The organism is Pseudoblastomonas marina, assembly GCF_034374265.1.
GTDB classification, from domain to species: domain Bacteria; phylum Pseudomonadota; class Alphaproteobacteria; order Sphingomonadales; family Sphingomonadaceae; genus Alteriqipengyuania_A; species Alteriqipengyuania_A marina.
Genome location: NZ_CP139718.1, coordinates 1890001 through 1945695, shown reverse-complemented (window position 1 = coordinate 1945695; position 55695 = coordinate 1890001). Strand labels below are relative to the sequence as shown.

Below are 55695 nucleotides of genomic sequence, written 5' to 3'. Positions count from 1 at the left end.
CCCGCGCCGGGCGTCAGTTCGATCAGCTTGCCCGAGACGTCGTCGAGCACCTTGACCCACAGCTTGCTCTCGGACGAGGCGACTTCCTCGATCGCCTGGCTTTCGCTCGGGCGGAACACCGCGACGGGAGCGGGCGCGGAGCCGCGCATGATATCGGCCAGCGGCCAGGCGAGCAGCGCGCCGGGCCGTTCATTGCCGAGCGGCGAGTTGAGCTTGGCGATGACCTGGCCGTTCAGCACTGCCTCGAATTCGGCATCCTCGGGCAGGGGCACGGCGACGGTGCTGCCGTCCTCGCGCACCAATTCGAACCGGTTGGTCCAGAAGCTGGGGCTGCGGTTGACGAGCCGCCAGCGCGTGTCGCCGTCGAGGACCGAAAACCCGCTGATCGAGACATCGGCCTGCTCGCCTGCGGCGATCTGGCGTGCCTGCGCGAATTCGGTCCCGCGTTGCCACAGCTTCACCAGGCGCGGGTAACCCGAGTCCGTCAGCGAACCTTCGCCCTCGTCGGTGCCGACGAAGAGCGTGTCGCGATCGAACCAGGCGACATTCGACTTGGCCTGCGGGAGGGTGAAGCCGCCCTCGACGAATTCGCCCGTGTTCAGGTCGAATTCGCGCACGATATCGGCATCGGTGCCGCCGGGGCTGATCGAAACGAGGCAGCGTTCGTAATCGGGCGCGAGGCAGTTCGCGCCGTGCCAAACGTAGCTCTCGCCCTCGTCGCGGCCTAGCTGGTCGACATCGATCAGCGTGCGCCATTCGGGATTGCCGGCGCGGTAGCTTTCGAGGCTCGCGATCCGCCAGATGCCGCGTGGATTTTCGGCATCGCGCCACAGGTTGGTGACCTGATCGCCATAGATCGCGGAGGGCATCGCGATCTGGCGGGTATCGTCGAGGATCTGCTTCGCCCACGCCTTGGCGACCGGGTATTCGGGCTGGATCGTGAGCACCGCCTCGGTCTCGGCGTTCCATGCGTCGACCTGTTCGAGCGCGCGCTCGCCCTGGATTTCCTCGAGCCAGATATAGGGATCCTCGGCGTCGGTATCCTGCGCGGCGAGCGGGGTTGCGACAGCGGCGAGCGCCGTGGCGAGCGCGAAACGTGCGATCATCTATTCTTCTCCGGAGATTGTGTCAGGCGCGGCCGAGGTCACCCTTGCCGATCGTGCCGCTGGCCATCTCGAGCATCTTGTCGAGGCTCTGCTTGGCCTTGAGGCGCAGGCCTTCCTCGATCTCGATGCGGGGCTCGAGGTCTCGCAGGCAGGTGTAGAGCTTCTCGAGCGTGTTCAATGCCATGTAGGGGCAGATGTTGCAGTTGCAGTTGCCGTCCGCACCCGGCGCGCCGACGAAGTTCTTCTCGGGCAGCGCCTTTTCCATCTGGTGGATGATATGCGGTTCGGTCGCGACGATCAGCGTGTCGCCCTCGAAGGTCTTGGCGAATTGGAGGATGCCGCTGGTCGAACCGACATAGTCGGCATGGTCGACCACGTGGGGCGGGCATTCGGGGTGCGCGGCGACCGGCGCGCCGGGGTGCTGCGCCTTGAGTTTCAGGAGCTCCTGCTCGCTGAACGCCTCGTGCACGATGCACACGCCCGGCCACAGCAGCATGTCGCGATCGTATTTGCGGTTGAGGTAGCCGCCGAGATGCCGGTCGGGGCCGAAGATGATCGGCTGGTCCTTGGGGATCTGCTGGAGGATCGTCTCGGCGCTCGAACTGGTGACGATCACGTCCGACAGCGCTTTCACCTCGGTCGAGCAGTTGATGTAGGTCAGCGCGATGTGATCGGGATGCGCCTCGCGGAAGGCCTTGAACTTGTCGGGCGGGCAGCTGTCCTCGAGGCTGCAGCCGGCATCCATGTCGGGCAGCACGACGATCTTTTCCGGGCTCAGGATCTTGGCGGTGTCGGCCATGAACTTGACCCCGCAGAACGCGATCACGTCGGCATCGGTCTCCGCTGCCATCTGCGACAGCTGGAGCGAATCGCCGACGAAATCGGCGAGATCCTGGATCTCGGGCCTCTGGTAATAATGCCCGAGGATGATCGCGTTGCGCTCCTTGCGGAGGCGATCGATCTCGGCGACGAGGTCTTCGCCGGTCGGCAGCTTGGTGTCTTGAGCAGTCATAATTCTGGTCCCGTCTGGCGCGGTTCTGACGCCTCTATAGATCGAACGAGCCGCGATGCGAGAGGGTTCCGTCCGGGGGGCGTCAGGAAGCCTCGGCTGCCTCGGCGCAGGCCTCCGCGGTAGTGGGGACGCCGTGCCGCTTGCGGACGATGTCGAACGCCACCGCCTTGACGATCGAGACCGCCATCGCCGCGACCACGAACGAGAACGGCAGCGCCCCGATGATCATGGTGATGCGGATCGCGTCGATCCCGCCGAGGATCAGCATGCTGCCGACGACGAAGGCGAGCGCCGCTCCCCAGAACAGGATGTGACGGCGTCGCTGGCCTTCGCTCTCGCCAGCGCCGTTGATCGTGTTGACGATCAGGATCGCGCTGTCGGTGGACGTCACGAGATAGGTCATCAGCAGGATGACGACGAGACCCGACACGATCGCCGCGATCGCCGGGTCGAGCAGGATCGCGAGCGTCGCGAACAGCTGGTCGGCCATCGGCGCATCGACGATCGCCCCGTTCGCGGCGCCGCTGAGTTCGAGGTCGATCGCGGTCCCGCCCACCAGCGTCATCCACACGAAGCACATCAGCGAGGGCACGAGCAGCACGCCGAGCACGTATTCGCGCACCGTGCGGCCGCGTGAAATGCGCGCGATGAACATGCCGACGAAGGGGGCAAAGGCGATCCACCACGCCCAGTAGAAAACCGACCAGTCGAGCTGCCACTGGACCAGCGCTTCGGAGATCGCGCTTCCGGTATCGTCGAACAGGGTCAGCGAATTCGGGACCAGCGTGACGAGATAATCCCACAGGCCGACGCCGAGAAGCTGTGCGCCATAAAGCCCCGATCCGACCACGAGGAACAGCGCGAGCAAGGCGAAGGACAGGCCCATGTTGAGGTTCGACAGCCATTTGATGCCGCGGCCGACCCCCGACAGCGCACTGAGCGTCGAGGCGCCGACCAGCACCAGCAGGGCGAGGACGATGGCGAGCGCCGAAGACGAGCCGTCGCCATCGAGCAGCCAGTCGCCGAGACCCAGTCGCGCAAGCCCGGCAATGAATTGCTCTACCCCGAGGCCCATCGTCACCGCCACGCCGAGGATCGTCGCGACCACCGCGACCACATCGATGATATGGCCCCAGATCCCCGACAGGCGCAGCCCGAACAGGGGGGCGAGCGCCGAGCGGATCGTCAGCGGCAGGCCGCGGCGATAGGATACGTAACCGATCGCCAGCCCGACGAGCGCGTAGGTGCCCCAGGCGGCGAAGCCCCAGTGGAGGAAGGTGTAGACATAGGCCGGGCGCACCGCCTCGCTGCTGCGGGCCTCGATCGCACCGCGGATGATGTCGGGGTTGTTGCTGAAATGCGCCAGCGGTTCGCCGGTCGAATAGGTCAGCATGCCGATCCCGATTCCCGCGCCGAACAGCATGGCGAACCAGGAGAACCGGTTGAACTCGGGCTTTTCGTCCGCCTCACCGATCCTCAGGCGGCCCGCGGACGGCACGAGGGCGAGTGCGAAGCAGACCAGCATGAGGAAGGCGACGAGGTACACGTACCAGCCGGCGAAGGTCGCGATGATGGTCGAATTCGCGGCGTTCAGCGTTTCACTGGCGCTGACGGGAAAGAAGATCGCCCACATGATCAGCAAGGAGACGATGATCTTCGACGGGATCGTGACCGCGCGACTGAAACCGTCGTAGAACCCCCGCGAGGCGGTACGGATCGGAAGGTCGATCAGCGGCGGCGCGATCGTGCTGTCGGTGGCGGTGGTATCGGTGCTCATGGATCCTCGCGATCATGATGGAATGGCGCGCGAGATCCCGATCGGAAAAGCGATCGATTACGGCGGGTTTCGTGCGGAATGCGCGCGCAGCATAGGCCTCGCTCCGGTACTTGCAACGTTACCGGCCCGTGCGGCTCCCGGCGCGCTACATCGTGAAACCGGGCGGCAGGAACGCCTCGAGCGGGCGTTCGGCTCCGGGCGTACCGGCGATCACGCTCTCGGTGATGGCGAGCCCGAGCGGCGAATAGGCCAGCAGCATCGAGGCGAGGAAGGCACCGGCATAGATGCCCGTGCCCCACCAATAGGCCGGGTGCACCCGGCCGGTGCGGCGCTTGTCGGCGATCATCCCGATCACGGGGAAGGTGAAGGTCGCCGCCACGGTGATCGTCCAGGCGTTGGGTATCATCAGCGGGAGCGGCAGCAGCCGGCCGAGCCCCGGGCCGGTGAGGATGGCCATCGCGCACAGCATCAGCCGGCGGTGCCAGCCGGTGTAGCGCTGGCGCTTGAGCGCCCACCATGCGAGCCCGCCGAAGACCAGCAGCATCGCGATATTGCTGATCAGGAATTCGCTGACGTGGAAGAAGAACGGACCGCCGGTGCGGCGCGCGACAACGAGCATGATCATGATGCCCGCCGCGACCATCGTCGGCACCCAGAACCACGCGAAGCGCCCGATCCGGCGATGCAAGGCCATATTGCCGGACGCGATCGTGACGTGCTGCGCGAGGAAGAGCGCGATCCAGCCCATGAAGATCACGCCATGGACATGATATTGCCACGGCACGGCGAAACTCGAGCGCCCCATCGCGAGATTGACCGAGAACCCCGCGACGATGATCGCGGACATGACGAAGGCCATGATGACGAAGAAACGCGTCGAGCCCGCGGTGTTCGCGGGCTGGCCGGCGGCGGCTGTTGCCATGGGCTGAAACTCCCCCCAGAGATTCCAGCGACCCTCGGCGTACGAATTTATGCCGCGCCCGGCGGAAGGTCAATCGGAAGGCGAATCGCCGTCGAACCGCACATCGACGGTGACATCGCCATAGCCCGCGACCTGCATCGGAATGGCGAGGTTCTGGCGCACCGCCTGCTTGGCCGCATTGCGGGCGAGAGCGAGGATTTCCGGATTGCGCGCGAAGGTCGAGGCCTTGCGCTCGGCCTGGCGCGAATTGTTGCGCGCGAGGTCCTCGCTCGCGTCGCGGGTGACCCACGCGCCTTCGGTGAAGGTCCGCGCCGCCGCCTCGTCGAGATTGGGGCGCGAGACGCGCAGCGGCGGCAGGGTCACGGTCAGCGTCTCGGCGTCCTCGTTCCAGACGAAGCGATCGCGATCCATCGAGCCGAGATCGACGCGATATTCGACCTGCGCGGGGATGACCGCCAATTGGCGCGAATTGAGCAGGTCGAGATTGAGAACGCCGCGCGAATCCTCGCTTTCGGCGACCACCTCGAACCGCGATGAAAACACCGTCAGCGAATTCTGTTTCTCGAAAGCGAGCATTGCGCTGCCGACCGGATCGGCGCGCTCGTCGTAGAAGAAGGCGCGCCAGGTCAGCCAGGCGACCGCGGCCAGCGCAAGGATCAACAGCAGCCACGGCAATGCCTGCACGCGGGCCAGCGGCTTGTCTCGTTCGACGCGGGGCTCGAGCCCTTCGGTCGTCGGTTTTTCGGTTACATCGTTCGCCATACATCGTCCGAACGTGCGACTTCGCCGCGGCGTTCCAGATCGATCAGGTGCGCCTCGACCGATTTGCCCGCGGCGCCGACGAGGCGCGGATCGAGCCCCTTGTACATTTGCGGAACCATGTCGGCGATTTCGTGGGGTTCGCGGTCGAGCAGTTTGAGGATCTGCCGCTCGCGCTGGCGGCGATGTCCGATCATGCCGCGCACCAACTGCCGGGGCCTTTCGACCGCGGGGCCGTGGGCTGGGTAATAGATCCTGTCCTCGCGACGATAGAGCGTGTCGAGGCTCTGCATGTAATCGCGCATGTCGCCATCGGGCGGCACCACGACGCTGGTCGACCAGCCCATGACATGGTCGCCGGTGAACAGCGCGTCGCTCTCCTCAAGTGCGAAACACAGGTGGTTCGAGGTGTGGCCCGGCGTGGCGAGGGCGGTCAGGGTCCAGCCGTCTCCGCTGACCCTTTCGCCGTCTGTCAGCACCCTGTCGGGCACATAGCTGGCATCGAACGGCGCATCGGCGCGCGGGCCGTCGCTGTCGAGCGCCAGCGGCGCGCAGCCGATGATCGGCGCCCCGGTGCGCGCCTTCAACGGGATCGAGGCGGGCGAGTGGTCGCGGTGGGTATGGGTGCACATGATCGCAACCACATTTCGCTCACCGATCGCATCGACCAGCGCGGCGAGGTGCGCCTCCTCGTCCGGACCCGGATCGATCACGGCCAGATCCTTGCCTGCCCCGACGAGGTAGGTCTGCGTCCCGGTATAGGTATAGGGCGAGGGATTGGGCGCGAGCACGCGCCGGACCAGCGGTTCGAGCTGTTCGGATGTGCCCGTGGGCCAGGGTTTCGGCGGAATGTCTACCATGCAGTCCCATGTGGCGCTTGTCCCGCGGCGATGCAACGCGCAGCGGCCGACACAAGTGGGACGACCGCTCTCGACTTCGCTCGCGGCGAGCGGATAGAACGCCCGCATGAGCCAGTTCATCCTCGTCCTCGATGCCGGTACGACCTCGACCCGCGCGATGCTGTTCGACCGGGCGGGCGCCTTGCACCACACCACCCAGCGCGAATTCACCCAGCATTACCCGCAGCCCGGTTGGGTCGAACACGATGCGGCGGAAATCTGGGACGAAACGCTCGCCTGCCTGCGCGCGGCGATCGCGGCGGCGGGCGGCCGGCAGAACGTCGCGGCGCTCGGGATCTCCAACCAGCGCGAGACGGTCGTCGCGTGGGATCGAGGCAGCGGCGAACCGCTGGCGCGCGCGATCGTGTGGCAGGACCGCCGGACCGCCGCTTTCTGCGCCGAGCTCAAGGGTCGCGGCGAGGAAGCGGGCGTCACGGCCAAGACGGGATTGCTGCTCGATCCCTATTTTTCCGCCACCAAGATGCGCTGGATGCTCGATCACGAGCCCGCGGTTGGCGAGGCCGCGAAAAGCGGAAACCTGGCCTTCGGAACGATCGAGAGCTGGCTCGTCTTCAAGCTTTCGCGCGCCCATGTCACCGATGCCAGCAATGCCAGCCGGACCTTGCTGATGGCGCTCGACGGCGAGGGGTGGGACGCGGACCTTTGCGAATTGTTCGGGGTGCCCGCGGGTGCATTGGCGGAGATCGTCGACAATGCGGGTACGCTGGCCGTCGCCGATGGCGATTCCGCCTTCGCCGGACTGCCGATCTGCGGGCTGGCTGGCGACCAGCAGGCGGCGACGATCGGCCAGGCCTGCCTGTCACCCGGCGAGACCAAGGCGACCTACGGCACCGGCGCCTTCGTGCTGACCAACCAGGGCACCACGCCGCCAAGCTCGGGACATCGCCTGCTCGGCACCGTGCTCTACCAGCTGGACGGCGAACGGCACTACGCGCTCGAAGGGTCGGTGTTCGTTGCCGGCAGCCTCGTCAAATGGCTCCGCGATACGCTCGGCCTGATCGAATCCTCCGCCGAGACGGAAGTGCTGGCAAGGTCGGTGGCGGACAGCGGCGGCGTGGTGGTCGTCCCGGCGCTGTCGGGGCTGGGCGCGCCGCACTGGAAGCCCGAGGCGCGCGGCGTGGTCTCCGGCCTGAGCTTCGCGAGCGGGCGGCCGCAGATCGTGCGCGCCGCGCTCGAATCGATGGCGCTGCAGACCCGCGACCTGGCGACCGCCTTCGCCGCCGACGGGACGCGATGGGAAACCCTGCGGATCGATGGCGGGATGGCAGCCAATGACTGGATCGCGCAGGACCTTGCCGACATGCTCGACCTCCCGGTCGAACGGCCGGCCATGCTCGAAACGACCGCGCTGGGAGCCGCGATGCTCGCCGCGCACGGCTGTGGCTGGTACGCCAGCCTCGAAGATGCGGCGGAGGCGATGGCGGGACAGCGCAGCCGGTTCGACCCGGCGATGGATGATGAAGCCCGAAGTGCGCGGATCGCGGCCTGGGAAAAGGCGCTGCTCGCGGTCTAGGAAGCGACCGCGAAAACCTCCGCCAGCCGTTCCTGCATCGCGGTTACGGGTGCGGCGACCATCGCGTCGCTCTCGCTCCACTGTTCCTCGAAACGCTGCAGGTGGCGGTAGAAGGTCTCGGTCGCCTCGATCATTTCGCGCAGGTGCAGCGGCAATTGCGCGATCCGCTCCGGATCGCGGCCGGTAAGACGCGTAAGCTTGCCCAGCCGATGCATTTGCAGCGCGGAAAGTTCGCCGCGCATATAGGCGCGCTGGTTGAGCAGCCAGGCGACGGCGTGCATCATCCGCGTGGTCGCGCGCAGCGCTTCGCACGACAGCGCGACGCGGAACGGATCGTAGGACTTCTCGTCGGAGGCCTCGAGCGCGGAAAGGTCGAACACCGCGCGCACCTCGTCGGACAGCGCGAGGGCCTCGACATAGAGCGACTCGACAAGTTGCGGTCTGACGGATGCGGTGTCCTGCATGGCCGGTTTGGTATCGGGAAATCGGCAAAGCTGGCAAGGTATACAAATGGTTAACGGGCCTGTCGTTGAAGGCCTGTCCCCCGATGGGACGGAACCGCGAACGCTCAGGCGATGATGTCGGGAAGCAGCTCGTCCGCGATCGCCGCCATCTGGTCCTTCAGCGAAAGCTTGCGCTTTTTCAGCCGCATGATGCGCAGCTGGTCGGGCGTGTCGGACAGCGCCAACGCGTCGATCGCCGCATCGAGATCGCGATGCTCGATGCGCAATTGCTCGAGGCGGCGGCGCAATTCATCCTCGTCCATCTCCGCCCGCACGCTCCTTTTGTCGCATCTCGCGCGCCGTCCGGCCCGCGCATTTCGTCATGCCGCTTGCAAGATATGTTTAATCTGCTTGCATGACAATCTGTCGGTCGCCCGAGGGCGGCGAGTCGCTTCCTCGGGTCCGGCTTCAACCGGGCGGTGCCGCTGGCACCGTCGAACCATACGAGGAGCAAATCCATGGTAGCATCGCACGCATCCGCATTGCAGGCCAAGCACGCACGGGTCGACGCCCAGTTGCGCGAGGAACAGGGCCGCCCCATGCCCGATGAAGTGCGCATTCACGATCTCAAGCGACAGAAGCTCGCGCTCAAGGACGAGCTGACCGAGCACTGATCCGCATTTTGGCGTGAGCCGCTTTCCCTAGCGGCTCACCCTGCGCTAAGGGTCGGCGCATGCCCAAAGCCGCTGCCGCCGCCCGCACGATCCTCACCCGCCTTCACGAGGTGATGGCTTCGCGCGACAGCGCGCAATCGAAACTGAACACCGTCGTCGAGGTGATCGGCGAGGAGCTCGATAGCGAGGTCTGCTCGATCTACCTCCTGCGCGAGGGCGAACTCGAATTGTTCGCCACCAGGGGCCTCGACCAGTCCGCCGTCCACGTCACCCGGCTCGGAACGGGCGAGGGCCTAGTCGGCACGATCGCGATCAATATCGAGACGCTCAACCTCGCCGAGGCGGCGTCGCATCCCGACTTCAGCTACCGCCCCGAAACGGGCGAGGACAAGTTCCACTCCTTTGCCGGCGTGCCCATCGTACGGCGCGAACGGGCGGTGGGCGTGCTCTCGGTCCAGCATGCCGATCCGCGCCGCTACGACGATGTCGAGATCGAGGCGCTGCAGACCGTCGCGATGGTGCTCGCCGAACTGATCGACAATGCCGGACTGGTCGACAATGAAGCCGTATCGGGCGCGAACGAGCAATTGACCGAACCGTGCCAGCTCCACGGGCAGACTTTGGTGCGCGGCCTCGCCGCAGGCAGTGCGGTGTTCCACCAGCCGCGGATCACGATCGAGCACACGGTGGCCGAGGATACCGAGGCCGAACGCCAGCGGGTCTATCTCGCCTTCGACAAGATGCGCGAGCAGATCGACAACATGGCGAACCAGGCGGAGTTCGGCGTCGGCGGCGAGCACGAGGAGGTCCTCGCGACCTACAAGATGTTCGCCTATGACGAAGGCTGGTCGCGGCGGATCAACGAAGCGATCGACAGCGGGCTGACCGCCGAGGCCGCGATCGAACGCGTCCAGCAGCGCACCCGCATGCGCATGCGCCAGATCGACGACCCGCTGCTCGCCGACCGGATGCACGATCTCGAGGATCTCGCGAACCGGTTGTTGCGGATCGTCTCGGGCCAGCTCGGTACCGCGGCGAGCCGGGGGCTGCGCGAGGATGCGATCCTGATTGCGCGCAATCTCGGTCCGGCGGAACTGCTCGAATACGACAAGCGCCGCCTGAAGGGCGTGGTGCTCGAGGAAGGCTCGCTCACAGCGCATGTCGTGATCGTGGCGCGCGCGATGGGCGTGCCGGTGCTCGGGCGGATCCGCAATCTGCGCGGGCATGTCCGCGAAGGCGACCCGATCCTGCTCGATGCCGACAGCGCAACCGCCTTCGTGCGGCCCGCGCAAAGCGTGGTCGATGCGTTCGAGGCGCGTTTCACCCAGAACAAGAAGCGCCAGGCTGCCTATGCCGAATTGCGCGACGTCGAGCCATTCACCCGCGACGGCACGCGGATCATGGTGATGATGAATGCCGGGCTGCGCGACGACATGCCGACGCTCGCGCTGACCGGCGCGGACGGCATCGGCCTGTTCCGGACCGAGTTCCAGTTCCTCGTTTCCTCGACCCTGCCGCAGCGCGAGCGCCAGACGCGCCTCTATCGCGACGTGCTCGATGCCGCCGGAAACAAGCCGGTGGTGTTCCGCACCGTCGATATCGGCGGCGACAAGGCGCTGCCCTATCTCCAGGCGGACGATATCGAGGCGGAGGAAAATCCCGCGATGGGCTGGCGCGCGCTGCGCATCGCGCTCGATCGCGAAGGCCTGATGAAGGCGCAGTCGCGCGCGCTCCTGGAGGCCGCGGCGGGGCGTACGCTCAACGTGATGTTCCCGATGGTGTCCGAGCCGTGGGAATTCGACGCTGCGCGTGCGATCTTCGAAAGCCAGCTCAAATGGCTGCGCGAACAGCGCAAGCGCGTGCCCGAGGAAGTTCGCTACGGGTGCATGCTCGAAGTACCGGCGCTCGCCGAATGCCTCGACGACCTGCTGCCGCGGCTGTCCTTCATTTCGGTCGGGACCAACGATCTGACCCAGTTCCTGTTCGCGGCCGACCGCGCGCATCCGCGCCTCGCCGAACGGTACGACTGGCTGAGCCCGGCGATCCTGCGTTTCCTCAAGCGGGTCCACCAGGCGACGGTCGGGCGGCAGGTCGACATCGGCGTGTGCGGCGAGATGGGCGGTCGGCGGCTCGAGGCGCTGGCCCTCATCGGGCTCGGCTATCGACGCCTCTCGATCACCCCGGCGGCAGTCGGACCGATCAAGGAACTGGTCCGGCGGATCGATATCCCGGCCATCGAATCGGCGATGAACGAGTGGCTCGTCAATCCGCCGCCGAACATGCGCGAGGCGCTGTCCGAATGGGCCAAGGCGCATGAAATCGAGGTGGATTAGGCAGCGCAGCCTCGCGCAGCGGACGAACCATCGGTGATTCGGCTCGGCTCGGCGCTTCGCGGCGATTCGTTCATTGACTCTTAGCCTTCCGCGGGCACTCTTGGGCCCAGACGGAAAGTTTGGGCGGGGATTGATGACGGCGCAATCGGCTCCGGTGCATCCGGAAGAAAATGACGTGGAAGATGAAAACGTAGCCGCGGAAGCGGACGCGCAACTGCGTGCGCACGAACGGCTCGCGGCGGCGCGCAAGGAGCGCGGGCTCTCGCGCAACGAGATCGCGAATAAGACCAAGATCCCGCAGCGCTCGCTCGAAGCGCTCGAGGATGGCGACTATGACGCGCTCCCTTCGCGCACTTATGCGATCGGCTTCTCGCGTACCTTCGCCCGCGCGGTCGGGCTCGACGGCGAGGAGATCGCCGAGCAGGTGCGGGTCGAACTCGACGGTGCCGCTGCCTATGATCGGGTCGGCCAGCCCGACAAGTTCGAACCGGGCGATCCGGCGCGGGTCGCCAGCCCTAAGATTGCATGGATTGCCGCGATCGCCGGGCTCGTGCTGATGGTTGCGGGCGCGCTGACCTTCTGGCGCAGCTATTTTGCGCCCGGCGCCGAATTCCCGCCTTTGCGCAGCGACGATCCCGCCGAGCAGGGTGAGGCCACCCAGCAAGCCGGCGTCGAGGAGGAGGCCGACGGGCCGGCCGGTCCGATTTCGCAGGACGACGAGGTCGTGTTCACCTCGCTCGCCGACGAAGTGTGGGTCAAGTTCTACGACAGCAACGGCCGCCAATTGATGCAGAAGATCATGGCCAAGGGCGAAAGCTACACCGTGCCCAGCGAGGTCGAGCGCCCGCTGCTCTGGACGGGGCGGCCCGAAGCGCTCGGTATCAGCGTGGGCGGACGCGAATTGCCGCGGCTCTCGGCCGAACAGGTGACGATGAAGGACGTGCCGGTCTCGGCCGTCGCGCTGGGCCAGCGCTTCGGGCAGCCGGTTGAAAACGCACCCGATCCGGCGGCGACATCCACCACTGAAGGCTGATCTCCGCTCGACAGCGGCCCCGCCGTTTGGTTATCAATTCGTTCATCGCGTGTTGGTCCGGACGGGGCCATGTTGCGCGTATCATCCGGCCAGTCACGGTCAGGACAGTCAGGGATCGACCATGCTTCGCTTTTCCGTAACCGATTTCAAAACCTCGATCGGCGCCGCGCTCGCGCTGGGCCTCGCCGTCGCTTCCGTGCCGGCGCAGGCCCAGGACGATGCCGAAGTGCGCATCCGCGCGCTCGAAGCGCAGGTCCGCGCGTTGCAGCGCGTCGTCTTTCCCGGCGGCGACGGCCGTTTCTTCGAACCGCAGGTCGATCGCGGCACGTCGTCGCAGGGCGGCTCGCAGGCGGGTACGCCGGCGACCGGCGCGGTGACCGATATCCTTGCTCGGCTCGAAGCGCTCGAGACCGAGCTCGCCCGCCTGACCTCGCTGGCTGAGGAAAACCGCAACGACCTGCGCGGGCTCGATACGCGGCTGACGACGCTCGAAAGCGCGGCGGAGGCCGAGGCGGTCGCCGAGACAGCCGAAGTAACCGTCGCTCCCGAAACCACCACCGCCGTAGCCGTGCCCGAGCAACGCGAAGAACCGTCCGCCGAGCGCGTCGCGGCGGTCGCGGCGATCGTCAAGCCGCAGTCGGACGATCCGGGCGATGATGAATACACCTACGGTTTTCGCCTGTGGGATGCGGGTTTCTATCCCGAAGCACGCCAGCAGCTGAAGATCTTCGTGCGCGATTATCCGAACCACCCGCTGATCAGCTTCGGCCGCAACCTGATCGGCCGCGCTTATCTCGACGATGGCGATCCCGAGCAGGCCGCCGCGTGGTTCGTCGAGAACTACACTTCGGACAAGACCGGGCGCCGCGCCGCCGACAGCGTGCTCTACCTCGCGATCGCGATGATCCGCCGCAACGAGACCGAGCGCGCCTGCACCGCGCTCGGCGTGTTCTCTCGCGAATTCGCCGCGGAGGCCGTCGGGCGGCTCGAAACGCTCTACAACACCACGCGCGAGCGGGTGAATTGCAGCTGAGGAAGACCCGCCCATTGATAGCCTTCCCGCCTCGCTACGGATCCGGTTCCAGGACAGCATCCGCGCGCTGACCGACGGCGCGCCGGGGCGGCTGGGCGTCGCCGTCTCGGGCGGACCCGATAGCCTCGCGCTCCTGTTGCTCGCGGCGGAGTCCTTTCCGGGAGCAGTGTGCGCGGCGACGGTCGATCACGGTTTACGTGCAGAAAGCGCTGCCGAAGCCGGGCTCGTTGCACAATATTGCGGCGAGCTTGGCGTTCCGCACGATACGCTCGTGATCGAGATCGGCGAGGGCAATGTTTCGGAACGCGCCCGCGAGGCGCGCTACGAGGCGCTCGCGGGTTGGGCGGCTCGCCAAGGCGTCTCGCACGTCGCCACCGCCCATCATGCAGACGACCAGGTCGAAACGTTCCTGATGCGCCTCAATCGCGGCTCGGGCGTGGCGGGTCTCGCAGGAATCCGGAAGCGCGCCCGAATCTCCGCGCTGGAGGTGATCCGCCCGCTGCTCGACTGGCGGCGGGCGGAACTGGCCGAACTGGTCGAGGCACGCGGCTGGATGCCGGTCGACGATCCCTCCAACCGTGACCCGCGCTACGATCGCGCGAGAATTCGGACGGCGCTGATCGAGGCCGATTGGCTCGACCCGGTGGCGATCGCGGCGAGTGCGGCGCACCTGGCCGATGCCGATACTGCGCTCGACTGGATGGCGGACCGTATCATGGCCGAGACCGTCAGGGCGGTCGGCGAGCGACTGGCATTGCCCGCCGACCTGCCACGCGCACTCGCGCTGAGGGTCGTTGCGCGACTGCTCGGGCAAATTGGCGAGGGTGCACCGCGGGGCTCCGAGATTGCGCGGCTTTGCGATGCCCTGGCGGCGGGGAAGGTCGCGACGCTCGCGGGTGTGGTCGCGCGACCGGGGAAGGGCGTGTGGCGGTTCGGAAAGGCCCCCGAACGGCGCGGCTAGGTCAGATCAGCGGGTCGCCGACGCCGATCCGCTTGCCGTCGGTGACGACGACCTTGTCGCCCAGCTTGGCGATGGCGAACAGCTTGGCCGCGAATTCCTCGGGCGTCCCGACGCAGCCGTGGCTGGCATAGCCGTTCTCGACCAGGCTGCCGTGGATCGCCACCCCGTCCCAGGTGAGGCGCATCATGTACGGCATCTCGGCATCGTAGAGATTCGAGACGTGATCCTTGTTCTTCTGCAGGATCGGGAACACGCCGACCGGGGTCGGATGCTCGTCGGTGCCGAGCAGCACGGCCGCCGCGCCGATCTCGTAACCGTCGCGGAACACCGAGATCACGCGCGCCTGCTTGTCGACCGTGATCACCAGCGGACCGTCGGGAACGCCCTCATCGTCCCAGTGCCATTCGCCGTACTTGATCGGGCCGGAGATCGGCAGCACCCGCTTGATCACGAACGGATCGGGCGCGACCGGTTCGGGCGTCGCTTGGACCTCCTGCACCACCGGGGTGGCAACCTTTTCCTCGCCCAGCGTATCCTCGTAGGCAATGTCCTGCCCCGTTGCATCCTCGCCCGCACCGACGAGCAGTGCGCCCCCGGCCGAAATGCCGAGCGCCAACACGAGGCCGCCGAATGCGCCGAGGCGCTGGAGAGGAGAAAGCGTCGCCATTCGCCCACCTTGTAGCCGGAACGATGGTAAATTTGGAGCGGTTTCGCATGACGCGTCCCGCAATGCGACGGCGGCAGGCCTTGGTTAACGCCGCGCAGGCTCAGGCGCGGGCAACCGAAACCGACTTGTCGACCAGCTGCAACTGCCCGAAACTGGTGAGGAAACTGACATCCGCGGCATCGCGGCCGACGCCGATCTTCACCATGTCCGCCGCTTCGACCATGCCCGTCGCGTCGACCGGCTGCCATTCGCCCCCTTCGCCGTCGTCGCTGGCGAGGAAGACCTCGGCCACGGCGTGGAAGTCCTGCGGATCGACCTCGGGGCCGTAGAGGCTGACATAGCGCGCCGGGATCAGCGAGGCGCGCGCCATCGCGATCGTCACATGGGCATAGTCGCGACACACGCCGCGCCGCTCGACGAAGCTGTCGAGCGCGGTGGTGTGGGGCCCGCTCGCACCCGGGACGTAGGCGAACTTGCGCGAGAGCCAGTCGCAGATCGCCTCCATTCGCTTGCCACCCGAGGTCCCCCCGAATTCGGCATCAACGAAGGCCTGGAACCGGTCGGCCTGGCAATAGCGGCTGTCGAACAGGTAGGGCACGACCTCGCCCGGCAGCCTGTGGGCCGGCAGCGCTTCGAGCGAGGGCACCGGCGAGAGATCGCGCCGCGGCTCGATCGTCGCCGTATAGTCGATCGCGACCTCGCCTTCGGCCCGCAGCCAGATCCGTTCGCCGATCATGTCCTGTGCCGGGACCCGCGCGAAATGCTCGCCCGCGCTGTGGTCGAGCGAACACTCGACCACCTGTTGTTCGGGGATGTCGGCGGCCTCGATCTGCAACAGGATGTCGGTCGGTCGGTCGAGTCGGACCTTGAGGTGGGTTTCGATGTCGAGCTTCATGCCTGCCCAATGCGCCAGCGAGGTAAAGTGTCCGATGGTCCGCGGAGTTGCGGCCGGTGGCGGAGACGGAGGGAGACTAACCTTTGTCTGGCCGCACACTGATTTCCTTGCCTTTTATTGCTGATGTTGATCGGCGTTTGTAGCACTGATTGTAGCATCCCGCTGGGTGAGATCATTGACCATATCCCGGTATGGCGGGCAAAGGCCGTAAATTGCAGGCGCGCCATTCAGATCGCGCACACGCGGCCGATTTCGCTCAATGATGCCCCGGCGCTCCAATTCTCTTAGGACTTCTGGTGGGGCATCGTCCTGTCCGATGCTTCCATCGGTGAGCAACAACAGCAACACGCGGCCGATCTCGCTTTGCTCGTTTCCAAACGCTGCGCCGACGTTGGAAATTAAGGAGCCTAGATCGAAATGACCGTAGCTATCCGGTCCGCTGAAGGCTTCAAACACCTCATTCCAACGAACTTTATCGAGAAGTTCGGATCGCTCGTTATCGAGGATGCCGAGAAACCGGGTGCTGACCTCTGCACCGCTGTCGACGTTGCGATAATTTCCCTTCGTCAGCCGTTTCACTTCAAATCTGATGCGGTCATTGGACTTCGCATAAACGGCCAGTTTCTTCTTGGTCGGCAGATCGGTGAGAACTCGCACGGCTCGACCTTCTCGTCGTAAGGTGACGTCATTGGAAAAGTAACGTGCCTCGCTTGAATGATCCGATGCGATCATAAACGCACCGCCTCGCCTAACCATTAATCGAGCCGAGGGTCGATAACGCTCAAAGTAAGTCTCAATCTGCGGCACGCGGACCGATCCCCAGTCGATAGCTACCTGCCCGCCGTTCACGCACATCACTTGTCGAACGCCTTCTGTCTGAAGTGATCCATCTCCGAATATCAGCGAGAGTATGCGTTGAAATTGCTCGATAAGCACAACTGGGAAGGTTAGTCGGAAGTCGCTCCCAAAAATGCGATCTGCGCGACCGAGATCGTCAATCCAGTTGTCGTTGCCATCCAGCGATGAACCGACATCCATATGGCTTGAAAAGAAGTCGGTCGGGTCCAGACGGCGGCATCGCTCGAAACCATAGGGCTGATTACTATCTACATCAGGCAGTCCGTGAAGGCGGTGCGCGAATATGCGTGATGGGTTGATGTTCGCACGCACATAGAGGTTACCCCGACCTTCGGCGCGCTGCTTTAGATCGATCTTCAAATCGCGAATGAGACAGTTTGTGCGCTTACGTCCTTCGATCTTAGCTGTGACGGGTTGCAGACCTGTTCCAAACTCTGGCCCGTTAAGCCAATAGTGCCCATCACCAAAAAGTGCGGGCGATCCTAACGAATTGACCCATTCACTGAACGCGAGACCTCCTGACGACCAATCGCCCGCAAGTTGTATCTGCAATCTGTCAAAGAAGCACTCTGATTGGGTTGGGAGAGTGTGCCCGTCATACCCGGGCAATGGCGAATTGCGTTTACGCAAGGCGATACGGATCGCCCGTTCACGCGGTTCGCTTGATGATCCTTCCCTTCTCGACACAATTCGCCCTCTTAAAGAAGGCGTGGAGGAATTGAAGTGAGTTGAAAGAGTGGGGGGATGCTAGGGAATATTCGGCTCGTCAGTATCTGCCTTCACGCAAATCTGATCCCAAACCTCGACACCGAACTTGCCGTCGTTGACGTCGCTCTCAAAGAAGGCTGCGTCACCGAGCGCGACAAACCGCTCATATCCAGAAAATCCACCGAAGGCGTTCTTCGCGTTTACGTAGCCACAAACAGCAGCGGCTCGACCTCCGCTGTAATAGCCGACATCACGGAACTGGGCGCTGTCCGGGTCTTTCAGCCTTTTTCTGATCCCGTCACGCGACATGATAACGAGATTTCGTTGGGCCTCCCTGCTTAGCGGCCCATCCTGTTCTTCAGCTTTGCCCGGTCCACTGCCGCGTTGGATTTCGAGGATTTCTTCGCGCGATGGTGGATCGGGAAAGTCCACGAGAGCGAACAAGCCAATGACGGCGACAACCACTCCCGCGCAGCCGATGCGGGAGTATTTCGCGACCTTCTTCTCACCTTCGGTTCGGGGTCCATCAGAAGGGTTCGGGCTCCGGAAACGATGGCCGCAATGTTTGCAGACTGCCGCGTCCTTCTTGATTGTCTCTGCGCACTCCGGACATTTCCGCTCGTCACTTTCCATCATTCTTGCCCCTCACTCTGTTACTCTTTGTCTACCTTCCATATCGGCTGCGTCAAAAGCATTTTGTTACTCTTGGTATGGCGACTTTTGGTCAGCATTGTGGTCGATCCTGATGGATGCTGCTGCGGAACAATCTTGCTGCAAATATCCGGCGCATACGGCGCGAGCGCGGTCTGTCGCAGGAGGCTTTCGCGGCCGAAGTGGGCATCCACAGAACCTATGCGACGATGCTCGAAAGCCGAAAGCGCAACCCGACGATTGATGTGATCGAGCGGATCATGAAGGCGCTCAATCTAGAGGTCGGTGATCTACTGGGACCGCCGCCCAACCGTTGAGGAGCGGATCGGCTCTCGCCTCGAAAGTGCGTCAAACACATCGACCGCCTCCGCGATCTGGAGAGCCTCGGCACGAGTTAGTTCCACGAGTGGCAGTGACTGCGCCCATCGGGCGGCTGGCAATGTCGCTAGGCGCTCAAGCCAATGGTCCGGCTCACGGAAGCGGCGGTGCACATGGTAGTGGCAGGAACGACAGATAGGCTGTGCCGTCAGCGGCCTCGCATAGATTTCGCTATGCCGTTGCGGGGCATCCGCAGCGCCGCAAACGCCGCAAGGCTCGTCGTTCGATCCCAGTCCGATCCGCCGCGCAATGATTACCTTTTGCCATCCAGCGATCCGCTCCGGCCCCGTGAAACCGTTGTATGGTCGCGGCACCTTCCAACCCCAGCGGGGGAGAGGATAGCCTTCGCTGATCGCAGTATCGACTTGGGCTTCGATTATCCAGTCCGGAAGGGCGGTCATGATCGCGGTTCCGCAATCGAACGCTTGATCTCCCCGAGCGTCGTTCCGGCGCGTTGCAACCCGTTGCCAATCGAAGCGACAAGCGCGTTGAGAACTTCGGGCGGCTGATCGGATTGCTGTCCCTCGACAGTGAGCCCGTGCAAGTCTTCGAGTTCCCCAGTCAGGCGAGCGAACAGTTCAGCAGGCTTGGTCATGTCCGGGCCTCCTTCAAGAGCCGATACACGGACGCTCGGGACAAATTGAGCCTAGTTGCGATTTCCGGAGGGGTAAGGCCCTCCTCTTTCAGCGAGACGATCTCTGGCAATTTTCTGCGGGCTGTGGGCTGCCTACCTCGATATTTGCCTTCTCGCTTTGCGCGCTCAATCCCCTCACGCTGCCTTGATTTCATCAGTTCGCGCTCGAACTGCGCAATGGCACCGAACATCGTCAAAACCAGCTTTCCAGTTGGGCTTTGCGTGTCCATCTCCGTGCCACCGAAATCGAGGACACGAAGACCAACCTTCTTGGCTTCTAATTTGGCGATGATCTCCAGCAGGTCGCGGGTGGACCGTGCCAGGCGATCAAGTCGGACGATCACCAGAGCGTCCCCTTCGCGCGCAAAATCGAGCGCGAGAGTTAGCTGTTGCCGCTCGGCGACCGAACTTACTTGCTCGGAAAATACCTTCTCGCAGCCCGCCTTGCCTAATTTCTCGATCTGGCTCTCGAACCCTGCCTTCTGATCGAACGTGCTGGTTCTGGCATACCCTATCTGCACCGTGCTTCCCCGCTGCTTTTCCTAATGAAATCAGCCTAAAGGGGTATGCAGTCGGATAAAGGGCTAAGTGACTATGTTCGCTTAGACGGCGAGACTGTCTTCGGCCAACGCTGGCGGCCGAACATCTGAAGGGCAGCTAATCTGATCTCGTCGAGTTGCCGTTGAGCGTCAGCGAGTGCTGGCGACATCCGAGCGTTTTGGCTCGATCTCGCCTTGCCCTTGGCAGTTCTAGGCCCGGTCGATCTCTCCCATGGCTTAGTGCGCGCGATGATTTCCCGCTGCTTCGCTCGGCGCTCCGGTGTCCATGCTGATTTGGTGCCCATCCACGACTATCCTGTTCAGTTCGATTTCCCGGTTATACTACGCTCGAGGTTCACTTGCCACGGCTCCGAAGGGCCGAAGCCAAAGCCGCGCGCGTCTTATCAGAGGACAAGTTCTGCCGGATGTTCAGCCCATGCAGATTGGCATAATCTCCCATCGCTTCTCTCGACACGGAGACCTTCAAGGTGGCCGGGTCGATCCGGACATCGCCAGCGTCGAACAAACGATGCAAGTCTGCCCTCAAGGGTATGCCGTTGCCCGCTTCGTCACCGCCGCCAGATGCAACCGTTACGATGTGCGCAGCTTCAAGTGAGGTCAGGGTCTCACAGCCCGTCAAAAGAGATCGCGCGCCATACAGATCGAAAACTGCTGCTCTGAACTTTGCCTGATTTGGCCGCGCCCATGTTTCGGCAAGCCGTCGCTGGCGTTCTTCAGCCTCGGACGCCTCGGTCTCCAGATTTTCGATTAGTTGGAAGCCAAGCCGTTCAAAATGCCGACGAAAAACGTTCGTGATCGGATTGTCACTCATTGGAGCCCCGGCAATTTCACTCGCCAATCGCCCGAGCGGCTTCACTGGAAATCGTTCGCCCTCAAATACGAGAAAGCCTGTTGAGGATCGGCGGGATTGCCCACCCGGCTTCGGGTAAGTTTGGTAAAGCCAGCCCTCTCCGTTCTGTCTGGCCAATCTGATCGCTTCTTCGGCGTGGCTGCGGCGGAAAGACAGTTCGCGTGGCATTACAGCAGTCCTAATAGGGTTCTAGGTTCACTGGGAACCGTCTAGCATAAACGATCTAGACCCTCTTGAGACAGCTACACACGGATGGGCGGTGTCCAATATGGGGAAGGATCAATTGGAGTAGAAATGGAAGCACAGGGGGATTGCATGCTTGTAGGGCTGGTCGGTGCGTCTGGAGCTGGGAAGACGGCAATCGCGGAGGCTCTGGTGCAAGGACATGGGTTCTATCGAGTGCATATCGGCCAGCCTATCAAGGACATGCTTGGCGCTTTCGGCCTGAACAACGAAGAACTTCACGGCCCACCAAACCTACGTGCTGCGCCTTCTCAAAAGCTGGCTGGAAAATCGCCTCGATTTGCGATGCAGACCCTCGGCACCGAATGGGGCCGTGAGATGATTTCCAAAAATATTTGGGCGGACCATTTGCATCGAAGACTGAATAGCTTGCAGCGTGATCGAGTGTCCGAGATCATCGTGGATGATTTGCGATTTCCGGAAGATTTTGAAGCAATTCTTGGAGCGGGTGGGGTGGTCGTTCGCGTTATCCGGCCCGCGCTCCATGATGCCCCTAGCACTGCGGAAAAAATTGCTCGCAAATTTCCTTTGACGCGCCACTGGTTACGAAGGCTTGGCCAAAATGTGGACCACGAAACCGAGGTCCACTGGAGGACAGCACCTGCTGCCTTCGAGATTATCAATGACTGTGAACCAGAAGTGGCTGCCGAGCGGTTGCTAGCCGCCTATGCAAGCGAAAGGCGAGGTCATCAGCAAAACCGCTAAATCGGAATTGAGCTCGGCAGCCGACCTTCACGCTGCGTCTCAGAAACGAACTTTTCAGGCCAAGAGATGCCAAGCAGGGCATACGGTTTCAAAACACCCTCAAGATCGGTCGACGATTTTGAGAGAATTTTTGTCAAGGCTTCGATCAGCCCAACATGCGCAGTCTCAATCGGGTGATCAAAACCCGGCTCTGCCGTTAAATGATGTGCAGCCTTAAGTGCGTTCTGACACTCGCCGTACTCTTCGATTTGAAGGTAAGCGCAAGCCAACCCTAGCCAGCTCCATAGCTCGCTGTCTCGGTTTCCTATGTCACGGCCAATGTCTATTCCAGAGCGATAATACTCTACCGCTTGGCGCTCCTCTCCCGCGTACCGCAGGGCTTCGGCGTAAGCCAAGTTAGCATTTCCAATTGCGCGCATATCATTCTCATCATGCGCAAATTGCACCGCCTGTTGCGCACTTTCGAGAGCGTGTTCGACCTCGCCAATTTTTGCGAGTGACCTTGAAAGAGCACGATGAAGTTTTGACCCACCTTCATTCGGCAAACGCTGCGCTAGAGAAACCAAACGATCAATTGACGCAGGCAAGTGCTCATAGTCACCGTGATCTCGCAGCGCTGTGTTAATAATGCGCTCACGCTCGAATTGCATCACGGCATTGGCAGGAGCCTCCTCCGCGATTTCATCTGACAGCGAGCTGAGGAGCTCGTACTCATTCAACCTCAGTGCGAGCCGCATTCTGAGAAGCTTCGCTTCAAGCGACAGGTCTGATCGCCTATCAGCATGCCTTTCGACGGCTTCAAGAGGCTCGAGCACATCCGTATAGCGACCGAGCTCGAGATTGAGGCGGGCAGCGGATAAAGCATGGTCGATCATGTTTTGCCTCCTCCTTTCATCTCTGGCCCGTCGCCTCGATACGATAGCTGGTGCAATAGCAGACTGTCTTCCTTCGAGCCTGACGCTTCCAACTGAGCAGCCAAGCTATCGACTTCTTCGCTTTCTAGCCCATCCACAATATCCTGAGCGAGCAAAGGTATCATCCCTGCTGCTTTCGCGACATTTGGGAAGAAGCCGATTTCCACAAGTGCATCATACCATACCTTCCGAAGCATCGCGCGCTTGTTCGCGTCGATGCCAGAAAGCCAAGGTGCCGCGTAGCTGGAGTGACCAAATCTCACTCGATCATCGACTTGCTTGAGCAGCCCTCTAGGTGAGGCGTCATCCACGGCCTTCTGCAGATCAAAATTTTGTGAGGCAAGCGCAGGTCCTAGCAGTTCGATGGGAACAGCAGCATTCCCCGGCAATAGCGACAGGAGGTCTCCGACGAACCGTGCATCATCGCACATTCCATCCCGTTTTCTGCGAATTACCACTTCGCCGATGTCAGGGATAAGTGGGTCATCCCTTCCCTTACGCCACGCATCGAGAACCCAGCTGACATATACAGCGCGACCGCCGTTTGAACTCTCCACTAGTCGTTCGAGTTCAGCAGCTGTCGGCTTTTTGCCGATTACGTCCTCAAACCACTCGCACAGTTCTGCACGGCTTATTTCGGGCATTGCTAACACCAACCCTGGCACAAGTTCGATGCTCGGTTTCATCGTTTTTTGCCAGTCCGAGGTGCAAGGCTCCTCAACATTGGTGGCAATCACGAGCACGCAGCTAGTCGGCTTAGAGCGTACAAGAGTGCGTAAGAAACTCTCTGCGGTCGCATCCAAGAGCTCGTAGTCCTCAATGACTACGCAAAGCGGCTTTCCTAGATCGCTCACAAAATCGAGGGCCCTCGCGATTAGCCTACGCTTGTTAGCGCTTTCCTCAGCCAAGAGATCATCGAACGGGTCGGGCTCACCGTCCTTTCCCGAAGCCATATCGGCGATCTGCTCAATGGTTTTCTCTGCCGCCCCAAGTGTGGCAGCTTTCGCGATGTCCTTCATCATCGCGCCTGCCAACCTCCTCAGCCTAGTCGGCAACTTGGAAACAAATTTCTCCGCGGCTCCATCGAGCCTCTGATCAAGTGCGCATGGAATTTCTGTTAGGGACTTATATAGGCTAGCGATCAATTCACCTTCAGTTCGATCTACCCCGCCTCGGAGGATGATCGCGTCCGGGCCCCGTCCGTTTTGAAGCGCTCGCGAGAACTGAAACAGAAACTCGGACTTTCCATCGCCCTTGACGCTCTCGATGCCGAAAACAGTTTGCCCGTGATGATAGGCATCCAGCAGCTCGGCCGCGATTTTTTCGCGCCCCCAGAGCCTATCTCTATCCATGAATTGCAGAATGGACGAGGCATCGTTCATGAATTATTCGCTTGGGTCCTTGTCCCGCTGTCAATGCTGAGCAGCCAATGCGACGCGTCGCGATAACGGCGCCCTCGATATAAAGTAAAGGCTTTCACTTGAGCGACAACACCAAGACCGAGGGGTGGCCACAGATTTCAAGCCGCCCTGCAGTGACAATTCCAACGGCGCACGGCGCAGTGAAAATTCAGCTCGCTGAATTCCCTGACGAAAGCCTTTTGGTGGTTACATCCCTTCACGCCCCAGAAATCCCAGTCGTGAGATTTCAATCTTCATGCGTGTTTGGGGAGGGCTTGAGCGCTCTCGATTGCGATTGCGGCGTTCAGCTTGACGCCGCAGTGAAAGCAATCTGTGAGAGCGGCGGCGTAATCACCTACGCATGGGAAGAAGGTCGGGGCGTCGGCATCGCGAAGAAGCTAGACGCTATCGCGCTGCAGGAAACGAAAGGTATAAATACGGCCGAGGCTTTTAGAGAACTCGGATGCGATCCCGAACCCCGAGATTTCGTCAATCACGTCAAAGCGCTCCAGCTCGTATTCAGCGGCGAGAAGGTCGTGATCGGCTCGCGCAATCCAAGGAAGATCGCAGCCTTGGAAAGTGCGGGCTTTAAAATCGTCGAACGCGTAGATTGGGAAACTCCCATGACTGAGGAGCGAGAGGCGTACTTAGACAGCAAAATTTCCGCCCTCGGACATATTGAAAAATGACCTTAAGTTCGGCCCTTTCGAGCCAGCCTTTCAAGGTTGATCTGCTGAGCTGCTTTCAAGCTGCCGAAAAGCTGAAAGCATACAGGCCCGCGCCTGTCGCCGAACCTTGGGCGGAAGAGCCAAAAGTTGATCAGTTTGTTTTCAAGATACTCTTCATATCGGTCTGCCATCAAATGAACTGGGACGTGATGCAGTCGGCAATGGCAGCATATCTGTTTCCAGATACCTACAGCAGGTTAGACGAATTTAGCTGCATCAAAGCCAGCAAGATTGACGATCTACTTAGCGACTATCCAAAACAGGAAAGGGTCAGAGCTGCAGAGCGTGCGAGAATTTTGAGAGAAACTGCGGCTAGGCTCAAACAGCTCATCCCGGATCGAAATGCAGCTGAAAGAAGGATTGCGCATGCACTATTGGAAGGCCCGGATGGCTTTTATGGCTTCGCAGCTGAGATCGACGCTTTCACTGGCGATCCCTTCGAGAAGAAACCTCGGGTCTTAGCGCATGACCTCTTCCGCGAGAAAATCATACCCTTTCGCGATCCAGAGAACCTCAAACCAGCGGTAGAATATCACCTTATCCGTCTTTATCTCCGGTCGGGCCGCGTTTCTACGGAAGATGAGACGGTTCGTGAGGTGCTATCTGGACCACGATTGCCGACGCGGGATCGTCTGGTGAGACTGGTTCGGGAAGCCGTTGAAGATGCGATGCGTCAGACCGCCCTATATGCGGGGCTCGATGCGGCGACACTGAATTACCTAGAGTGGCAGATCGGCCGCGCCGTATGTGTCGAGGAATTAGACGACGCGACGGTCGCAAAATACTGTCTTTCGGACGAGAACCACGATCTTCCTGATGATATACGAAGCCTCTGCGCCAACGGCTGTCCGATGAATTCGTTCTGCCGGAAACTTAGCGATCCACAATATCCTTGGCTGAATGAACCGCACTTTCAAAAGGCCTTTTACTGACCTTTCTTTAGCAGGAAACATGTTTCTTGCACGAGCTTCTTCGGTGCAGATTTGCGAGCAAGAGGGCTCAGATTTGAAAGAGCGTGCTTAACTTTGAAATCTGTTCGTTCCTTCAACTCAAAGCCGATATTTTCAGCTATGTCGATCAATAGGTCTGCCACCGGGATACGTAGGTCCTTATAGTAGGCATCTTGTACCACAATCACTGCTGAGCCACCGCTCTTGAGCAAGCGGCGGAAATTTCTAAGCGTAAGGTCCATATCAGCAAAATAATACTGATAACCCTTCACGTAATAGCTCTTCGACGCGTAGCTTTCATGCTGTCCAATCGCCTCAATAATGCTGGTCGCACTGTGTGGAAGCTTAACTGGAGGGAGAACTTTCCTGATGAGCGGTGTGCCGATTTGATCCTCTCTCAGCTGCCTTTCGGTATCGTCATCCCCTCCGATCAGGAGCTCAGTGGCGGGCAAATAGTGCCGAATATAGTCGGTGCGATTTGGATAGGGCGGAGAGGTCAAAATCGCGTCGAACTTGTCTACCAAAATCTGACTGTGCGCGACATCACCGCAAGTGTGGTGAGCCCTGAACTCGAAATGGGTTTCAGGAAGACTTGTGACGTAAGCGTCAACCTTATCGAGAACACTGGATTTGGCAGCTTCAAGGCGCGCTGATGGCACCGCCTCGCTGCTCGCTTTTTTAGTCCAGGTTGGATTTGACCCACGATACCCGCGATGTGTTTCTATCCGGATCAGGCAGAGAATATGAATGGATAGCAAGCTTACCGCATGATCTTCCCCCTGATCTGCGTTCATCCAAGAGATCACGGGCTCCTTCGAGCCACTTATCTCCCGTATCGCACCAAGAAAGACCTTCCTCTCATTACCGGAGAGCCTGCCAAAATTGATTGAACGAACTCGGTCAATGGCTCGGCGAAGCGCTTTGTGGTTGCTGGTCCGGAACAGCCCTGAGAGGGACGCAAATGGACTGATATCGTTCAACGTGATCTCGAGCGGTAGATCTCTCCCCGCTTCGCCGACAGTACCCATGCCCCCAAAAGGGTCGAGTATCTTCGTTTGCCCACGTGCAGCAAACTTGGTCAGCAAATGAGCAGCAAACTCCCGACTGAACGCGGTGTAAAGGCTCGCCAACTCACCGTATCCCCGCTTGTCAGCTGGCTGCGGCTTTGGGTTTGGAAGCCCTCGCAAAAATGAGAGATTTTCGAGCTCTTTGAAGGGTAGCTCAGACACTTTGACGATCCTTAAGCTATTGGCCTTTTAGCATCGTCACGTTGGCACGATCCCCTCTCGGCAAGCTGGCAAAGATACCATCTAGCAAAGTCACCAAAGCAGGCAAACATTTCGCGTCAACGGTCTCGAACGACAGCCAGAACGCTCTCATCGAGAAGGTTAGAGAGACGGGCTTAGCGATAAGCGCGCTGCAAAGGCGAAGCCAGTTAGGTCAGGCAGAGTTCGTAAGCCTCATTTTCAACTACTGAGGTGTCAGCACCTGCCCTCGGTGCAACTCGTTGCAAATCGAGTTTACCTTGTAATCTCAAGCCACTGATTTGATTGGGGCCGATTTAATCGCGGTTTACAGCAAAAGCAGCAGAAGTCCGGGCTTCTAGGCTGCTTGGGAAGCTGCTGCTCAAGCTACTCCGTAGCGCGGCAACTTCTTGATCTCCCGCAACGTCACCTCGACATCGATCTCCCCATACGCTTCCCCTTCGGTGCGCGGCTTATGTCCCTGAATGTAGTCCCTAATTTCAGGGTCAAGTCCAGAGCGCCGGGCCAAAGTCTTGAAGCGGTGTCGCCATCCGTGATTGGGTTGCACCTTCGGATCATCAACGCCGAGGCTGCGCGCCCATTTCGCCAATCGCTCGCCTACCTTTTTGTATTGAGGGTTGGCGTCACTGCCCGCGCGCTTTCGCGAGACGTCGTAGAACAACGGACCTTCCAGTCCTCTGATCGCCTCGATGAACCCTTGTTCGAGAACATGGGGGTGAATGGCGACGGTCCGTTCGCGATCATTTTTCACGGTGCCCGCGTCTGGGGTGATGTGAATTGTCCAAATCCCGTTGATCTCGCGCACGTCTTGAGCGCGAGCCTGCGTGATCTCGTTCACCCTCGATCCGGTGTAGGCGCAGAGCCATGGGACCCATCTTTCCGCTCGATTTTGCTCTCTAGTCTTTCGAGGGTTGGGATCGCCCAGCGTCGCTCGAAGGATCGTAATGGCCTCGTTGTCGGTAAGGCTACGCCCCTCTTGCGTCGCGCCTTTCGCTGCTCGCATTTTCACCCCCGACGCCGGGTTGGACGGAATTAGCAAGTTTTCTGCCGCGAACCCGAGAACGATCCTCAAAACGCGGAGATAATTTCCATTGATCGTATTTGGTGAGAACGGCTTCCCCTTCTTCGACTTCCGTGTTTGCAATTCGTCTTTCCAACGGATGATGTCCTTCGTGCTTATGCGCGCTGCGTCATCATGCTGGACGAAGTCGATGAAAGGTTGAAGGTGAAGGCGGTAGGCTTTCCTCGTCGGTGGTTTCGGCTTTCTCTCTCGGATGTATCGCTCAAGCAAATCGGTAAGAGACGGACCAGCCTTGGGCGATGCTCGGTCTCTGTCCATTCGATATTTGTCGGCACCAAACCGCTCGTCGAGGATGCGGACTGGCTCTCCGGCCAATTCCTGACGCTGGCGTTCATTGCTCTCAATTTGGCCGCGCAGGATCATCTGCGTCATCCGACGAAATAGCACGCTGTCACCAGCTAGGCTCCAGCCATTCTTTTCCACCAGATTTTCAGCGACCCAACTCGCATCTAGGGCGCTTGCTGGGTTCGTCGCGACGTTCTCTAAGGCCGAACTGTGCAGCGACAAGGCGCGCTCTGCCTCGTCAGCATTGGCCGCATGATCCCTCGAATTACGGGCATCCATCCGCTCGTCCCGTTCGACGAGCCACTGGCGAACCACCATTTCGATGTCCGCCATAGAAGGTGTGTAGCCGGACTTTTGTGCCCTTTCGGCTGGCGCTCTCACGCCTCGGCATCTTGCCAGCTTCGCCTCAAAGCCTCGTAATTCCGCAATTAGAAGATGGCGTGCTTCCGCCAAATCTTTGGTCTTGAGGGACGTGACAACCTCACCCTTGCCGAACAAACTTCGCGCATCGGGTGGAACCGCGCGGCGAAAGTAGAAGATCCCGCTTCGGATGGAGAGATAATCTGATCCGCGAACCTTCTTCAAAAGACCTCCGAGCCCTCCGACTTGTAGCAAGTCTTGTGACAGTTCTAGGAGGGAAAAGCCTTGGGGCGCAAGGACTTTAGGGCCTCTGCGGGCTTGAAGGGTGGCTGGCGGAGACGGAGGGATTCGAACCCTCGATACCCGGTTTGGGTATGGTTCCTTAGCAGGGAACTGGTTTCAGCCACTCACCCACGTCTCCGCTTGCCGAGCCTAAGCCTGTGGCAGGCGAGCGGGCGCTATAGCGGCGGCTTCCCCGCGCCTCAAGGGGGCTTTCCGACTCGTTTTGGCACGAAATCGATTCGGTTCATCGCGCGTTCCTTGTCGTTGTGCCATTGCGGGATTCAACTATGGGTCGGCAGGGACACGTCCACCGGGAGGGTTCATCATGATGGTCAGCTTCACGCGCGGTTTCGCACGGTTTGCGCTCACCTTCGGCGGGGCGCTGGCGCTTGCGACCGGTCCGGTCGCGGCGCAGGTCACCTCAGTCGATCCCGACGTCGCGATCGACGGCGACCTGCTGGAAGAGGATGCCGGCCCCGAACAGCCGGCCCCCGAGAGCAGGCAGGGGCAGGCCACCCCGGTCGGTCCCGAGGCCACCACCCCCGATTCGGGGATCGAGAGCTGGCGCGACGATTATCCCGCCAGCGCCGAGGACGCGCCTGCGCCCGACATGGCGGGCCCCACCCCCGAAGAGGCGACCGAGCAGCAGGCCGACGACGACATCACCTATCGCGAGGACGACCTGATCGGCGCGGCGGGCAGCGTGTTCGGCGAAGGTGCGCGCGAGGTCGCCGGGCTGATCGAGCGCATCCTCAAGGACCAGGGCCAGCCCAACGGCTACATCGTCGGGCGCGAGGGCGGCGGCGCCTTCATCGTCGGCGTGCGCTACGGGTCGGGCACGCTCTACCACAAGATCGAGGGCAAGCGCCCGGTCTACTGGACCGGGCCGTCGATCGGGCTCGATGCGGGCGCGAATGCCGGCAGCACCTTCGTGCTGGTCTACAACCTCTACGACACGGAGGACCTCTACACCCGCTTCCCGGCGGGCGAAGGCCAGCTCTATTTCGTCGGCGGGGCCTCGGCGAGTTACTTGCGCAAGGGCGATATCGTGCTGATCCCGATCCGGGTCGGCGCGGGGCTGCGCGCCGGCGTCAATGCGGGCTACCTCAAGCTGACCGAAAAGGCCGATTGGCTGCCGTTTTAGCTTCGAGCCCGCTTGCGGTGGAAGCCGCGTCCGGCCATACGGCGGGGCATGCTCGAAAAGCTCGACACCCAAAGCCCCGACGCGCTGCTCGCGCTCATCAAGCTCCACCGCGAGGATCCGCGCGAGGACAAGATCGACCTCGGCGTCGGCGTCTATCGCGACGAGGAGGGTGAGACCCCGGTGTTTCGCTCGATCAAGGCGGCCGAGGCCATCCTGCACGACAGGCAGGACAGCAAGTCCTATCTCGGGCCCGAAGGCGATATCGGCTTCGTCAACGCGCTGATGCCTTATGTCTTCGGCAATGCCGATCCGACCATGGGTGGGCGCATCGCCGGGATGCAGACCCCTGGCGGCACCGGTGCCGTGCGGCTCGCCTTCGCGCTGGCGCAGGCCGCGGGCGCGAAATCGGTCGTGCTGGGCGAGCCGAGCTGGCCCAACCACCGCCAGATCGCGCGCGATCTCGGGCTCGAGATCATCTCTTTCGAACACGCCGCCGATGCGTCGACCACCGATTTCGAGGCGCTCAAGACGGCGATCGCCGATGCCGGCGAAGGTGACGTGTTGCTGCTCCACGGATCGAGCCACAACCCGACCGGGATCGATTACTCGCTCGCGCAGTGGCAGGAGATCGCGCAGCTGGCGCAGGAGAAGGGCCTGATCCCCGTGCTCGACATCGCCTACCAAGGGCTGGGCGAGGGGCTCGAGGAAGACGTTGCGGGTGCGCGCGCCTACCTCGCCGAGGTGCCCGAGGCGATGGTCACCTACAGCTGCGACAAGAATTTCGGCATGTACCGCGACCGGGTGGGCGCGTTCTACGTGCTCGCGGCCGATCGCGACGTGCTCGACAAGGCGATGAGCAATGCCAATTCGCTCGCACGCGCGAATTGGTCGATGCCGCCCGATCACGGCGGCGCGGCGGTGCGGATCGTGCTGCGCGATACCGAGCTGACGCGGCGCTGGAAGGATGAGCTCGCCGCTATGCGCGGGCGGCTGCGCTGGATCCGCGATACGCTGGGCAAGGCCGGCACGGCGGGTTCGGTCGACCTGACCCCGCTCGCGAGCCATAACGGGCTGTTCTCGATGCTGCCCATCGGCCCGGAATCGATCGAGGCGCTGCGCCGGGACCACGCGATCTACATGGCGGGTTCGGGTCGCATCAACATCGCCGGGCTGAACGAGGGCAACGTCGATCGTTTCATCGCCGCGCTCGGCGACGTAACCGCCTGAAGGGTAATGGCGATGGATCGCCAGCCGGTGCTCGAAGACGATCGCGTCCTCCTGCGCCCGCTGGCCGAGGCGGACCGCGAGGCGCTCTACGCGGTCGCTTCCGACCCGATGGTGTGGGAACAGCACCCGATCCACGACCGCTGGCGGCGCGAGGTGTTCGACGCCTTTTTCGACGACAACCTCGCCTCGGGCGGCGCGCTCGCCGTGATCCGCAAGGGCGATGAGGGGCGCGAGGACCGCGTGGTCGGCGCGACCCGCTACGACGCCTATGACGAGGAGGAGGGCGGCAGCGTCGAGATCGGCTGGACCTATCTCGAGCGCGCGCAATGGGGGAAGGGCATCAACCCCGCGATGAAGCGGCTGATGCTCGCCCATGCCTTCGAGAGTGTCGCGCGGGTGGACTTCCGCGTCGGCGACACCAATTGGCGTTCGCGCTATGCGCTCGAGGCGATCGGCGCCGAACGCGGCACGCGCTATGAACTGGAGCGCTACCAAGGCAAGCGCGTCGTCCACCTCATCTACGAACTGACCCGCGAGGCCTTCGAACAGGGGCCGCTGGCAGGCGATTGAGGGTCAGATCTGGCGGAGAGCATGGACTGCCGAAGCCGTGCAGGCGGCGTTTCAGCCGCAACTGCGCGGCACTATCTTCGAGATCATCTCCACGAGACCGCCGCAATCGTCGGCTGCGTGTCGCTACCTTTCGGTCGTTGGGTCAATTATCTTGGAAATTTCGGTTATTTTCGATGCCGGGAATCCGGAACGCTTTGCATGCTCGTGAATCTGCTCTTCGCTCTCGGCTAGGTAGATGCAGAACGTCTTGTCGCCGGCCACGTATGAGTGTTCCCACTGTATTCCGGATATTTCCGACAATGCTTTGTTCGAAGTCTTCGCAGCACCGCCCAATCCATCCCGATCCATCTGCCCGACGCCAGGCAAGTCCCGTTCGATCACATACCGCTTCATCATGGTGAGTTCCTCTCCTCAACTGCCTCAGCACTTAATGCTTCTTGTTCGCAGAGTCGGGACCCGAGCATGAATCGTAGCTCACTTGGGCATTAGCGACAAACTCCGCTTGAGAAGGGCAGAAGCGAAGTCGAACCGGCTGGTCTGCGATCGGGTCGGTGGCCGACCCTAACCCGCCAGCGCCTGCATCCGCTTGAGGTAGCGCGCCAGCACGTCGATCTCGAGGTTCACGCCGTCGCCCTCGGCCAGCGCGCCGAGCGTGGTGACTTCGCCGGTATGCGGAATGATGTTGAGGGTGAAATCGCACACGCCGTCGTCGCGGTCGCGCACCTCGTTGACCGTCAGCGACACGCCGTCGACGGTGATCGAGCCCTTGGGGGCGATGAAGGGAGCGATATCCTTCGGTGCGCGGATCGTCAGCTTGGTCGAGCCGCCCACCTCTTCGCTGCCAACGACCTCGCCCACCGCGTCGACATGGCCGGTGACGATATGGCCGCCGAGTTCGTCGCCGAGGCGGAGCGCGGTTTCGAGATTGAGCTTCGCGCCCTCGTCCCACATGCCCGGCGCGGTGCGGCTGACGCTTTCTCCCGATACGTCGATTGCGAACCAGGCGTCGCCAGTGGCGCCGCCCTTTTCGACCACGGTCATGCAGGCGCCCGAACAGGAGATCGAGGCGCCGATATCGATGGTCGCAGGGTCGTAGGGGCAGGCGATCCGCACGCGCCTGTCGCCCTGCTGTGCGCTGTGGGTGACGGTGCCGATGGCGGTGACGATTCCGGTGAACATGGCGTCGTCCTAGCGGGTGCGCCGATAGATTTCGAGCATGTCGTCGCCGAGTTCGCGCCACGCGATGCGCTGCCAGCGTCCATGCGCGGCGGCGAGGTCGGTCAGCCCGATATCGCCGACCCCCGCGCGGCCATTGCCGATGATGACGGGCGCGCGGTAGATCAGGAGCTTATCCACGAAATCGCGCTCGAGGAACGCCGCCGCCGCGCCGCCGCCGCCTTCGACCATCAGGTACTGAAGATCGGAGAGGGCCGAGAGGTCGTCGAGCCCGGACAGCGCGTTCCAGCCCTCGGGCGCATCGCCGCGAGTCAGCACGAAGCGTTCGGGCGAGCGATCCTCCAGCCCCGGCAGGCGCACGTCGAGACTCGGATTGTCTGCGCGCAAAGTCGCGCCGCCGACGAGAATCGCGTCGACCGCCGCGCGTTCGCGATGGGTGTGGGCGCGGGCCTGCTCACCAGTGATCCACTTGCTGGTGCCATCGGCAAGCGCGATCTTGCCGTCGAGCGAGAGCGCGAGCTTGAGCGTGATATGCGGACGGCCTTCGCGCCGCTGGATCAGATATCCGGCAAGGCTCTCATGGCTGGCCGGATCGTCGACCACCTCGGCCTCGATCCCCGTCGCGCGCAGTTTCTCGATTCCCTTGCCCGCGGTGCGCGGATCGGGATCGGCCACGCCTGCGACCACCCGAGCCACGCCAGCCTCGATAAGCAGGTCGGAACAGGCCGGGCCGCGCGCGCTCTCATGCGCGCAGGGTTCGAGCGTGACGTAACCGGTCGCGCCGCGCGCTGCTTCGCCCGCTTCGTCAAGCGCCATCGCCTCGGCATGCGGGCGGCCTCCGGGCCGGGTCCAGCCGCGTCCGACCCCCACGCCGTCCTTGACGATGATCGCGCCGACCGCGGGGTTGGGGCGGCTCAGCGGGCGTGCACGCTCGGCGAGCCGTGCGGCCTGCGCGAGCCAGTCGGCATCGGTGCGCGCCTCGCTCGCAGCCGGACCCAAACCCGGGCTCACTCTTCGATTTGTTCGTAGGCTTCGGCCTGGCGCTGGGCGAGGATCCGCCGCGCCTCTGCGCGCTGTGCCTCGACCCGGGCGCGCTCGGCCTCGGCCTCGGCCTCGACCGCGTCGACGTCGATCCCGCTCATCCGACCGAGCGAGCGGTAGATCTCCTTGACCTCCTCGTTGCGCGCGGCCTGTTCGGCGGCCAGCCGGTCCTTGCGTTCCTGGTTGGCGATGTTGCTGGCGACGATCTCGGCATCGGTGCGACCTGGGGCGAGGGTCGAGATGATCTCGATCTCGGGGCGCTCGGGCGGGATCATCGCGCGTTCCTGCGCCATCGTGCCGAACAGGGTGAAGGTGATCGCGGCGGCCAGCGCCATGAAGCGCCAGCGGTTCTTGCCTGCGACCTTGTAGACCTGTCGGAAATCCTCGATCGCGCCGACCGGATTGACGTTTCGGATAAAGCCCATGCGTCCATAGATAGGCGCATTGGCTTAACCTTGCCAGTATCGCGTGCCTCCCGGGGCACCGCGCACCCTAGGGATAGGCGGCGTAAAGGCTGCGACCCTGCGCTTTCAACCAGCGATCGGACGGTTCCTGCAGCCCCGGCGCGAGCGAATCGCACAGCGCCCGAAACGCGGGCGAATGGTCGAAGTGGACGAGGTGCGCGACCTCGTGCGCGACCACTGCGCGGCGCACGAAATCGGGCGCCATCACCAGCCGCCAGTTGATTCGCAGCGTTCCGCCCGAGGAACACGAACCCCAGCGCCGCCGCGCGCTGGTGAGGCGGAAGGGGACCGGATCGATGCCCGCCGCGGCGCAGAAATACGGCACGTCCCCGGCCAGCAGGTCGAGCATCCGCGCACGCAGCCAGCGCTCGATTCGCCGGCCGAGATTCTCGTCCGGACCGCCGACCACCAGCCGGGTGCCGTCGAGCGCGATCCGGCGCGGGCGGGCGCGATCGTGATCGACCAGCAGTTCCTCCCCGCGGAACGGCAGCCACGCGCCGTCACGCAGCACGAGCGGTTCGGGCCGCGCGGCGAGCTGGCGGGCGATCCAGTCGCGCCGGTCGGTGGCGAAGCGCATGGCCTCGCGCTCGCGGCCCCAGCGCGGGATCGTGATCGCGACCGCCTCGCCGTCGGGCGCGATCCGCAGTGTCATCCGCCGCGCGGTGGCGTGGCGCCGGATTCGCACCGGCACCTCGCGCCCTTCGAGCGACAGCCGGTGCTCGCTCACGGCTCGTAGTCCGCGTCGTCGGGATCGATGATGTGCTGCTCGATCGGTCCCGCATCGACTTCGCTGATCACGCGACCCGCCACGCCCACCCCGGCGCGGTGGACCGCCGCGCGATCGCCGCTCAGCAGGTAATGCCACTCGGGCAGTGCCTCGCCGCGCGCGCGAACCTTGTAGGCGCAGGTCTCGGGCAGCCAGTTGATCCGGTGCGCGAGCCGCGGGGTGAGCCGCAGGCAATCGGGGACGAAGGCGAGCCGGTGGCGGTAATTGGTGCATACCGCCTTGCCGGTATCGAGCAGCTTGCACGCGACGTTGGTGTGGAGGATTTCGCCGGTATCCTCGTCCTCGAACTTGTGCAGGCAGCAATTGCCGCAGCCGTCGCACAGCGCCTCCCACTCGGCGCGGTTCAACTTCTCGAGCGGCAGCTCCCAGAACTTTTCGCGCAGGTCGGTCAGCGAATCCATCGCCGCATTTCCGCCAGCGTTCCCTCGACGCTTTCATCGACCGGGAGCAGTGCCAGTGGCTCGCCCTGCGGGCCGAACAGGTAGGCGCCCGGCGGCCCGTGGGTGACCTTGTAGAAGCCGTATTCGTCCTCTTCCTCGAGCGCGCGATAGGCAGCGAAATCCTTCACTACCTGGTCGATCTGTTCCTCGCTCCCGGTCAGGCCGACGAGGTCGGGGCCGAAATTGCCGGTGAACTGCGCAAGCGCCTCGGGCGTGTCGCGCGCCGGATCGACGGTGATGAAGATCGCGGCGATCTCGGTGTCGGGATTTTCCTCGAGATAGGTCTGTCGCGCACGCACCATGCGCTGCGTGTCGTAGGGGCAGACGTCGGGACACGAGGTGTAGCCGAAATAGACCATCCGGTACTGCCCGGCGAAATCGGACCAGCTGACCTCCTCGCCCGCGCCCGAGGTCAGGGTGAAATCGCCGCCGATCCGCGCGCCCGCCAGCGGCGGCTCTTCGGCCGGGACGTCGGCGGCGGGCGAACAGGCCGCGAGGGAGAGGGAAAGCAGGGCGAGGAGCGAGGCGGTGCGGGGCATGACAAGCGCGTTCATGGTCTGCTAAAGCGCGGCTCGCAAGGGGTGGCCGTACGGTCGGGCCCGGGCATTCACGGCTTTGTGCGCGGATGCCGGAAAATTACGTCGGAGCAAGTGGTGGCAATCTCAATTCGCAAGTCCCTCATCCTCGTGCTGAGCCTGTTCGCGGTGTCGGTGTCGACGCCCGCCGCGGCGCAGCTGCAGTCGCAGGGCTACAAGTTCCTCGAAGCGGTCAAGAAGCGCGAGGGACAGGAAATCATCGACATGCTCGCCGCTTCGAACAACCAGCTGGTGACGTCGCGCGAGTTCACCACCGGCGACACCGCGCTGCACATCGTCGCGCGCCGTCGCGACCTGCAATACCTGAAATATTTCTCGCAGAAGGGTGCCGATGTGAACGCGCTCAACAAGGCTGGCGAAAGCCCGCTCACGATCGCGGTCGGGTTGGGCTGGCTCGAGGGGGTCGAATACCTGCTGTTTCGCAAGGCGCGCACCGATGTCACCAACCAGACCGGCGAGACCCCGCTGATCCAGGCGGTCCACCAGCGCTCGACCGACATGATCGAGATGCTCCTGGAGGCTGGAGCCGATCCCGACCGCAACGACAATTCGGGCCGTTCGGCGCGCGACTATGCCCAGCTCGACACCCGCAATTCGCGCATCCTCGCAGCGATCGAGGAGCATGAGAAAGAGAAATCCTCCGCCCCCGTCTATGGCCCCGGAGGCTGACGGCATGGCTGATCGCGTGGCCGAAGACCTCGCCGACCTGACGCTCGACGAATTGCGGCTGGCGCTCGCTCCTCGAATCGCCGACGAGGCGATCTTCGACGGCTGGAGCGATACCGCGCTGGTCGCCGCGGCGGAGCGCGAAGGCGTCGATCCCGATGTTGCGAAACTCGCCTTCGAAGGCGGCGCGATGCAGATGATCGAAAGCTGGATCGACGCGATCGACGCGGCGATGATCGTCGAACTGCCGCGCGAGAAGCTTGCCGAAATGAAGATCCGCGAACGCATCCGCACGCTGGTGCAGTTCCGGCTCGACCAGGCGCTGGGCCGCGAGGAAGCGCTGCGGCGCGCGCTGGCGGTCATGGCACTGCCGCAGAACGTCTCGCGTTCGCTCAAGACCGGATGGCGCAGCGCCGACCTGATGTGGCGGCTCGCGGGCGACACCGCGACCGATTACAACCACTACACCAAGCGCACGATCCTCGCCGGGATCTACAGCGCGACGCTCGCCGTGTTCGTCGAGGACACGAGCGAGGACAAGGCCGAGACCCGCGCCTTCCTCGACCGCCGGATCGAGGGCGTGATGAAGTTCGAGAAGGCCAAGGCCAAATGGCTCGGCGGCGAGCGCGAGCATTTCGACCTCGTGCGGTTTTTGGGGCGGCTGCGGTATCCGGCGAAGTAGGACTTTTTTGTGGTTACCCCCGCCCATCCGGGCGGGCATCCTCGGTGTTATTCTCTCCGCTACGCTCCGAGGCACCTGCGGGCGCGCAGTCGCGCTTGCCTCCGCCTGATCGGCGTCGGGCGACCGCCTTGATCGTGTCCACTCGGCGCCCCCTTTCGATATCCGTCCTCAATTTGCGCGCGGTAGCGCGCACGCGTGCGACCGCACGCCGCGGCTTATGCCGCGAAGCCAAGCGGCCCGGATGGGCCGCGCCCGGCGTTTGAGGGCGCAAAACAAATGAATTTAGGCACGCAGACATAACCACGAATCCTCACGCTATTGAGAACCGATTGCAATTAGCGCGCTCTCATGCCAAGGCCGGAGCATGACGCTCGACACCCTCAAGCCCGGCCAGCGCGCGCGGATTACCGCGGTGGACACCGATTCGATCGATCCTTCGGACGCGCGGCGCCTGCTCGCGCTCGGCCTCGATACCGGCGCGCGGGTCGCGATCGCGCACAAGGGCGTGTTCGGCGGCTCCGATCCAATCGCGGTGATCGTCGGGCGGATGACGGTCGCGGTGCGCCGCGCCCACGCCCGCGCGCTCTCGGTTGAGCCCGCCGCGCATACCGAAGAAGAGCAGGCGGGGGCCTGACATGACCCGCCAGCAACGTCTCGTGGCCCTTGCGGGCAATCCCAACGCGGGCAAGAGCGCGCTGTTCAACGCACTCACCGGTGCGCGGCAGAAGATCGCCAACTATCCCGGCGTCACGGTCGAGCGGAAGGCGGGCCGGATGTATTCCCCCGCGGGCGAACCGATCGAACTGGTCGACCTGCCGGGAAGCTATTCGCTCGATCCGTCGAGCCCCGACGAGGAAGTTACCCGCAAGGTCGTGATGGGCGAGTTCGAGGGCGAAACGCAGCCCGATTCGCTGATCATCGTGATCGATGCGGCGAATATCGAACAGCACCTCGTCTTCGCGCAGGAATTGCTCAGCCTCGGCCTGCCGACGGTGATCGCGCTCAACATGGTCGATTTGGCCGAGCGCGACGGGCTGGTGCTCGATCCGGCGGCCTTGTCCGAAGCGCTGGGCGTACCCGTGATTCCGACCGTGGCGGTGCGCCGCAAGGGGCTCGACGAATTGCGCGCCGCGCTCGCCTCGCTCGACGGGGCTCCCGCGCGCGAACCGCGCCCGAGCATCGGGCTGACCGAGCGGCGCGTCTCGGCCGAGGCGATCGCCGACGCCGCGATCCTCTCCGAAACCGCGACCCGCCGCCTGCACGCGCATCTCGACCGGGTGCTGCTCAATCCGTGGATCGGTCCGGTGATCCTCGCCGGGATACTGTTCTTCGTCTTCCAGGCGGTGTTCGCCTGGGCGACGCCATTCGCCGATGCGCTCGAGGGTGCGGTGGCGTGGCTCAGCCAACTCGTGACCGCCAATATGGGCCCGGGCCTGGTGCGCGACATCATCACCGAAGCGGTGCTCGCGGGCGTCGGCTCGGTGGTCGTGTTCCTGCCGCAGATCGTGATCCTGTTCGCCTTCATCCTGGTGATGGAAGCGACCGGCTACATGGCACGCGCGGCCTTCCTGATGGACCGGATGATGAGCTTCGTCGGCCTCTCGGGCCGCAGCTTCATCCCGCTGCTGTCGAGCTTCGCCTGCGCGATTCCCGGGATCATGGCGACGCGTTCGATCGCCGATCCGAAGGACCGGCTGACCACGATCCTCGTCGCCCCGCTGATGACATGTTCGGCGCGGTTGCCGGTCTATGCGGTGATCATCGCCGCGTTCATCCCGCGCCAGAGCGTGGGCCCGGGCATCGGATTGCAGGGGCTCGTCCTGTTCCTGCTCTACGTCGCCGGGATTATCGGCGCGATGGCGGTCGCGCTGGTGCTGCGTCGCTCGGTGACGAAGGGCGCGGGCTCGGGCTTCATCATGGAACTGCCGAAATACCAGTGGCCGCAATTGAAGGATCTCGCGATCGGGCTGTGGCAGCGGGCGTGGATATTCCTGCGCCGCGCGGGCACGATCATCTTCATCGCCACCGCGCTCCTCTGGGTGCTGCTGAGCTTTCCCAAGGCCGGGCCGGGCGAAAGCCAGGTCGATGCCAGCATCGCCGGCAAGATCGGCAGCGCGATCCACGTCGTGGTCGAGCCGATCGGGTTCAATCGCGACATCGCGATGAGCCTCGTGCCCGCCATGGCCGCACGCGAGGTGGCGGTCAGCTCGCTGGGCACGATCTACGCGGTCGACAGCGACGACGAGGACGAGACCGCAGAGGCGGTCACCGCAAGCGTCGCCGCGCGCTGGAGCCTGCCGACCGCGCTCGCTTTCCTCGCCTGGTTCGTGTTCGCCCCGCAATGCGTCAGCACGATCGCGGTCGCCCGGCGCGAGACCAATTCGTGGAAATGGCCGACCTTCATGGTGGTGTACCTGTTCGCGCTGGCGTACGTATTCGCGGGAATCACCTATTGGAGTGCTGTGGCACTCGGACTCTAGCAAGGACGGAATATTATGGCGGGCTCGCTCAACAAGGTCATGCTGATCGGCAATCTCGGGCAGGACCCGGAGATCCGCAGTTTCCAGAATGGCGGCCGGGTCGCCAACCTGCGCATCGCCACGTCGGAGAAATACAAGGACCGCGACGGCAACATGCAGGAAAAGACCGAGTGGCACACCGTCGCGATCTTCTCCGACGGGCTCGTCGGCGTGGTCGAGCGGTTCCTCAAGAAGGGCTCGAAGGTTTATGTCGAGGGCCAGCTGCAGACCCGCAAGTGGCAGGACCAGCAGGGCAATGACCGCTATTCGACCGAAGTCGTCCTGCGCGGCTTCAACGGTACGCTGACCATGCTCGACGGTGCGTCGGGCGGCGGCCAGCGTTCGGGTGGCTGGAACGACGGCAGCTCGGGTCCGGGCGCATCCTCGGGTGGCGGCGACAACTGGCAATCGGGCGGCGGCAATGGCGGCCAGGGTGGCGGCAACTTCACCGACGACCTCGACGACGATATTCCGTTCTGAGTCGTTTGTTTTAGACCCTCATCACCTGCGCCGTGCAATCGGCCCGGCCCCGAGACTCCGCGCCTTACTCCTTCAAGCCCTTCAGCGCATCGGCGAGCGGTCCGCTCGGCGCAGGCTCTTCGAGGCCCTTCTCCTTCCGCACGCGGTCGGCATTCGGGCCTTCGGCGTAAGGATCGATCGCCAGCGCGAGGCTTTGCGCGATCGCTTCGCCGAGGTCGATCTGCTGGCCTTCGTACTCGATCTCGTCGAGCTCGTCCGAACCCACTTCGACCGGTTCCTCGACCGCGGCGAAGTGGCGCGGGGGGACGAAGGTGAGCGCCATGTCCTCGGCCAGCTCGGTTTCGAACGGCTCGCCGGAGACCGCGCAGTCCTGCACGATGGTCGCGGCGAAGGATCCGGTCGCGGCGATGTCCCGGCCCTTCTTCGCCAGCGTCAGCGTACCCGTAAGCGACTTGATCGCGGGGATGTCGAAGCGTTTGGCGAGCGCCGCGCGCTCCTCTTCGGTGGCTTCGTAGTCCAGCGTGCGGCCCTCGGCATCGCCGGTGCCGACCAAGCGCGAGAATTCGGGGGTGTCGCTCAAGCGATCTCTCCTGCGAGCAGTTTCCGGCTGTCCATCGCGCCGAAGCGGTCGTGCATCGCACGCATCCGCTCGGCCACGCGGTGCGCACCCTCTGCGCTCGAAAGCGAGACGTTGCGATCGACCGCCGCCTCGAGCGTGGCGTCGTCTGCAGCGGTGAGCCCGGCGCGATAGGCCTCGATCCGACCGGCGAGCGTACCGACCAGCTTGCCGACCTTCTTGCCCACCATCAGGTCCCCGACGCCGCTTTCGCGCAGCTGGCCCGACATGTCGTCGACGAACAGCTCGGTCAGCCGGGCAGAGGGTTCGCGCAGCGGCTCGTCGCGTTCCATCCGGATCATCACGAGCGCGGTGACGAGGGTGATCGCATCGAAGCGGCCCTCGACCGTGTCGGCGATCCCGCCATTCTCGTACCACGCCGGATCGCGCGCCTCGCGCACGATGGCATGCCACAGCGGGCGCAGCGCCTCGGCGGGGTCGGGCTTGGTCGAGAAGAAGCGGGAGAGAAAGCGTTTCAAGGGGATTTCCGTTCAGCGGGAATTCAATGGCAGCGGCACAGCAATGCGGCGTGTTGCGAAGCCGCGTCGAGCCGCGTAAGGCTTGCCGCGCAAATAGGGTCGCCGCTGCCGCTTGGCAATCGGTCGGCCAGGACAGGAGTTTTCGATAGATGAAGCGGAGCGCGCTTACCGCGATCCTGATCGGCACGGCGGCACTGGCCGTCTCCGGCTGCACCTCGATCCGCGGGCAGAACGGATTCGTCGGCGACGGGGCGATTACCAATTCGGTCCTGCCGGGCGTCGACAACCAGGGCTCGGTCGAGCGCGGGCTCGGCCGCCCGACCTTCGTCTCGCAGTTCGGCGAACCCGTCTGGTACTATGTGTCGTCGACCACCGGCCAGCCGGCCTTCGGCACGCCGCGCATCACCAACCACTCGGTGATCGCGATCCGGTTCGACGACCGCGGCAACGTCACCTCGGTCGATCGCACCGGAATGGAGCTGGTCGCGCGGATCGATCCGAACGGCGACACCACGCCCACGCTCGGCCGCGAGCGCGGCTTCCTCGAAGACCTGTTCGGCAATATCGGCCAGGTCGGTGGGGTCGGCCCGGGCGGCGGCGGCGGCGGACCGCCCTGACGTACCCGGCGGCTTGAACGCCGGTCCGCGCGGCATATATCCCCGCGCATGACTTCTCAAAACGACAGCCACGGGCTCACCCCCTGGCACGGCACCACCATCATCGGCGTCAAGCGCGGCGACAAGATCGTCATCGCGGGCGACGGCCAGGTATCGATGGGCAATACGGTGATGAAGCCGAACGCCCGCAAGGTCCGCCGGATCGGCGAGGGCGGCCCCGAAAAGGGCAAGGTTGTTGCCGGCTTCGCTGGGGCGACCGCCGATGCCTTCACCCTGTTCGAGCGGCTCGAACGCAAATTGGAGCAGTATAGCGGCCAGCTGATGCGCGCCTGCGTCGAGCTCGCCAAGGACTGGCGCACCGACAAGTACCTGCGCAATCTCGAAGCGCTGATGATCGTCGCGGACAAGGACACGCTGCTGGTGCTGACCGGCAATGGCGACGTGCTCGAACCCGAGGGCGGGATCGCCGCGATCGGATCGGGCGGCAATTACGCGCTCGCCGCCGCACGCGCGCTGTCGGATTACGAGGACGACGCCGAGAAGATCGCGCGCCGCGCCATGGCGGTAGCAGCCGAAGTCTGCGTCTTCACCAACGATCAGGTGACCGTCGAGACGGTCTGACCTCCCCCGAATTCGTGGATTTTCAAATGACCGAAGCACTCACCCCCAAGGCGATCGTCGCCGCACTGGACGAACACATCATCGGCCAGAAGGAAGCCAAGCGCGCCGTCGCCGTCGCGCTGCGCAATCGCTGGCGGCGCCAGCGCCTCGCGCCCGATCTGCGCGACGAGGTGACGCCCAAGAACATCCTGATGATCGGCCCCACCGGCTGCGGCAAGACCGAGATCAGCCGCCGTCTGGCGAAGCTCGCCGACGCGCCCTTCGTCAAGGTCGAGGCGACCAAGTTCACCGAGGTCGGCTATGTCGGGCGCGACGTCGAACAGATCGCGCGCGACCTGGTCGAGGAAGCGATTCGGCTCGAAAAGGACCGCCGCCGCGATGCGGTGCGCGAATCGGCCAGCAAGGCGGCGATGGACCGGCTGCTCAACGCGCTGGTCGGCGAGAACGCCAGCGAAGCCACGCGCGAAAGCTTCCGCCAGCGCATCACCGACAATTCGATGAACGACACCGAAGTCGAGATCGAGGTCGAGGAAGGGCCGCAGATGCCGTTCGACCTCGGCGGTGCAGGCGGCAATGTCGGGATGATCAACCTGTCCGACATGTTCGGCAAGGCGATGGGCAAGGCGCCGCGCAAGCGCCGCAAGCTCAAGGTCCCCGATGCGTGGGACAAGCTGGTCGAGGAAGAGGCCGACAAGCGGATGGACCAGGACGACGTCAATCGCGTCGCGCTGGAGAATGCCGAGACCAACGGCATCGTGTTCCTCGACGAGATCGACAAGATCGCGGTCAGTGATGTGCGCGGCGGCTCGGTCAGCCGCGAAGGCGTGCAGCGGGACCTGCTGCCTCTGATCGAGGGCACCACCGTCTCGACCAAATACGGCCCGATGAAGACCGACCACGTGCTGTTCATCGGCTCGGGCGCGTTCCACGTCGCCAAGCCCAGCGACATGCTGCCCGAACTGCAAGGCCGCCTGCCGATCAGGGTCGAACTGCGCGCGCTGACCGAGGAGGACTTCGTCCGCATCCTCAAGGAAACCCGCGCCAACCTGCCGCAGCAATACACCGCGCTGCTCGGTACCGAGAACGTCACGCTCGACATCACCGACGAGGCGATCGCCGAAGTCGCGCGGATCGCCGCGCAGGTGAACCAGGGGGTCGAGAATATCGGCGCCCGCCGCCTCCAGACCGTGATGGAGAAACTGCTCGAGGAGATCAGTTTCGACGCCGAGGAACACGAGGGCGAAACGGTAACGATCGACGCCGAATACGTGCGCGAGCGTCTCACGGAACTGGCCGACGACACCGACCTGTCGAAGTATATTCTCTAGAGGGACGGCACTTACGAAAAAGCGCGGGACAGGCCCATGCCTATCCCGCGCTTTTTACGTGGTTTCTGCGTCGGGGCTTAGAGCCCTTCGACGGCCTTGCTTACCAGCACGCTCACTTCGACGCGGCGGTTCTGCGCGCGGCCCGCTTCGGACATGTTGTCCGCTTCCGGGTCGGCTTCGGCCATCCCGGTCGGGGTCAGCATGCGCCAGGGTTTCCACTGGCATTCCTGCTGGAGGAAGTTGACCACGCGGCCCGCGCGGCGCTCGCTCAGCACCTGGTTGTAATCCTGGTCGCCGACCGAATCGGTGTAGCCGACCACCAGCAGCAGCGCGTTGTCGGTGCCCTGCGCCTCGGCCGCGGCCTGGCACAGCTTGCGCTGGTCGGCCTGCGACAGCTGCCACTCGCCGGTGTCGAAATAGACCGCGGTGGTCGAACGCACATTGTAATTGTCGATATCGCCCACGCGGCTGCGCAGCGCGTCGGTCGCGGCAGTCTGCTCGGCGAAACCTTGCGCAGTACCGTTGCGGATCATCTGCGCCATTTCGAGGCTCTCGTTCGAGAAGCGCACATCCTTGGCGATGAGCGTGTTGCCCCACTGGACCGTTTCGACATCGACCTTGAGGCCGTTGAGCAGCGCGGCCTGGGTCTTGTCCGACCGGCCGAGGCTGAGGAAACCGTTGACCTCACGAATCGAGGTGGTCGGCGCAATCCGGATGTCGTTGGTCGAGCCGTCCTCGCCGTTGACGCGGATCGCGCCTTCCTTGCGCGCGGCGATCATGCCCTTGATGGTCGGGCCTTCGGGAAGTTCGGACAGGTCTGCCGGAAGCTGGCCGACGATGTCGACGCGGGTTTCGGCGCTCGCACCGGTCTGATCCTGCGCCGCGACGCCGGTTGCCGGAACGGCCAGCATCGCGATGAGGGCGAGGCCCGTCGATTTGCTGAAAATGGATTTCACTCTGACAATCTCCTTCGGTTTGCCCCCGAATGTAAGCTCTCGGCATGGCGGATCGGCCAATGCGGTCGCGCCTGCCCAATCGCCTCCCTAGGCGGGGGTTCCGACTGCCAGATGAACCGCGGAGGCGGCCCGGGGCGAAGCTGCGACGGGCCGAAGGAGCCGTGCAGGATTTGCGATGAAATCAGGGATGCGGGGCGAGCCCGATCTCGACCCCGGTCTTGTCGGTGAGGGCGAATCTGTCGACCAGGTCGCTACTGGCGCGGTTCAGGCCCTTCACCTGCACGCTCCGCCCGTTCATACGCATCCGCTCGACCACCTTGTCGAGCGCGCCGATCGCCGAGATATCCCAGAAATGCGCCTTGCTGACGTCGATCACGACGTGCTCTGCCGGATCGGGCTGGGTGCTTTCGGGGCCGAGCGCGGCTTCGAACCGCTCGACGCTGGCGTAGAAGATCTGCCCCTTGGCGCGATAGGTCGCGGTGTCGCCCTTCCGCTCGCGCACGACCTCGAACATCGTCATCACCTTGTGGGTGAAGAACGCACCCGACAGCAGCACGCCGACGAGCACGCCGATCGCGAGGTTGTGGGTCGCGACCACCACCGCGACCGTGCTCAGCATCACCACCGAGCTCTGCCACGGATGCACGCGCAAATTGGGGATCGAGTTCCACGAGAAGGTGCCGATCGAGACCATGATCATGATCGCGACCAGGGCGGGCATCGGCACCTGGCCGACCAGCGGGCCGAGCGCGGCAAGCAGGACCAGCAAGGTAACGCCGGCGGCGAAGGTCGACAGTCGACCGCGGCCGCCGCTGGTGACGTTGATCACCGACTGGCCGATCATCGCACAGCCGCCCATCCCGCCGAACAGCGCGGCGACGACGTTGGCCGCGCCCTGGCCCGCGCTTTCGCGGCGCTTGTCGCTGCCGGTGTGGGTCATGTCGTCGACGATCTGCGCGGTCAGCAGCGATTCCAGCAGGCCGACCGCCGCCATCGTCAGCGAGTAGGGCAGGATGATTTGCAGCGTCTCGAGCGTCAGCGGGACGTCGGGCAGGACGAAATAGGGCAGGCCTTGCGGAAGCTCGCCCATGTCGGCGACGGTGTTGACCGGCGCCTGCAGCCAGATCGACAGTCCGGTGAGCACGATGATCGCGATCAGCGGGCTGGGGACCGCGGTGGTCAGCTTGGGCAGCAGGTAGATGATCGCGAGCGCGGCGGCGACCATCGCATAGGCTTCGATTCCGACGCCCGGATTGCCGGGGATCAGCTGCGGCAGCTGCGCCATGAAAATAAGGATCGCGAGCGCGTTGACGAAACCGGTGATGACCGAACGCGAAACGAACTGCATCAGCAGGTCGAGCCGCAGCAGTGCCGCGATGCCCTGAAACACGCCCATCAGGATCGTCGCGGCGAAAAGGTAATCGACCCCGTGATCGCGCACCAGCGGCACCACGACGACCGCGACCGCGGCGGTCGCCGCCGAGATCATGCCCGGGCGTCCGCCGGTGAAACTGATCACGATCGCAATCGCGACCGAGGCATAGAGCCCCACGCGCGGATCGACCCCCGCGATGATCGAGAAGCCGATCGCTTCGGGGATCAACGCCAGCGCGACGACGATACCTGCGAGGATGTCGGCGCGAATATTGCCGAACCAGTCGCGCCGCAGCGCACCGGGATTTGCCATGACCAGGACCTGTGGAGTTGGGCGGCGCGATCGGGCGCCGCTTCTTCGCCGCTCCCAATACGGAATTGTGCGGTGCAGCACAACCTTGGCGGCGTGGACCCCCGGTCGGGTCAACTGGGCGCTTCGCAGAGTCCCCCCTGTTGCCTTCGGCACCCGGGCGGCTAGCCTGCTGCGCGCAACAGATCAGGGAAGGGGTCTCACATGTTCAAGCAGTTTCTCGCCGCCTCCACCGCCGCGCTCGCGCTGGGCGCCGCCGCGCCGCTCGCCGCGCAGGAGGGGGCCGATGCCACCATCTCCGCGCCCGAGATCGAATATACGATGTGGACGCTCGACAACGGCCTGCGCGTGATCGCGATCCAGGACGATTCGACCGCCGATGTCACCACTTCGATGTGGTACGACGTCGGATCGAAGCTCGACCCCGAAGGTCGCAGCGGCTTCGCGCACCTGTTCGAGCACATCCTCAGCCGCAAGACGCTGAACATGCCCTACAACCAGATCTACGGCCTGACCGCCGATGTCGGCGGCACCCGCAACGCTTCGAACGGCCCGGACCGCACGAATTACTTCGAGACCGTCCCGGCCGAATATCTCGAGCGGATGCTCTGGACCCACCGCGAACGGATGTATTTCCCGGTGGTCGACGACGAGGTGTTCAATCGCGAGCGCGACGTCGTGAAGGAAGAGTTGCGGCAACGCGTGCTCGCGCCGCCCTATGGTCGCTTCCAGCGCTTCGTGCTGCCCGAAAACGCCTACGACACCACTGCCTATCGCCGCCCCGGGATCGGCTCGATTGAGGAACTGAACGCCGCCACGCTCGAAGACGCGCTCGCGTTCCATGAGGCCTATTACGGGCCCGACACCGCCACGCTGATCGTCGCGGGGAATTTCGACGAGGCCAATCTGCGCGCGCTGGTCGATGAGTATTTCGCCGACATCCCGCGGCGCGAGAACCCGGTCCCGCTCGAACTGAACACCGAGGAACCCGAGCGAACCGAACCGCGCACGATCGTCGCGCGCGCGCCCAACGTGCCGCTGCCGGTGCGCGGCACCGTGTGGAAAGGCCCCAAGACCGCGACCGAGGATACCGCCGCGCTCGAAGTGCTCTCGGCGATCATGGCGCGCGGCGACAACAGCCGGTTGAACGAGGCGCTGGTGCGTTCGGGCAAGGCGGTCGATGCGAGCTTTTTCTACAGCGATGGCGAGGAAGCCGGGATGATCGCCGGTTTCGCGATCACCAACCCGACCGCCGACGCCGCCGAGGTCAGGACGATCCTCGATGCCGAGTTCGAGAAGGTGCGCACCACCCCGGTCTCGCTCGCCGAATTGCGCGAGGCCAAGAACGAGCTGATGTCGAGCACGCTGCGCCAGCGCGAGACCGCGCGCGGGCGGGCGTTCGAGCTGGGCGAGGCGCTGGTCTCGACCGGCGATCCCAAGGCCGCCGACAAGCGGCTCGAGGCGATCGCCGCAGTCACCGTGGCCGACGTCCAGCGTGCCGCCGCCAAGTGGCTCGATCCGCAGGGCCGGGTCGACATGACCTATGAGCGCGGCGAAGAGAACCCGCAGGACTGGGCGAACCCCTATCCGTTCCCGACCTTCCGCTCGCTGCCCGAACCGACCCGCACCCCGCTCGCCGTGCGGCCCGAGGCCGAGCGCGAAGCACCGCCCGCGCCGGGTATGAAGCCGACGGTCGAGGCCCCGGCGATCGTCGAGCGCACGCTTTCGAACGGGATCGAAGTCGTCGCCGCGCAGACCGGCGACGTGCCCTTCGGCACGATGACCGTGCTCGTCCCCGGCGGCGCCAAGTCCGACGCGCGGGCCAAGGCCGGGGTCGCCAACATGGCCGCCGCGCTCGCCGACAAGGGCGCCGGCGGCATGGGCGCGCAGGAGATCGCGGCCAGGCTCGAAAGCCTCGGCGCCAGCGTCGGCGCGACCGCGGGCACCGACGGCACCTTCTTCAGCCTCACCGCACCTGCTGCCAACATGCAGGAAGCGGGCGAGGTGCTCGCCTCGATGATCCGCAGCGCCGACTATCCGGCGGAGGAATTTGAACGCGAGCGCAAGCGGGCGATCGACGGCCTGCAGGTCGACCTGAAGGATCCCGGCGCGCTCGCGCGCATGGCCGCGCTGCCGGTGTTCTACGGCGATGCCGCCTACGGCTCGCAGCCTGGCGGAACGCAGGCGAGCCTTGCCGCGATCACGCGCGAAGACCTGCTCGAGCACCGGCAGGCCTACTGGCACCCGGCCGGGACCAAGATCATCGTCAGCGGCGGCGTGTCGGCCGACGATGCGGTCGCGCTCGCGGATTCGCTTTTCGGCGACTGGACCTCGGACGCCCCGGTGCCACCCATGGTCGAGGATGCTGCGGGCGAACCGTCGCCGGTGCGCACGGTGGTGATCGACCTGCCCGAAGCCGGCCAGGCGGCGGTCTATGCCGGAATGCGCGCGCCGTCGCGCTCGAGCGAGGATTATGTTGCGCTCGAGCTGGCCAACTCCGTGCTCGGCGGCGGTTCGAGCGGCAGGCTGTTCGAAGAAGTGCGGACCAAGCGTTCGATCAGCTACGGTGCCTATAGCGGCCTCCCGGCCCGGGCCGACGATGCCTATTTGATCGCCAGCGCGCAGACGCAGAACGCGACCGCCGACGAGGTGGTGCAGGTGTTCCTCGACGAATTCGACCGGCTCGGCAGCGAGACCTTCGCCGAAGAGCTGATCGACAAGCGGCGCCTGTTCCTTTCGGGCGGGTACGGTCGCAGCCTCGAGACCTCGTCGGGCTTCAACAACATCGTCGCCGAGCTGCTGATGTACGGCCTGGAACCGGGCGAAGCCGCGAATTACGCCGCCGACCTCCAGGGCGTGACCCCCGAGGCGGCCAGCGCCGCCGCGGCGAAATACGTCTCGGCCGACAAGGCAACGATCGTGGTGGTCGGCAATGCCGCCGAATTCATCGACGACCTGCGCGCAATCCGGCCCGACGTCGAGGTGATCCCGGCATCGGAGCTGGACCTGTCGCGCGGCGATCTGGGCGTGAGCGAATAAGGATCCGTGAAGCGAGGGCCGGGCACCCGCTCGGCCCTTACTCCGCCGCTTCGGCTTCCTCTTCCGCCTCGGCCTGCTGGCGCAGCCACATCTCGGCATAGAGACCATCGCGCGCGAGCAGCGCGCGGTGGCTGCCGCTCTCGACAAGGCGCCCGTCGTCGAGCACGAGGATCGTGTCGGCATCGGCCACGGTCGAGAGCCGGTGCGCGATCGCGAGCGTGGTGCGGTTCGCGCCGACCGCATGGAGCGTTTCGAGGATGTCCTGCTCGGTGCGTGAATCGAGCGCGCTGGTGGCTTCATCGAACAGCATGATCGGCGGATTCTTTACCAGCGTGCGCGCGATCGCCACACGCTGCTTCTCGCCGCCCGACAGCTTGAGCCCGCGCTCGCCGACCTCGGTGTCGAAGCCGTGCGGCAGTTTTTCGATGAAGGGCAGGATCGCCGCGCGGCGCGCAGCCTCGTGAATTTCGTCATGGGTTGCGCCACCGCGGCCATAGGCGATGTTGTAGCCGATCGTGTCGTTGAACAGCACGCTGTCCTGCGGGACGATCCCGATCGCCTCGCGCAGGGATTTCTGCGTAACCTGCGAAATGTCCTGCCCGTCGATCAGGATGCGACCGCCCTGCGGGTCGTAGAAGCGGAACAGGAGCCGCGCGATCGTGCTCTTGCCCGCGCCCGAAGGCCCGACGATCGCGACATGGCTGCCCGCCGGGGCCTCGAAGCTGAGGCCTTTGAGGATCGTGCGACCGGGATCGTAGCCGAAGCGCACATTGTCGAACACGATCGATGGTTCGCGCACCACCAGCGCCGGGGCGCCGGGCACGTCTTCCACCTCTTCGCTCTCGTCCATCAGCCGGAACATGTCCGCCATGTCGATCAGCCCCTGGCGGATCGTGCGATAGACCCAGCCGAGCATGTCGAGCGGGCGGAACAGCTGCATCAAATAGGTCTGGATCGCGACGAGATCGCCGACGGTGAGCAGCCCGCGGCTCCACTGCCAAACGGTAAAGCCCATCGCGAACAGCATCAGCGCGTTGGTGATGAAGGCCTGCGCGATATTGAGCAAAGCGAGCGAATTGTCGGACTTGATGGCGGCCGCCGCATAGGCGCGCGCGGCGCTGCCGTAGCGCTCGCGTTCGCGCTCCTCGGCGCCGAAATATTTCACCGTTTCGTAGTTGAGCAGCGAATCGACCGCGCGCGAAAGCGCCGTCCCGTCGAGGTCGTTCATCTGCTTGCGCAGCTTAGTGCGCCATTCGGTGATCGCCTGCGTCGTCCAGATATAGGCGACCACGGTGATCGCAGTGGCGACGACCAGCTCGCCGCCGAACATGGTGTAGAAGATGATCCCCACCGCGATCAGCTCGATGATCGTCGGGGCAATGTTGAAGAGCAGGAAATAGAGCATCGAATCGATGCTCTTGGTGCCCCGCTCGACCACCTTGGTCACTTCGCCCGTGCGGCGCGACAGGTGGAAGCGCAGGCTCAACCGGTGGAGCCGCGCGAACACGTCCTCGGCCAGCCGGCGGGTGGCGTCCTGCCCGACCTTCTCGAACGCGATGTTGCGCAGGTTGTCGAACCCGGTCGCGGCGAAGCGGCCGAGCGCGTAGGCGAGGACGAAGGACAGTGCGACCAGCAGCAGCCCGTCGCCTTCGAGCGCCATGGTATCCACCACCCGCTTGTAGGCGAGCGGCAGTGCGAGCATCACGCCCTTGGCGACCAGTACCAGCGACAGCGCGATCGCGATCCGCCAGCGGAGGCCGCGATTGTCGCGCGGCCACAGATAGGGGAGGAAGCGCCGGATCGTGGCCCAGCCGTCATGGCGGCCCTCGCGTGTCTCGTCCGGCGGCATGATGCTGTAAGTGGGGTGCGGCGGCGAGAGGGGCAAGACCCGGCGACGCGCCGCGCCGCCTAGTCGTCCTTGCCGAGGCGCGAGGCGTAGGCCTTCCTGAAGGCGCTTTCGAGCGGGACCGAGCCGGACGGAAGATCAAACAGGATCTTGCCGCTCTTGAAGTCGATCGCCACGCGGCGGAACATCCTCAGGTGTTGAATGCCGAGGATGAGAGCGGGTTTCTCGGTCAGGCCAAGGTGACGAAAGGGCGGGGCATCGGCGAAGGCGATCGGGATGTTGACGATCGAGAAGCCGGGGACCTTGACCTCGCCCGCCACCATCACATTGCCGGTCTGGCTGTTGCCGAGCACGTCTTCCCATTCGGCGAGCCCCAGTTCGCGCGCGCGGAGGCGGTTGCGGAGCGCGAAATTGCCGATCGAGATCTGCGATCCGGTGTCGATGACGATATCTGTAGCGATCCCGTCGATCCTGGCGCTGGTGATGATCAGCTGCCCGAGCCGCTGCTTGGCCCGGATGATGATCTCGAACCCGCGCTGGCTGAGGCCGGGGCGCGCATCGTGGACGGTGAGCGTGTCCTCCTCGAAATCGAGCAGCACGCGGCTGTCCTGCAGGCTGTCGAGCCCGAGAATGCCGTCGGCGCCGATCTTGTCGCGCGCCAGCACCGGCGAGGTGAGGCAGCAAAAGTCCATTTCAGCGAGCGTCAGGTTCTCGATGTCGACGAGGTCGGCTTCCTCTTCGCTCGCCATCCCCACCACGAGCGCCCGTCCGGCGGGCGCGAGCGCGAGGGCGGTGGCAATTTCGCGCGAGACGACGGTGGCCTCGGCCCCGGTATCGACGAGGAAGCGGTATGGGCCCTGACCCTGGACCGAGACCTGAACGGTGACCCGGTTGTAGCGCTCGCGCTCGAGCGCGACGACTTCTTCCTGCGTGAGCTGATCGGTCGCGCCCGGGTCGAGCGGGGGATTATCTGCGGGGGTCGCGCCGCCCAGGCCGAACGCGACGGCGGATAGCGCGAGGGACAAGGCGAATTTCTGCATCGAACGTCTCCGAGGGGGCGTTATACCACGTTCGGACACCCGGCAGAAACGCCGATCCACCAGCGCCGCTATCCGCCCGACCGACGGAACGAACTGGCCAACGCCCTGGCGAGGTCGCGCGGGTGGGCGAGCAGGCTGGTTGTGGGGTTCAGCCCGGTTTCGGGCGCAACCGAGCGCAATTCACGCCAATAGGTCGCAAGGCCGTCGCGCGAGGCGAAATAGCGATGCGCGGCGGCTTGCTCGGCGATCGCCCGATCGAGCCGAGCAGACTGGGCTTCGGTCAGCGCGATGTGATCGCCGTGGCGGATGCTCGCGAGTGATGCGGTGATCTGTCGCGCATTGAACAGGGCATTGGCCTCGTCGGTCAGATTGTCGCCTTGGCGATGGATGATCGAAACGTCCTCGAACCGGCAGACGAACTCGCCCAGCTCGGTCAGCCGGAGCCAGAACAGCCAGTCCTCGCCATAGCGCAATTCAGGCATCCAGCCGGCGGCCTCGGCGGCGCTGCGGCGGAACACCACCGAGCAGGTCGGGATGAAACTGGTGGTGAGGAAATGTTCCTGCGGCGAATCGAGTCGGAAGTCGCCGTCGCGGCCGAGCGCGGTGGTGCCGGCACCTGGGGCAAGACGCCTCGCCAGATGGCGATGGGGCGGCCGCCCGTCGGCGAAGGTCACCAGTCCATCGGCAAAGGCGACCACGGCCTGCGCATGCCGATCGAGCATCGGGGCCAGCGTGGCGAGCGCGTGGGGCAGGTATTCGTCGTCCGAATCGAGTGGCGCGAAGAGCGAGCCGCGCGCCGCCTGCATGGCCGTATTGCGCGAGGCACCCAGACCGCGATTGCGGGGCGAGACCACGAGCTGGACCGGGATCGACGAATCGGCCGCCCAGCGCTCTACCACCGTGGCGGTATCGTCTTGCGAAGCGTCGTCGACCACGACGATCTCGCCCGGCGGCTCGGTTTGCCGCGCGACGCTGTCGAGCGCGCGGGTGATCAGATGCGCGCGGTTGTAGGTCGCGACGATGACGCTGACGTTCACGTTGCCGGCCATCGTCAGGCCGCCTTTGGGCGGTGCAGGCGTTCGCTGACCAAGCGGGTGATGTCGTCGACGCTCGGATGACGCACCGCGACGAGCGTGCCGTACCACAGCGCCACGCCGGCCGCCGACAGGATCATCAACAGGCCCAGCCCCATCTCGGACGGCGCGACCCAGAAGCGATAGGCGAGGAGTAGTGGCAGTGCGGCGGCGGCGGCGGCGATCGCGGTCCGGGCATAGATCGCGAACAGTTCGCCCCAGCCGAACCGCACCAGCCGCTGGATGAAGACCGCGTGGATCGCCCACCAGATCGCGCCGTGGATCATGCGCGAGAAGGCCGCCCACCACAGCCCGTACTGCGCTGCGATGACGAGGATGCCGAGCGACAGGATCGCGTCGAGCAGAGTGAGCTGGATCGCCCGCGACCAGCCGCCGAGAAGGTAGCCGACATCCACCTGCATCGGGACCGCGATGAAGAAGGTCTGCGCCAGCGCGATCCACACCAGCAACGGCGCGACCTCGGCCCAGCGCTCTCCGTAGAGCCCGAGCACCAGCGGTTCGGACGCTGCGGCGAGGCCTGCCATCGCGCCCCAGGTCACCGCGCACAGCGCGGCGGTCAGGCGGAGATAATGGGCGCCGAGGTCCTCTCCTCTATCGCGCGCGCGCGCGAGGGACGGGTAGAATACTGCCGCGATCGGTCCGCCGACCAGCAGGCGGAATTGCAGCGCAAGTCCGGTCGCGCGGCTGTAGAGCCCGAGCGCGGCCTCGCTGATGACCTTGCCGATGATGAGGTCTGGCGCGCGCGCGGCGAACCCCGCAGTAAACGACAGCACGCCCGACCACCCGCCATAGGTGAACATTTCTCTCGCCCCTTCGAGGCTCGGCGGGAAGACGGCGAAGACCGGGCGCACGAACTGGGTCAGCAGCGCGCGGGTGAATTGATAGGCGAACACGCCGAAGGCGAGCGACATCGCCGAATAGCCCTGCCAAGCGGCAGCGATCGAAACGAGCGCGTTGACGAGATGCGCACCGCCCTCGACGAAGGCGGTCTTGCGGAAGTCCATGTCGCGCTGGACCAGCGCCATCGGCACCACCGCCAAGGGGGTGAAGATGAACGAGATCCCGATCATCAGCGTGATCGTGAACAGCGCCTCGTTGTCGTAGAAGTCGGCGATCGGGCGCGCCATCAGCATGACCACCACGACGATCGACAGCGCGACCGCGATTGACACGGTGAAGGCGACCCTCAGGGTCGACCGCTCTAGCTTCTCGGCCCCGACGAGGAAGCGGGTCAGGCCGAAATCCTGGAGGCCGTGGACCAGCGCGGCGGCCGAAAAGGCAACCGAGAACACGCCGATCTCTTCCGGCCCCAGGAAGTAACGGGCGATGATGACGCTCGCGACGAATTGCAGCGCGAATCCCGAATATTGCGACACCGCGGCCCACAGCGTGGCCGATCGCAGCGATATCTTGGGGACGGTGGGGGGCGCTTCGCTCATGTCACGCGCACCCGCACGACCGATCTGAGCCACTCGGCGATATTGCGCCAGCGGCGGGCGACGACCGTCGGGTCGTCGCACAGCGCCCGCCACAGGTAACGCAGGCGGATGGCATAGGGATCGCGGGTGGCGAGCTCGAGCCAGGCGCGCGCGCGCCGCGCATCCTCGGGCATCTCCTCCACGCGCGGCGCCAGCACCTTCACGCTGAGCTCGCGGATATGGCGCGCGCGTCGGTCGGTCAGGC

57 protein-coding genes and 1 tRNA gene (2 of these 58 cut by a window edge) are annotated in these 55695 nt (G+C 64.0%); 22 read left to right on the top strand and 36 right to left on the bottom strand.

Annotated elements, in window-relative coordinates; translation table 11 throughout:
• From T8S45_RS09610 to T8S45_RS09585, 6 genes are all read right to left on the bottom strand, one after another.
• Positions 1 to 1106, bottom strand: the 5' portion of a protein-coding gene (locus T8S45_RS09610) for a prolyl oligopeptidase family serine peptidase (RefSeq protein WP_322293558.1). It extends 1006 nt beyond the left edge of the window; 1106 of the gene's 2112 nt are visible here — the first part of the coding sequence; it begins with the start codon at positions 1104 to 1106; the stop codon falls past the left edge of the window.
• A 22-nt stretch (positions 1107 to 1128) separates the two neighbouring features.
• Positions 1129 to 2118, bottom strand: coding sequence for a quinolinate synthase NadA (nadA, locus tag T8S45_RS09605; RefSeq protein WP_188642593.1), 990 nt, complete (start codon positions 2116 to 2118; stop codon positions 1129 to 1131).
• Between the two features lie 82 nt (positions 2119 to 2200).
• On the bottom strand, positions 2201 to 3895 hold the full coding sequence (locus T8S45_RS09600) for a BCCT family transporter (RefSeq protein ID WP_322293557.1): 1695 nt from the start codon (positions 3893 to 3895) through the stop codon (positions 2201 to 2203).
• A 145-nt stretch (positions 3896 to 4040) separates the two neighbouring features.
• Positions 4041 to 4817, bottom strand: coding sequence for a hypothetical protein (locus T8S45_RS09595; protein ID WP_322293556.1), 777 nt, complete (start codon positions 4815 to 4817; stop codon positions 4041 to 4043).
• A 69-nt stretch (positions 4818 to 4886) separates the two neighbouring features.
• Positions 4887 to 5579, bottom strand: coding sequence for a DUF4230 domain-containing protein (locus T8S45_RS09590; RefSeq protein WP_188642590.1), 693 nt, complete (start codon positions 5577 to 5579; stop codon positions 4887 to 4889).
• Positions 5564 to 6436 carry an MBL fold metallo-hydrolase gene (locus T8S45_RS09585; protein WP_322293555.1) on the bottom strand — a complete coding sequence of 291 codons (873 nt, stop codon included), beginning with the start codon at positions 6434 to 6436 and terminating at the stop codon, positions 5564 to 5566. The genes T8S45_RS09590 and T8S45_RS09585 overlap by 16 nt, the downstream gene beginning before the upstream one ends.
• A gap of 106 nt (positions 6437 to 6542) precedes the next feature.
• On the opposite strand from T8S45_RS09585, the gene glpK reads away from it, so the two are divergent.
• The gene (gene glpK / locus T8S45_RS09580; protein WP_322293554.1) at positions 6543 to 8009 is read left to right on the top strand and encodes a glycerol kinase GlpK; all 1467 of its coding nucleotides are present in this window, start codon (positions 6543 to 6545) and stop codon (positions 8007 to 8009) included.
• Here glpK and T8S45_RS09575 read toward each other — a convergent pair.
• On the bottom strand, positions 8006 to 8473 hold the full coding sequence (locus T8S45_RS09575; RefSeq protein WP_322293553.1) for a DUF1465 family protein: 468 nt from the start codon (positions 8471 to 8473) through the stop codon (positions 8006 to 8008). The two genes, glpK and T8S45_RS09575, sit on opposite strands and share 4 nt — an antisense overlap.
• 104 nt (positions 8474 to 8577) lie before the next feature.
• A complete protein-coding gene (locus T8S45_RS09570) occupies positions 8578 to 8775 on the bottom strand; it encodes a YdcH family protein (protein ID WP_188643186.1) in 198 nt (65 codons plus the stop codon).
• Between the two features lie 195 nt (positions 8776 to 8970).
• Between T8S45_RS09570 and T8S45_RS09565 the strand changes: the two genes are divergently transcribed.
• From T8S45_RS09565 to tilS, 5 genes are all read left to right on the top strand, one after another.
• Positions 8971 to 9126 carry a YdcH family protein gene (locus T8S45_RS09565; RefSeq protein WP_188642586.1) on the top strand — a complete coding sequence of 52 codons (156 nt, stop codon included), beginning with the start codon at positions 8971 to 8973 and terminating at the stop codon, positions 9124 to 9126.
• Positions 9127 to 9185: 59 nt separating this feature from the next.
• Entirely contained in the window at positions 9186 to 11459 is a 2274-nt protein-coding gene (gene ptsP, locus T8S45_RS09560; protein WP_188642585.1) for a phosphoenolpyruvate--protein phosphotransferase, read from the top strand.
• A 175-nt stretch (positions 11460 to 11634) separates the two neighbouring features.
• Positions 11635 to 12492, top strand: coding sequence for a helix-turn-helix domain-containing protein (locus T8S45_RS09555; protein WP_188642584.1), 858 nt, complete (start codon positions 11635 to 11637; stop codon positions 12490 to 12492).
• A gap of 121 nt (positions 12493 to 12613) precedes the next feature.
• Positions 12614 to 13525 (top strand): tetratricopeptide repeat protein, encoded by a 912-nt coding sequence (locus T8S45_RS09550; RefSeq protein ID WP_188642583.1) that lies wholly within the window; start codon positions 12614 to 12616, stop codon positions 13523 to 13525.
• Positions 13515 to 14486 (top strand): tRNA lysidine(34) synthetase TilS, encoded by a 972-nt coding sequence (gene tilS, locus T8S45_RS09545; protein WP_322295212.1) that lies wholly within the window; start codon positions 13515 to 13517, stop codon positions 14484 to 14486. Before T8S45_RS09550 ends, tilS begins: the two co-directional genes overlap by 11 nt.
• A gap of 1 nt (position 14487) precedes the next feature.
• On the opposite strand, the gene T8S45_RS09540 is transcribed toward tilS, so the two are convergent.
• The 4 genes from T8S45_RS09540 to T8S45_RS09525 all read right to left on the bottom strand — a co-directional run bounded on the left by T8S45_RS09540 (position 14488) and on the right by T8S45_RS09525 (position 18250).
• Complete coding sequence (locus T8S45_RS09540) at positions 14488 to 15153, bottom strand: L,D-transpeptidase family protein (RefSeq protein ID WP_322293552.1); 666 nt, start codon at positions 15151 to 15153, stop codon at positions 14488 to 14490.
• A gap of 100 nt (positions 15154 to 15253) precedes the next feature.
• Entirely contained in the window at positions 15254 to 16048 is a 795-nt protein-coding gene (locus T8S45_RS09535) for a transglutaminase-like domain-containing protein (RefSeq protein WP_322293551.1), read from the bottom strand.
• Positions 16049 to 16162: 114 nt separating this feature from the next.
• On the bottom strand, positions 16163 to 17536 hold the full coding sequence (locus T8S45_RS09530) for a hypothetical protein (protein WP_322293550.1): 1374 nt from the start codon (positions 17534 to 17536) through the stop codon (positions 16163 to 16165).
• Between the two features lie 117 nt (positions 17537 to 17653).
• Positions 17654 to 18250, bottom strand: a complete 597-nt coding sequence (locus T8S45_RS09525; protein ID WP_322293549.1) for a zinc ribbon domain-containing protein — start codon at positions 18248 to 18250, stop codon at positions 17654 to 17656.
• Positions 18251 to 18363: 113 nt separating this feature from the next.
• On the opposite strand from T8S45_RS09525, the gene T8S45_RS09520 reads away from it, so the two are divergent.
• Positions 18364 to 18582 carry a helix-turn-helix domain-containing protein gene (locus T8S45_RS09520; RefSeq protein WP_322293548.1) on the top strand — a complete coding sequence of 73 codons (219 nt, stop codon included), beginning with the start codon at positions 18364 to 18366 and terminating at the stop codon, positions 18580 to 18582.
• A 458-nt stretch (positions 18583 to 19040) separates the two neighbouring features.
• Here the strand turns inward: T8S45_RS09520 and T8S45_RS09515 are convergent, their stop codons facing one another.
• From T8S45_RS09515 to T8S45_RS09505, 3 genes are all read right to left on the bottom strand, one after another.
• A complete protein-coding gene (locus T8S45_RS09515; RefSeq protein WP_322293547.1) occupies positions 19041 to 19238 on the bottom strand; it encodes a hypothetical protein in 198 nt (65 codons plus the stop codon).
• The gene (locus T8S45_RS09510; RefSeq protein ID WP_322293546.1) at positions 19235 to 19798 is read right to left on the bottom strand and encodes a recombinase family protein; all 564 of its coding nucleotides are present in this window, start codon (positions 19796 to 19798) and stop codon (positions 19235 to 19237) included. The genes T8S45_RS09515 and T8S45_RS09510 overlap by 4 nt, the downstream gene beginning before the upstream one ends.
• 373 nt (positions 19799 to 20171) lie before the next feature.
• Positions 20172 to 20855 carry an HNH endonuclease gene (locus T8S45_RS09505; protein ID WP_322293545.1) on the bottom strand — a complete coding sequence of 228 codons (684 nt, stop codon included), beginning with the start codon at positions 20853 to 20855 and terminating at the stop codon, positions 20172 to 20174.
• Positions 20856 to 21002: 147 nt separating this feature from the next.
• On the opposite strand from T8S45_RS09505, the gene T8S45_RS09500 reads away from it, so the two are divergent.
• Positions 21003 to 21635, top strand: coding sequence for a nucleoside/nucleotide kinase family protein (locus T8S45_RS09500; RefSeq protein ID WP_322293544.1), 633 nt, complete (start codon positions 21003 to 21005; stop codon positions 21633 to 21635).
• On the opposite strand, the gene T8S45_RS09495 is transcribed toward T8S45_RS09500, so the two are convergent.
• Entirely contained in the window at positions 21632 to 22510 is an 879-nt protein-coding gene (locus T8S45_RS09495) for a hypothetical protein (protein ID WP_322293543.1), read from the bottom strand. The two genes, T8S45_RS09500 and T8S45_RS09495, sit on opposite strands and share 4 nt — an antisense overlap.
• Positions 22507 to 23931 (bottom strand): hypothetical protein, encoded by a 1425-nt coding sequence (locus T8S45_RS09490; RefSeq protein ID WP_322293542.1) that lies wholly within the window; start codon positions 23929 to 23931, stop codon positions 22507 to 22509. Before T8S45_RS09490 ends, T8S45_RS09495 begins: the two co-directional genes overlap by 4 nt.
• 98 nt (positions 23932 to 24029) lie before the next feature.
• On the opposite strand from T8S45_RS09490, the gene T8S45_RS09485 reads away from it, so the two are divergent.
• Positions 24030 to 24638 (top strand): GTP cyclohydrolase II, encoded by a 609-nt coding sequence (locus tag T8S45_RS09485; protein ID WP_322293541.1) that lies wholly within the window; start codon positions 24030 to 24032, stop codon positions 24636 to 24638.
• Positions 24635 to 25609, top strand: a complete 975-nt coding sequence (locus T8S45_RS09480; protein WP_322293540.1) for a hypothetical protein — start codon at positions 24635 to 24637, stop codon at positions 25607 to 25609. Before T8S45_RS09485 ends, T8S45_RS09480 begins: the two co-directional genes overlap by 4 nt.
• Here T8S45_RS09480 and T8S45_RS09475 read toward each other — a convergent pair.
• The 3 genes from T8S45_RS09475 to T8S45_RS09465 all read right to left on the bottom strand — a co-directional run bounded on the left by T8S45_RS09475 (position 25603) and on the right by T8S45_RS09465 (position 29039).
• Positions 25603 to 26856 carry a hypothetical protein gene (locus T8S45_RS09475; RefSeq protein ID WP_322293539.1) on the bottom strand — a complete coding sequence of 418 codons (1254 nt, stop codon included), beginning with the start codon at positions 26854 to 26856 and terminating at the stop codon, positions 25603 to 25605. The two genes, T8S45_RS09480 and T8S45_RS09475, sit on opposite strands and share 7 nt — an antisense overlap.
• A gap of 397 nt (positions 26857 to 27253) precedes the next feature.
• Positions 27254 to 28843, bottom strand: a complete 1590-nt coding sequence (locus T8S45_RS09470) for a DUF6538 domain-containing protein (protein WP_322293538.1) — start codon at positions 28841 to 28843, stop codon at positions 27254 to 27256.
• A gap of 105 nt (positions 28844 to 28948) precedes the next feature.
• Positions 28949 to 29039: transfer RNA gene (locus T8S45_RS09465), tRNA-Ser, on the bottom strand.
• Between the two features lie 189 nt (positions 29040 to 29228).
• Between T8S45_RS09465 and T8S45_RS09460 the strand changes: the two genes are divergently transcribed.
• Genes T8S45_RS09460 through T8S45_RS09450 form a run of 3 tightly spaced genes read left to right on the top strand, consistent with a single transcriptional unit; the run spans position 29229 to position 31841 of the window.
• Positions 29229 to 30044, top strand: coding sequence for a DUF1134 domain-containing protein (locus tag T8S45_RS09460; RefSeq protein WP_407654935.1), 816 nt, complete (start codon positions 29229 to 29231; stop codon positions 30042 to 30044).
• 48 nt (positions 30045 to 30092) lie between these two features.
• Positions 30093 to 31271 (top strand): amino acid aminotransferase, encoded by a 1179-nt coding sequence (locus tag T8S45_RS09455; protein ID WP_322293536.1) that lies wholly within the window; start codon positions 30093 to 30095, stop codon positions 31269 to 31271.
• A 12-nt stretch (positions 31272 to 31283) separates the two neighbouring features.
• Positions 31284 to 31841, top strand: coding sequence for a GNAT family N-acetyltransferase (locus T8S45_RS09450; protein WP_322293535.1), 558 nt, complete (start codon positions 31284 to 31286; stop codon positions 31839 to 31841).
• A 123-nt stretch (positions 31842 to 31964) separates the two neighbouring features.
• Here the strand turns inward: T8S45_RS09450 and T8S45_RS09445 are convergent, their stop codons facing one another.
• The 7 genes from T8S45_RS09445 to T8S45_RS09415 form a co-directional block, all read right to left on the bottom strand.
• On the bottom strand, positions 31965 to 32237 hold the full coding sequence (locus T8S45_RS09445) for a DUF4242 domain-containing protein (protein ID WP_322293534.1): 273 nt from the start codon (positions 32235 to 32237) through the stop codon (positions 31965 to 31967).
• A 165-nt stretch (positions 32238 to 32402) separates the two neighbouring features.
• Positions 32403 to 33020, bottom strand: a complete 618-nt coding sequence (locus tag T8S45_RS09440; protein ID WP_322293533.1) for a riboflavin synthase — start codon at positions 33018 to 33020, stop codon at positions 32403 to 32405.
• A 9-nt stretch (positions 33021 to 33029) separates the two neighbouring features.
• A complete protein-coding gene (ribD, locus tag T8S45_RS09435; RefSeq protein ID WP_322293532.1) occupies positions 33030 to 34028 on the bottom strand; it encodes a bifunctional diaminohydroxyphosphoribosylaminopyrimidine deaminase/5-amino-6-(5-phosphoribosylamino)uracil reductase RibD in 999 nt (332 codons plus the stop codon).
• A complete protein-coding gene (locus tag T8S45_RS09430; protein ID WP_322293531.1) occupies positions 34025 to 34483 on the bottom strand; it encodes a hypothetical protein in 459 nt (152 codons plus the stop codon). Before T8S45_RS09430 ends, ribD begins: the two co-directional genes overlap by 4 nt.
• A 67-nt stretch (positions 34484 to 34550) precedes the next feature.
• Positions 34551 to 35249 carry a M48 family metallopeptidase gene (locus T8S45_RS09425; RefSeq protein WP_322293530.1) on the bottom strand — a complete coding sequence of 233 codons (699 nt, stop codon included), beginning with the start codon at positions 35247 to 35249 and terminating at the stop codon, positions 34551 to 34553.
• A complete protein-coding gene (locus T8S45_RS09420; RefSeq protein ID WP_322293529.1) occupies positions 35246 to 35710 on the bottom strand; it encodes a YcgN family cysteine cluster protein in 465 nt (154 codons plus the stop codon). Before T8S45_RS09420 ends, T8S45_RS09425 begins: the two co-directional genes overlap by 4 nt.
• The gene (locus tag T8S45_RS09415; protein WP_322293528.1) at positions 35698 to 36288 is read right to left on the bottom strand and encodes an SCO family protein; all 591 of its coding nucleotides are present in this window, start codon (positions 36286 to 36288) and stop codon (positions 35698 to 35700) included. Before T8S45_RS09415 ends, T8S45_RS09420 begins: the two co-directional genes overlap by 13 nt.
• 114 nt (positions 36289 to 36402) lie before the next feature.
• On the opposite strand from T8S45_RS09415, the gene T8S45_RS09410 reads away from it, so the two are divergent.
• The 5 genes from T8S45_RS09410 to ssb all read left to right on the top strand — a co-directional run bounded on the left by T8S45_RS09410 (position 36403) and on the right by ssb (position 40692).
• Positions 36403 to 37014, top strand: coding sequence for an ankyrin repeat domain-containing protein (locus T8S45_RS09410; RefSeq protein ID WP_229658162.1), 612 nt, complete (start codon positions 36403 to 36405; stop codon positions 37012 to 37014).
• A gap of 4 nt (positions 37015 to 37018) precedes the next feature.
• Entirely contained in the window at positions 37019 to 37693 is a 675-nt protein-coding gene (locus T8S45_RS09405) for a COQ9 family protein (RefSeq protein WP_322293527.1), read from the top strand.
• A 364-nt stretch (positions 37694 to 38057) separates the two neighbouring features.
• Positions 38058 to 38327, top strand: a complete 270-nt coding sequence (locus tag T8S45_RS09400) for a FeoA family protein (protein ID WP_322293526.1) — start codon at positions 38058 to 38060, stop codon at positions 38325 to 38327.
• 1 nt (position 38328) lies between these two features.
• Entirely contained in the window at positions 38329 to 40173 is a 1845-nt protein-coding gene (feoB, locus tag T8S45_RS09395) for a ferrous iron transporter B (protein ID WP_322293525.1), read from the top strand.
• A 15-nt stretch (positions 40174 to 40188) separates the two neighbouring features.
• On the top strand, positions 40189 to 40692 hold the full coding sequence (gene ssb / locus T8S45_RS09390) for a single-stranded DNA-binding protein (protein WP_322293524.1): 504 nt from the start codon (positions 40189 to 40191) through the stop codon (positions 40690 to 40692).
• A gap of 64 nt (positions 40693 to 40756) precedes the next feature.
• On the opposite strand, the gene T8S45_RS09385 is transcribed toward ssb, so the two are convergent.
• Together T8S45_RS09385 and T8S45_RS09380 are read right to left on the bottom strand one after the other, a co-directional pair.
• A complete protein-coding gene (locus T8S45_RS09385) occupies positions 40757 to 41272 on the bottom strand; it encodes a YceD family protein (protein ID WP_188642567.1) in 516 nt (171 codons plus the stop codon).
• A complete protein-coding gene (locus T8S45_RS09380; protein ID WP_322293523.1) occupies positions 41269 to 41787 on the bottom strand; it encodes a ubiquinol-cytochrome C chaperone family protein in 519 nt (172 codons plus the stop codon). Before T8S45_RS09380 ends, T8S45_RS09385 begins: the two co-directional genes overlap by 4 nt.
• 149 nt (positions 41788 to 41936) lie before the next feature.
• Here T8S45_RS09380 and T8S45_RS09375 point away from each other — a divergent pair, with 149 nt between their 5' ends.
• From T8S45_RS09375 to hslU, 3 genes are read left to right on the top strand one after another with little or no spacing between them, the layout of a single operon-like run.
• Complete coding sequence (locus tag T8S45_RS09375) at positions 41937 to 42404, top strand: outer membrane protein assembly factor BamE (RefSeq protein WP_188642565.1); 468 nt, start codon at positions 41937 to 41939, stop codon at positions 42402 to 42404.
• A 48-nt stretch (positions 42405 to 42452) separates the two neighbouring features.
• Complete coding sequence (hslV, locus tag T8S45_RS09370) at positions 42453 to 43025, top strand: ATP-dependent protease subunit HslV (RefSeq protein WP_188642564.1); 573 nt, start codon at positions 42453 to 42455, stop codon at positions 43023 to 43025.
• A 26-nt stretch (positions 43026 to 43051) separates the two neighbouring features.
• Positions 43052 to 44353, top strand: coding sequence for an ATP-dependent protease ATPase subunit HslU (gene hslU / locus T8S45_RS09365; protein ID WP_322293522.1), 1302 nt, complete (start codon positions 43052 to 43054; stop codon positions 44351 to 44353).
• 77 nt (positions 44354 to 44430) lie between these two features.
• On the opposite strand, the gene T8S45_RS09360 is transcribed toward hslU, so the two are convergent.
• Together T8S45_RS09360 and T8S45_RS09355 are read right to left on the bottom strand one after the other, a co-directional pair.
• Positions 44431 to 45309 carry an OmpA family protein gene (locus tag T8S45_RS09360; RefSeq protein ID WP_322293521.1) on the bottom strand — a complete coding sequence of 293 codons (879 nt, stop codon included), beginning with the start codon at positions 45307 to 45309 and terminating at the stop codon, positions 44431 to 44433.
• A 181-nt stretch (positions 45310 to 45490) separates the two neighbouring features.
• A complete protein-coding gene (locus tag T8S45_RS09355) occupies positions 45491 to 46996 on the bottom strand; it encodes a SulP family inorganic anion transporter (protein ID WP_322293520.1) in 1506 nt (501 codons plus the stop codon).
• A 201-nt stretch (positions 46997 to 47197) separates the two neighbouring features.
• Between T8S45_RS09355 and T8S45_RS09350 the strand changes: the two genes are divergently transcribed.
• Positions 47198 to 50032 carry a M16 family metallopeptidase gene (locus T8S45_RS09350; protein ID WP_322293519.1) on the top strand — a complete coding sequence of 945 codons (2835 nt, stop codon included), beginning with the start codon at positions 47198 to 47200 and terminating at the stop codon, positions 50030 to 50032.
• Positions 50033 to 50069: 37 nt separating this feature from the next.
• On the opposite strand, the gene T8S45_RS09345 is transcribed toward T8S45_RS09350, so the two are convergent.
• From T8S45_RS09345 to T8S45_RS09325, 5 genes are all read right to left on the bottom strand, one after another.
• The gene (locus T8S45_RS09345; RefSeq protein ID WP_322293518.1) at positions 50070 to 51881 is read right to left on the bottom strand and encodes an ABCB family ABC transporter ATP-binding protein/permease; all 1812 of its coding nucleotides are present in this window, start codon (positions 51879 to 51881) and stop codon (positions 50070 to 50072) included.
• Between the two features lie 59 nt (positions 51882 to 51940).
• Complete coding sequence (locus T8S45_RS09340; RefSeq protein WP_322293517.1) at positions 51941 to 52918, bottom strand: aspartyl protease family protein; 978 nt, start codon at positions 52916 to 52918, stop codon at positions 51941 to 51943.
• Positions 52919 to 52986: 68 nt separating this feature from the next.
• The gene (locus T8S45_RS09335; RefSeq protein WP_322293516.1) at positions 52987 to 53967 is read right to left on the bottom strand and encodes a glycosyltransferase family 2 protein; all 981 of its coding nucleotides are present in this window, start codon (positions 53965 to 53967) and stop codon (positions 52987 to 52989) included.
• 2 nt (positions 53968 to 53969) lie between these two features.
• Complete coding sequence (locus tag T8S45_RS09330; protein WP_322293515.1) at positions 53970 to 55451, bottom strand: lipopolysaccharide biosynthesis protein; 1482 nt, start codon at positions 55449 to 55451, stop codon at positions 53970 to 53972.
• On the bottom strand, positions 55448 to 55695 hold the end of the coding sequence (locus tag T8S45_RS09325) for a glycosyltransferase family 2 protein (RefSeq protein ID WP_322293514.1). The gene runs 631 nt beyond the window's last position; only the last 248 of its 879 coding nucleotides appear in the window; its start codon lies beyond the right edge, outside the window; the stop codon is at positions 55448 to 55450. The genes T8S45_RS09330 and T8S45_RS09325 overlap by 4 nt, the downstream gene beginning before the upstream one ends.

Bases quoted from the DNA above. Each gene is read 5' to 3' on its own strand.
- nadA (WP_188642593.1), bottom strand. From the start codon at position 2,118: ATGACTGCTCAAGACACCAAGCTGCCGACCGGCGAAGACCTCGTCGCC.
- T8S45_RS09600 (WP_322293557.1), bottom strand. From the start codon at position 3,895: ATGAGCACCGATACCACCGCCACCGACAGCACGATCGCGCCGCCGCTG.
- T8S45_RS09595 (WP_322293556.1), bottom strand. From the start codon at position 4,817: ATGGCAACAGCCGCCGCCGGCCAGCCCGCGAACACCGCGGGCTCGACG.
- T8S45_RS09590 (WP_188642590.1), bottom strand. From the start codon at position 5,579: ATGGCGAACGATGTAACCGAAAAACCGACGACCGAAGGGCTCGAGCCC.
- T8S45_RS09585 (WP_322293555.1), bottom strand. From the start codon at position 6,436: ATGGTAGACATTCCGCCGAAACCCTGGCCCACGGGCACATCCGAACAG.
- glpK (WP_322293554.1), top strand. From the start codon at position 6,543: ATGAGCCAGTTCATCCTCGTCCTCGATGCCGGTACGACCTCGACCCGC.
- T8S45_RS09575 (WP_322293553.1), bottom strand. From the start codon at position 8,473: ATGCAGGACACCGCATCCGTCAGACCGCAACTTGTCGAGTCGCTCTAT.
- T8S45_RS09570 (WP_188643186.1), bottom strand. From the start codon at position 8,775: ATGGACGAGGATGAATTGCGCCGCCGCCTCGAGCAATTGCGCATCGAG.
- T8S45_RS09565 (WP_188642586.1), top strand. From the start codon at position 8,971: ATGGTAGCATCGCACGCATCCGCATTGCAGGCCAAGCACGCACGGGTC.
- ptsP (WP_188642585.1), top strand. From the start codon at position 9,186: ATGCCCAAAGCCGCTGCCGCCGCCCGCACGATCCTCACCCGCCTTCAC.
- T8S45_RS09550 (WP_188642583.1), top strand. From the start codon at position 12,614: ATGCTTCGCTTTTCCGTAACCGATTTCAAAACCTCGATCGGCGCCGCG.
- T8S45_RS09540 (WP_322293552.1), bottom strand. From the start codon at position 15,153: ATGGCGACGCTTTCTCCTCTCCAGCGCCTCGGCGCATTCGGCGGCCTC.
- T8S45_RS09535 (WP_322293551.1), bottom strand. From the start codon at position 16,048: ATGAAGCTCGACATCGAAACCCACCTCAAGGTCCGACTCGACCGACCG.
- T8S45_RS09525 (WP_322293549.1), bottom strand. From the start codon at position 18,250: ATGATGGAAAGTGACGAGCGGAAATGTCCGGAGTGCGCAGAGACAATC.
- T8S45_RS09520 (WP_322293548.1), top strand. From the start codon at position 18,364: ATGCTGCTGCGGAACAATCTTGCTGCAAATATCCGGCGCATACGGCGC.
- T8S45_RS09515 (WP_322293547.1), bottom strand. From the start codon at position 19,238: ATGACCAAGCCTGCTGAACTGTTCGCTCGCCTGACTGGGGAACTCGAA.
- T8S45_RS09505 (WP_322293545.1), bottom strand. From the start codon at position 20,855: ATGCCACGCGAACTGTCTTTCCGCCGCAGCCACGCCGAAGAAGCGATC.
- T8S45_RS09500 (WP_322293544.1), top strand. From the start codon at position 21,003: ATGCTTGTAGGGCTGGTCGGTGCGTCTGGAGCTGGGAAGACGGCAATC.
- T8S45_RS09495 (WP_322293543.1), bottom strand. From the start codon at position 22,510: ATGATCGACCATGCTTTATCCGCTGCCCGCCTCAATCTCGAGCTCGGT.
- T8S45_RS09490 (WP_322293542.1), bottom strand. From the start codon at position 23,931: ATGAACGATGCCTCGTCCATTCTGCAATTCATGGATAGAGATAGGCTC.
- T8S45_RS09480 (WP_322293540.1), top strand. From the start codon at position 24,635: ATGACCTTAAGTTCGGCCCTTTCGAGCCAGCCTTTCAAGGTTGATCTG.
- T8S45_RS09460 (WP_407654935.1), top strand. From the start codon at position 29,229: ATGGTCAGCTTCACGCGCGGTTTCGCACGGTTTGCGCTCACCTTCGGC.
- T8S45_RS09455 (WP_322293536.1), top strand. From the start codon at position 30,093: ATGCTCGAAAAGCTCGACACCCAAAGCCCCGACGCGCTGCTCGCGCTC.
- T8S45_RS09450 (WP_322293535.1), top strand. From the start codon at position 31,284: ATGGATCGCCAGCCGGTGCTCGAAGACGATCGCGTCCTCCTGCGCCCG.
- T8S45_RS09445 (WP_322293534.1), bottom strand. From the start codon at position 32,237: ATGATGAAGCGGTATGTGATCGAACGGGACTTGCCTGGCGTCGGGCAG.
- T8S45_RS09440 (WP_322293533.1), bottom strand. From the start codon at position 33,020: ATGTTCACCGGAATCGTCACCGCCATCGGCACCGTCACCCACAGCGCA.
- T8S45_RS09430 (WP_322293531.1), bottom strand. From the start codon at position 34,483: ATGGGCTTTATCCGAAACGTCAATCCGGTCGGCGCGATCGAGGATTTC.
- T8S45_RS09420 (WP_322293529.1), bottom strand. From the start codon at position 35,710: ATGGATTCGCTGACCGACCTGCGCGAAAAGTTCTGGGAGCTGCCGCTC.
- T8S45_RS09415 (WP_322293528.1), bottom strand. From the start codon at position 36,288: ATGCCCCGCACCGCCTCGCTCCTCGCCCTGCTTTCCCTCTCCCTCGCG.
- T8S45_RS09405 (WP_322293527.1), top strand. From the start codon at position 37,019: ATGGCTGATCGCGTGGCCGAAGACCTCGCCGACCTGACGCTCGACGAA.
- T8S45_RS09400 (WP_322293526.1), top strand. From the start codon at position 38,058: ATGACGCTCGACACCCTCAAGCCCGGCCAGCGCGCGCGGATTACCGCG.
- feoB (WP_322293525.1), top strand. From the start codon at position 38,329: ATGACCCGCCAGCAACGTCTCGTGGCCCTTGCGGGCAATCCCAACGCG.
- ssb (WP_322293524.1), top strand. From the start codon at position 40,189: ATGGCGGGCTCGCTCAACAAGGTCATGCTGATCGGCAATCTCGGGCAG.
- T8S45_RS09375 (WP_188642565.1), top strand. From the start codon at position 41,937: ATGAAGCGGAGCGCGCTTACCGCGATCCTGATCGGCACGGCGGCACTG.
- hslV (WP_188642564.1), top strand. From the start codon at position 42,453: ATGACTTCTCAAAACGACAGCCACGGGCTCACCCCCTGGCACGGCACC.
- hslU (WP_322293522.1), top strand. From the start codon at position 43,052: ATGACCGAAGCACTCACCCCCAAGGCGATCGTCGCCGCACTGGACGAA.
- T8S45_RS09355 (WP_322293520.1), bottom strand. From the start codon at position 46,996: ATGGCAAATCCCGGTGCGCTGCGGCGCGACTGGTTCGGCAATATTCGC.
- T8S45_RS09350 (WP_322293519.1), top strand. From the start codon at position 47,198: ATGTTCAAGCAGTTTCTCGCCGCCTCCACCGCCGCGCTCGCGCTGGGC.
- T8S45_RS09345 (WP_322293518.1), bottom strand. From the start codon at position 51,881: ATGCCGCCGGACGAGACACGCGAGGGCCGCCATGACGGCTGGGCCACG.
- T8S45_RS09340 (WP_322293517.1), bottom strand. From the start codon at position 52,918: ATGCAGAAATTCGCCTTGTCCCTCGCGCTATCCGCCGTCGCGTTCGGC.
- T8S45_RS09335 (WP_322293516.1), bottom strand. From the start codon at position 53,967: ATGGCCGGCAACGTGAACGTCAGCGTCATCGTCGCGACCTACAACCGC.
- T8S45_RS09330 (WP_322293515.1), bottom strand. From the start codon at position 55,451: ATGAGCGAAGCGCCCCCCACCGTCCCCAAGATATCGCTGCGATCGGCC.